Raw genomic sequence first — 57,671 nt, forward strand, 5'->3', positions numbered from 1 at the left:
CTTTAATTTTTTAATGTTTGGCTTCGACACCTTCATTTTAAAACTATTGGGGGCTTTTTCGTATAACTATTAACGCCCACCCGCATAGCGGGTGGTTTTTTGTTTCGCACGCTTACGCGCACTCAACTGGGCCTAAAGGCATAATAAAATTCCAAATAAATCAAACTGAATAAGTTTGATTTATTTTTTAAAAAATACTGGACAAAGTCCAATAATTAATTATAATGGACTTTATCCAGTAAAGGAGATCTATTATGCTTTCACCAAAAGAAATTAACGAAATACGATCTTTCAATAGAAAATATACTGACACTCTAGGATTACTAAACAAACAAGTTTTTAACACTGAATTAAGTTTTCCTGAATCACGTGTCCTACTAGAAATTGGTCAAAATACAATTTTAACTCCAATGGAAGTAGCTAAGAAACTCGATATGGACGCTAGTTACACTAGTCGTATCGTTAACAAACTAGTCAAACTGAAACTTCTGATCAAGAAAACTTCTAAAGAGGATGCCCGATCCAAATCACTTATACTAACAAAATCAGGACAAGAACTATTCGACCAAATCGATTCTGATTCTAATCGGCAGATTAAACAATTGATCGTCCATTTGTCAGCCACTGAACAAAAAAAACTTTACCAATCGCTCACTACCGCCTACGATATCTTATTCAAAAATGAAAGTGAGAACTAATTATGTGGGAAATAAAAGCTTTTAACGAACTATCGACTAAGGAACTATTTGATATCTATAAATTACGTCAGAAAGTCTTTGTTATTGAACAAACTAGACTATATAAAGAAGTCGACGATATCGACCTTGAAGCTTTTCACATCTTTAAATATCTTGACGATGAATTGGTGGCCTACGCTAGAGTATTCAAAGAAAATGACCACATAAGTTTTGGTCGAGTTGTAACAAATAACGACCAACGTGGCACTGGACTAGGGAAGTCATTGGTACATGAAGTATTAGTATTTATCAAACGTAATTTCCCTAAAGCTAGGATCGAAATAGAAGCACAATCCTACGTTCAAAAGTTCTACGAGAAGTTTAACTTCGAACGTGTCGGTGACGAATTCCTATTCAATTCAACTCCACACGTTAAAATGATCTTACAGATGTAGTTTTTTTGCCACCTCCGGCTAAATTTATAGTAAACTCAAATTATTTCTAAAAATAAAGAGGGGCTGTGACACAACTGTTTTCACCTTAAACATGCAGCACAAACGTGCAACAGAACATAGCTTTTTCCGCTTAAAACAAACAAGACTAGCAATCCAAAATCGGATTACTAATCTTGTTTGCCTTAATGCTCGAAAGCTGACCATGTTTTGTCACACTCTCAATTTTTATATTCATTAAATATCTAGCAAAAGAGTTCAAGTAACGGAACCAGTTGTGCGCGTGGAGTTTTACTCCACAGACGATTCCCAGACCAAGGCTGGGGATGGTCCACACAACAGGTGGAATTACTTGGACTCTTTTGTGACAAAAAACTTATTCCACCATGGCCAACCCGTCAGAATCAAGAATCTTAATTTCAGAATTAGTCTTCTTCTCGATCAACCCCTGCTTATCTAGCGAAGTTAACTTACGACTTATCGTCTCCGGAGTAGTTCCTAGATAAGTTGCAATATCCTTCTTTTTAAGTGGCAAGACAAATTGAGCTTGCTTCAACCCAGCACCTGTTTCTAACAAATAGTTAGCCAATCTACCTTCTACACTTGCTGCAGCAGATTCAGTGGTCTGTTGTTCCATTTTTACAAGACGTTTGCCAAAAGCATTCATCATATTTAATGCTAAGTCTGGTGAGGTTTTCATCATATTTTGGAAATCTGATCTATGGATCTGACAAACATTTGTATCCATTAAAGCTTGAGCAAAGCTGGTTCTATCTTTAGAAGTAAATAGTGCTGCTTCGCCATCAAAATCTCCAGTTTGGAGAACTCGTAACATTTGTTCACGGCCATTGGCGGCGATTTGGAAAACTTTGGCCTGACCATGGGCAACAATCGTTAATACATCTGCTGGATCGCCGGCTTGGAAAATATATTCCCCAGTTTTAAAATGGCGATCCGATACCAATGTAGAAATCTTTGCCAAATCATCTGCTGGTAGTGATTGAAAAATCGTTACTAGATCTAAACAGTCATCTGCTTCTTCATGTCCGTGAACTTCTGTCATTTGTCTCTCCTGCTTTCTGTTGGTTTTTATTTGAAACGAGCTACACGAGACAACTTCCTGCGCTTACTACGAATAACGAGTATGGCTTAAAACGCCATACTCGTTATTCTAGGTAATACTCAGAAGCTGGACGTCTCGTTACGCTCTCTCTAATCTTCGTCATCCTCTTCGTCTTCAAATCCTTCTTTAGCACTGTTGCCAAGTAGGGCTTGATAGATACGAATTTGATGATTATTCCAGCCAAGTAATTCTACTAATACTTGAGCCATAAATGGACGATCTTCATTTTCTGCTAATTTGATAGCACGTGTTACAAACATATTATCAGTTGCAAAGTCATTTACAACTATTTGAATCATGGCTTCTGCATCCAAGTACTTGTTTGCGCCGTTTTCTTCGATCATTGTGTAGTCTGAATATTCTTTCATAGTTGATGGTGGTAATTCACCTTCATCTAATAATTGATCAGCTACTTTGTCAAACCAAGCGTTGTTTTCATCGATCGTATCGTTCAATACTGCTTTGTAATTTTCAGCGTTAGGTCCTTTAACGAACCACTTTAATTGATGCAACTTGATATTGATATATGCGTGATTGGAAACGATATGTCCAGTCATAGCTCCGGCTGTTGGTTTGTGGTGATCTGCATCGGCTTGCTTTTGTTCTGCAGCAAATTTTTCGTCAATTGTTAGCTCTGTCATTATGCGACTTCCTTTGTCTTGATCTTTTTAACTTCATATCCTAATTCAGTAATAACTTTACCTAAATCTTCACCTGAAACTTTTGATTCATCAATGTTGGCTTTTACTTTACCGGCATTGAACATAACCTTAACATCTGAAACTCCGTCTTGATTTTGAACTGCTTTTTGAATTTTTGTCATACATGATGGGCATGTTAATTCGCCTAATTGTAATACTACTTTTGCCATAATTGATTTCCTCCTAAATGTGTTTAACTATCTTACAAGTTCTATATTAGTATCTTTTATGCTGTCTTCACTTGATTTAAATCAAGTTTTGGAGATTTATTGAAACTTTTTATTCTTAGTAATCTCATAGCGTTAAAGATAACGATCAAAATACTGAATTCATGGACAAACATTCCGCTGGCCATATGGATAATTCCGACTAATAAACCTAATAGTAATAATGCAACGGTTCCCACGGCGATAATAATATTTTCTTGTGTATTGGCAACGGTCTTCTTAGCTAGTACGTAGGCATGTGCTAAAGCATCAAAGCTTGATTTTACTAAAACAACATCAGCTGTTTCGATGGCGACATCTGTACCTGTACCCATACCAATTCCGATATCAGCTGTAGCGAGTGAAGGTGAATCGTTAATACCATCTCCAACAAATGCTACGTGATGTCCTTCATCAGTAAATTTCTTAACAAAATCAACTTTTTGCTCTGGTAACAATTCAGCGTGAACTTCATCGACTGGTAATCTGTCAGCAACATGTTGAGCGGCAGCTTTATTATCACCAGTAAGCATTACAACACGTTTGATACCAGCTTTCTTTAGAGCTGTTAGTCCTTCAAAAGCATCTGGTCTTAATTGATCATTAACACCGACGACTAATTTCAATTCTTTATCAGCAGCCATAAGTACGATGGAATCACCTTGATTTACACGATCATTCATAGCTTTTCTAGCTTCATTACTGATTTTTACATTATTTGCTTTCATCAAACGTTCATTACCAACCAAGATATTGCCATTGGCGCTTTGTAGTCCTTGACCTTTAACAGTATCAAGTTCTGGAAGATCCTTAGTTGCAGTAACATTTTCTGATTCGATATATTTAACGATCGCACGACCCAATGGATGATCTGATGTACCTTCAACGGCGCTAAGTAGTGCCATATCTGAAGCTTTGTCATTTCCAAAATGGGATAATTCTGTAACACTCATTTGACCAGTTGTTAAAGTACCAGTCTTATCAAGTACTAATGTATCAACTTTAGAGAAGGTATTTACGGCGTTTCCACCTTTCATCAAAATACCATTTTTAGCACCGTTACCAATTCCGGCAACGTTTGAAACTGGAGCACCAATAACTAAAGCACCGGGGCATCCTAGAACTAAAACAGTGATTGCTAATGGGAAGTTTTGTGTGAATATCCATACTAAAATTCCGATAACTAATACTGCTGGTGTGTAATATGTAGCAAATTTATCAATAAATCTAGCGGCTGGAGAAGCACTATCTTGAGCCTCTTCAACAAGTTCAATAATTTTTCCAAAAGTTGTATCTTCACCGACTGAAGTTGTTTCAATCGTGATAGTTCCGTTATCTGTTAGTGATCCAGCAAAAACCTTGTCACCGATAGTCTTCTCAACTGGTGTAGATTCACCAGTGATTGAAGCTTCATTCATATAACCTTTACCTTCGATGATTTTTCCATCAACGGGAATCTGACCACCCGGTTTAACAATAACGTGGTCGCCTTCATCAACGTCATCGACGTCAATTGTTTCAATATTTCCATCTTCATCAACAACTTCTGCAGTTGTTGGAGCCATTTGTGTCAAATTCTTAACTGAGGAACGGGTCTTTTGTAAAGTTCTTTGTTCCAAATAACTTCCGAATAAGAATAAGAATGTAACAACGGCTGATTCTTCATATTCACCGATAACGAAGGCTCCAATAACAGCAATCGTTACAAGTAGTTCAATACTGATAACTTTATTCATTAAAGCTGTCCATGCATGCAAGAATACTGGAATGGCACCGATGATACTTGCAATGATCATGGCCGGCGTTGCGACCATTGGTAATTTCAATAAGTAGTCCGAGATTAGACTGATTACGATTAAGATTGCGATTGCCGCAGTCATTTGATTTTGATGTTTCTGAACCCATATATTAAATTTCATATTTTGTTTCCTCCTTAAGCACAAATACATTGTATTAGGTTTTTGAAGGATTCAACTTGATGGCGGTCAAGTTTTGGAATTTATTTGGGGTTTTTTTGCCGCCTACGGTAGTGAGGGTGATTGTCGGCTCAGTTTTTTTAGCTCATTATTATAGTAGATTTCAGATTCCACTATATATAGAAGGAATACATTTCCACATGGCCAGACAAAATTACTAGGTGCAGCATTAATATTAGGAATTCTAACTTGTATACCTCAGATTTTCATAACTAATATTTATATATTTTCATTTTTAAGATTCTTAACAGGGCTTTCAATTGCGGCGTTACTCCCCGCAGCACAAGCAATTATCACCCTAGAAACTGATCACAAATCTTTAGGAAGAATTTTCAGTTATAATCAAACATTTCAAGCTTTAGGAAATGTTTTAGGGATGACTTTGAGTAGTATTATTTCTGCATACTTAGGATATTCTCAAATTTTCTGGTTAGTTGTAATTTTAGAAATCATCGGTCTTTCTTTAGTACCAGGTACTAGGCAACATACTGTTAATCAAACTTCTAACAAAGTATCATCCTAAATGAATTACAGACTAAACATATTAAAGAATTATTACAAATAATTTGATATGAAAACTGAACTAGCGATATACTGTTATTCATATACTTGCAGGAAGGTGAACTTATATGAAACAAGGAACTACTATTATCACTTTAGATAATGGCTACCACTTATGGACAAATACCCAAGGCCACGGGGATATTAAATTACTCTGCTTACACGGTGGACCTGGTGGAAACCATGAATACTGGGAAAATTTCGGTGAAAAACTAGCTGATCTCGGTGTTCAAGTTACTATGTACGATCAATTGGGTTCATGGTATTCAGACCAACCCGATTACAACGATCCAGAAATCGCTAAAAAATACTTAACTTACGATTATTATTTGGAAGAAGTTGAAGAAGTCAGACAAAAACTTGGTATTGATAACTTCTATCTTATCGGACAATCATGGGGTGGTCTTTTAGTTCAAATGTACGCTGCTAAATACGGTCAACATTTGAAAGGCGCTATCATCTCCAGTATGGTTGATGAAATTGACGATTATGTTAAACATATCAATCAATGCCGTATGGATGCTTTAGGTCCTGAAAAAGTTAAATATATGGAACAAAAGGAAGCCGAAAATGACCTTGATGATGCCACTTATCAAAGTTACGTTGACGTACTAAATGCAGAATACGTTGACCGTAAGCAACCTGCTGCTATTTCTCACTTGATCAGCACAATTTCAACAGGCGTTTATAATGTCTTCCAGGGTGACAACGAGTTTGTTATCACTGGTAAATTAAAGGATTGGCATTTCAGAAAGCATCTAAAGGAAATTACTGTTCCTACACTTTTGACATTTGGTGAACATGAAACAATGCCTGTCGAAACGGCCAAGATCATGCAAAAGGAAATTCCTCATGCAAGACTTGTTACAACACCAAATGGTGGTCACCATCATATGATCGACAATGCTCCAGTTTACTTCGATCACTTGGAACAATTCATCAAAGATGTTGAATCAGATAATTTTAACGACTAGGTTTGCGATTTTATGTCGTCTACAAGAATAAAAATATTCACCTGCTATGCGGAACGACCAAAACCTTGGTCTCTGATCTCGATTTGAAGCCTTACCATAAACCGGTAAGTCTCCAAACTCGCCCGGTGGTGTAATGGCTTACGCCATAACGCCACTACCACAGCTGGTAAATATTATCATTCCTTACGACTAGACCAATTAAGTTACAAAAACAAAATATAAGTCGATCTATGCAGTTATATGCTGTCTGGGTCGGCTTTTTTTCATGCCTCCACAATACTGATTTTGAACATAAGAAAACCCCTTAATTTGAATTTTACGTCCAAATTAAAGGGTTTATCTGATTTTTATACATAGATTTTAAATGAGTCGGAAGGTCTGAGAATATTCGCCAGCTATAAAAGCGGCGTTATGGCTTCAGCCATTACACCGCCGGGCGAGTTTGAAGACTTGTTGAACTTTACAAGGCTTCAAACCGAGGTTCGAGGCTGTGACTCGAACCGGTCCGCATAGCAGGTGAATATTCCCAGACCTGGAGACGGAAAACACTTATCCCATTACAGTTGCTGAAGCCTTAACTCTAGCTTTCTTTTCAGTATGACCTCTCCAATACGATGAAAGAACTGAACCGGAGATATTGTGCCAAACACTGAAGATAGTGGAAGGAATAGCAGCTGCTGGCGAGAAGTACAGCATTGATAAGGTTGCACCTAGACTAGAATCTTGCATCCCAACTTCAAAGGTAATAGCTTTTCTCTGAGGGTCTTTTAGACGGATCAACTTCGAGAATAAGAATCCTAGTCCATAACCTGATAGGTTGTGAAGGATAACAACTGGGATTACTAATGCTGTTGTAGCAGTGAATAATTCAGCATGGTTAGCTGAGATAACGGCACCGATGATCAAAAGGATCGCTGCTTGTGATACTAAAGGTAATGCACGTGTTAAATTATCGATTCTTTTACCAAATAGCGTATGGATAACGACACCTAAGATGATTGGAACTAAAACGATTCTGATCGTGCTCATAAAGAGTGACTGTGTAGGGATCGTTACATATTGTCCGGCATATAGCATCAATAAACCTGGCAAAGCTAGTGGAGCAAGAAGTGTCGACAATGTTTCAATGGAAACATCCAAAGCAACATCCCCTCCGGCTAAATATGCCATAACACTTGATGATGTACCACTAGGACAAGATCCAACTAAGATAACTCCAACTGCAGTAGCCCCTGTTAAATGGAAAATCTTACATAATACAACCGCAACTAATGGCATGATCACGTAATGTGCCACAGTTCCTAAGATAACTGGCAAGGGACGTTTAACGATCCTGACGAAATCCTCGCCACGCAATGTTAGTCCCATACCAAACAAAATGATTCCTAATAGATACGATGTGTTGGGAATTACCCACTTACTTGCTTGTGGTAATAAATAATTAAAAATTGCCCAAATAACAACCAAAACTGTAAACCATCGACCTATCCATTTACCAAGTGCTTCTACTTTTCCCATATAATCACGCTTCTTTTCATTTTAAATAAAATTAATTGTAATAACCTAATGTCATTCGTGCGACTTGGCTCATCTTTTCTGGACTCCAAGCCGGTTCCCAAACAATATTGATTTTTACTTCATCGACTTCTGGTAGTTTTTCTAAAGATGATTGAATCATTTGTTCCAGTACAGCCGAGATCGGACACCCCATTGTTGTCAAAGTCATTGTGACTGTAACGACGTTATCATCCATACTCAACCCATAAATCAAACCTAGATTGACCAGATTGATCCGTAATTCCGGGTCAATGACTTTTGATAACTGTTCTAACATCCTGTCCTGTAAATCAGTCACTGCTGATTCTTTTCTCATCTCATCTACCATTTAAATTCCTACTTTCCGTTTGCTTTACCAAATAACTGATCAGCACCTAACATGACGCCACCGGTATTGGCGGAAGTAACCAAATATTGATATCTTGCTAAATATCCAAATCTAACTTTAGGTTGGAATGGTTTTAACTCTTTTCTGCGCTCTGCAAATTCAGCATCCGAGACATCGACGTCCAAAGTCCTATTAGTGAGGTCGATCGTGATCTCATCCCCATCATGAATCAAAGCAATCTCACCACCGGATGCTGCTTCTGGAGAAACATGTCCAACACAGATCCCGTGTGTAGCGCCTGAAAACCTACCATCAGTGATCAAAGCTACGGTTCTGCCTAATCCACGTCCGATAATATCTGAAGTAGGATTCAACATTTCTGGCATTCCTGGCCCACCTTTGGGACCTTCATATCTAATAACAACGACATGGCCCGCTTTAACAGTTCCGTTATCGATCCCTTCAACTGCATCATCATGTGAATCAAAACAAATAGCTTTTCCTGTGAATTTGTGAATATCAGGATCAACACCGGCAACTTTGATAACCGATCCTTGTTTAGCAACATTTCCATAAAGGATGGACAATCCACCTTGTTCTGAATACGGATTATCCAAGGGACGGATAACTTCTGGATTCTTAGTTACGGCACCCGCTACATTTTCACGGATAGTTTTACCTGTTACCGTCATGCGATCAGGATGAAAGACACCTTTTTTGATCAATTCATTCATCAATACTGGAATTCCACCAGCCTGGTGCACATCTTCCATTGTCCAAGCAGATGATGGAGCAATTTTCGCCAAATGTGGAGTCCGTTTAGCGATTTTATTGATTTCTTCTTCGCTATATTCAACACCGGCTTCATGGGCGATAGCCAATCCATGTAAAACTGTATTAGTTGATCCACCCATCGCCATATCTAGTGCAAATGCATCGTCAAAAGCATCTTTTGTCATAATGTCACGTGGTTTGAGATCATTTTTAACATTTTCCATAACGCGTCGAGCAGCTTTTCTAACTAGTTCTCGGCGTTCTTCAGAAACTGCTAAAGCAGTACCGTTATAAGGCAAAGCTAATCCGAAAGCTTCCATTAGTGAATTCATTGAATTGGCTGTATACATTCCTGAACAAGATCCACAACTAGGACAAGCATTACGCTCCAATTCTAGAAAATCATCTTTCGTCATCTTGCCATCTTTAAAGGCTCCGACAGCTTCAAAGACACTGGATAATGTGGCGGCTTTACCATTAGGGTCAACACCAGCTTTCATCGGACCTCCAGAAACAAAAGCACAAGGGACGTTAGTCCTTACTGATGCCATCAACATTCCAGGTGTGATCTTGTCACAATTCGGCATGTATAAAACACCATCGAACCAATGAGCGTTGATTACAGTTTCAGCAGAATCAGCAATAATTTCACGACTAGGAAGTGAATAGCGCATTCCGATATGGCCCATAGAAATTCCATCATCAACACCGATCGTATTAAATTCAAAAGGAATTCCGCCGGCCTTTCTGATTTCTTCTTTAGCAATATCAGCCAGTTCTCTCAAGTGAACATGTCCTGGTACGATCTCAATATATGAATTACAAATAGCAATAAATGGTTTCTTCATATCTTCTGGATTTTTAACTTGTCCAGTTGCATACAACAAACTGCGTCCTGGAGCTCGATCAACACCAACTTTGATCTCATCACTTCTCTTTTGCATGTCTTTGCCGCTAACATTGAAATTTAATGTATCGCTCATTTCATCATCCTCTTCTACTTTTTTGCTTTAGGATAAACAGCTACCCTAGTGTCATCGATTTTTTGAATGGCAATTGGCCTTTGATAAAAATTCGACAGTGATCTTTCTGATAATAGGTCGTCCCTGCGACCAGAATTTACGATTTCCCCTGCTCGTAATAGTAATAGGTGTTTAAACACTGGTAAGATCTCTTCCGTATAATGTGAAACTAATAATAGTGACGGGCTATCTGGCTTTTCAGCAATTTTTTGGACCCGACTTAGTAATTCTTCTCTGGCAAATAAATCTAATCCATTACATGGCTCATCTAAAATCAGTAATTGTGGTTTAGCCATCAAGGCTCGAGCAATCAAAACCAGTTGTCGTTCACCTTGTGACAGCACTGCATATGGTTTAGATAACAACTTTTCTCCACCGAGATTTATTAATAGATCCCTAGCCTGTTGTAAATCGGACTTTGTATAGGATTTATAAATGCCAATACTGGCGAACTTTCCGGATAAGATAATTTTATCTACAACATCCCCTGGGTGTAATTCATCTTGTAACGCCGTGCTGACCCAGCCAATTTTGGTTTTTAGTTTGGGAATATTCGTTCCATGACCGAATAATCCTCCCAGTACTTCTAATGAACCACTAGTCGGCCAAAGGTCACCGTGAATCATTTTTAAAAGTGTCGTTTTTCCAGCACCGTTTAATCCCAAAATTGCCCAATTTTCTTTAGCCCGAACTCGCCAAGATATATCTTTCAAAATTTGTCGATCACCGCGTGTAACTGATACTTGCTTAAATTCCAAAATATTGGTCATAAAATTCACCTAGGCATCTTGAGGTGTACTGTATTTGTCAGCTTCCTTAACAAATGGCATTCTTTCACGTAGACCTTCGCCGACCTCAGATAGTAGTGAATGTTCTGAACGTTCGCGCATCTTGTAAAGTTCTGGGAATCCGGCACGATAATCTTTCATGAATTCTTTGGCAAACTTACCATTTTGAATATTTTCTAGTGAATCTTTCATAGCTTGTTTGGATTCTGGCCCAACAACTTTTGGTCCAACTACATAAGAACCATATTCGGAAGTGTTGGAACAATCTTTATACATCTTGTTGAAACCACCTTCATAAACCAGATCACAGATAAGTTTCATCTCATGTTCAACTTCAAAGTAAGCTAGTTGTGGTGAATAACCAGCTTCTGTCAAAACTTCAAAACCTGTTTCGATCAAAGCTGTGATTCCACCCATCAAGACGTTTTGTTCACCAAAGAGATCTTCTTCTGTTTCTTCTTTGAAAGTCGTCTTTAATAATCCAGCACGTGCAGCACCATTTCCTTTGGCAAATTCCTTTGATAGATCTTCGGCATGTCCAGAATAATCTTGGAAATAACCATAGAGTGCAGGAACACCGAAGCCTTCTTTATAAGTACGACGGCAAAGATTACCTGGGCCTTTAGGTGCCATCATGACAACATCGACATCTGCTGGTGGAACGATTTCCTTGTAGTGGACATTGAATCCATGTGAGAATCCCAAAACGTCACCTGGTTTTAAATTAGGTTCGACTTCGTTCTTATATACGTCTGACATGACTTCATCAGGTGTTAACATCTGAACCCAATCAGCTTTTTTAACAGCTTCAGCAACTGAGTACACTTCAAATCCATCTCGCTTAGCATTATCAAATGATTTACCTGGTCGGACCCCAACAACAACGTTGAATCCTGAATCACGTAAGTTATTTGCTTGAGCATGTCCTTGTGAACCATAACCGACAAAAGCTAAAGTCTTTCCCTCTAAATAATTTGTTGTTACGTCATCGTCATATAACATTTCTACTTTCATAATGAATCCTCCATTTAATTTAAATATGTTTTATTTTTTGATTTTTAATCTAATCCCAACATGTCATCATTTGAACAACCCGGTGCGATCATCGGATAAACTTGTTCCAAACTTGGGATCGTTACATTTACTAAAGCTGGCTCATCTTTGTCAAAAATTTTCTGTAATTTCGACTCTAAATCATCAGTTTTATTCAGATCATAATAGGAAACTCCATAGGCTCCAGCTAACTTTTCAAAGTTTGGTTGATGTGAGAAAACCGTCTGTGAACGACGTTGATCATAAAATTCATCTTGCCACTGGCGAACCATGCCTAATGTTTTGTTATTTAGTAAAACGATTTTGATATTTAATTTTTCAGCTGCTAAAACTTCTAATTCCTCACTAGTCATCTGTAATCCGCCATCACCGACAAACAAAACTACATCCTTATCGGGATCGGCGTATTTGGCACCAATTGCGGCCGGTAATCCGAATCCCATCGTTCCCAAGCCACCAGAAGTAACTAATTGTCTGGGATAATGGAAAGGATAAAATTGTGCCGTCCACATTTGATGTTGACCGACATCAGTTACAACCGTTGCTTGACCATGTGTGACCTTACCAACTGCTTCGATAACCTCTTGAGGTTTTAATAAGTCTCTATCCTGATCATATTTGAAAGGATGACGAACTTTATTTTTTTGCGTTCTTTCCAACCATTTTCTAGTTGAACGACTCTCAGCTGGTACGGAAGTCATATATTCCAAAGCCAATCTTGCATCAATAGTTGCTGAATACTTTGTATGAACAACTCTTCCAATTTCTTGAGGATCGATATCAACATGTGCAACTTCAGCATATGGGGCAAACTTTTCAACATTTGGAACTAAGCGATCGTCAAATCTTGAACCAATATTTAATAGGAAATCGCATTCCTGAAAAGCCATATTGGCTGCGTATGATCCATGCATACCGCCCATTCCTAAAAAGAGCGGATCATCATTTTTCAAAACTCCTAATCCTAATAAGGTAGAAACTACTGGAACTTGCCATTGATAGGAAAATTCTGCAGCTAACAAACCTGCATTAGCTGCCCCAACACCAGCCCCTAATAGTAATAGAGGCTTTTTAGCTTGTCTCAATTTAACTAAGATAGTGTTAAGTTGGTTCTTTTGTTCGGCTGAAAGTTTTGGCTTTTCAGACTTAGTTACTGGAGTTGGCAATTCTTCAGAATATACCGCTGCCATAACATCTTTAGGAAGATCTACTAAAACAGGGCCTTTTCGACCAGATTGTGCTATTTCAAAAGCCTTATCTAAAGTTTTCGATAATTCAAAGCTATCTCTTACTTGAAAATTTGCTTTAGTAACAGCCTTAGTCATACTGATAACATCTAATTCCTGAAATGCATGTGTGCCAATAGACTCTGTACCAACTTGACCGGTCAAAACGACCATTGGAGCAGAATCCATCATGGCATCCGCAATACCTGTAATGGCATTGGATGCACCGGGACCACTTGTAACGCAAATGACTCCTGTCTTCCCCGTGACTTTTGCGTATCCTTCAGCAGCATGTGCTGCCCCTTGTTCATGACGCGTTAAGATATTTCTAAATGACGAAGTATAAAATGTGTCATAAATGGGTAAAACAGCCCCGCCTGGATAACCGAATAGAACTTCAACATTATGATCGACTAACGATTGAATCAAAGATTCAGCTCCGCTAATTCGATTTTGTTCACCATCTGACTGTTTTGCTAACATAATAGATCCTCCTTCCATAAGTGATTCTCATTTTTTAGGTCAAATTATATAAGAATTAATATATTGACTATATTTTCTAATTTTTCTTTAATTTACCTTGATTATCACCAATTGATACAATTTCAGCCTCAACACATATTTGCAATTCTTAAAATTCATTCTTGTTAAATGGTTCACCGTCATAACGGCTATGTGATTTCTTGATTTGCTGATGCCCATTAATCTAAACGCCTTTAAATCACTTGTCAAGCGGCATTATTATGAATTACGTTATCTAAAATGACCAAAAATCATCGGCCTTATATAGGTAATTTTTTCGGTATTTATCTGTGCTAATTTATTAAAAAAATAATTTTGAAGATTCTATATTGACAATTCTTGACAAAGTGTTAAATTTAAATAAATTAAAGGCAAATTAAAAAAGCCTATGAAGGGAGTGCTGAATATGTCAGACACCAAAACCGAATCAAAAAGTTTAATGTATGATCTATCAGCCGCCCAATACAATAAGGCCATCGAAAACGATGGTCTTATTGTGCTTGCCCAAAATGTTTTGGCTAATGCTGAAATTATTATTGCCATTATCAAGGCCGTCGCTACAACGGCCTTGATTAGTCTGCTATTTGTTTTAGACAATAATGCTCAGTGGAATTTACCCAAACATTTTGGATACCTATCTCTAAATTACAGGGATAATTAGGATCTAAACGTCAAAAGGGTTATCTGCTTAGCAGATAACCCTTTTTTTATTACCAAAATTCAAAAAATAACGAGGAAAATCATTATGAATAATACAGCCACAAATGAAGTTCTAACCAATGAAGAAGTAAAGAAAGCCTATGACGTACTTAAATCGGTCGTAGTCCATACACCCTTACAATACAGTGACTACTTATCGCAAAAATACAATTGCAATGTTTATCTAAAACGTGAAGATCTCCAAGAGGTCCGATCATTCAAGATTCGCGGTGCCTATTATGCCATCTCTCAAACTTCTGAAACAGATAGAAAACGCGGTGTCGTCTGTGCCAGTGCTGGTAATCACGCTCAAGGTGTCGCTTGGACCAGTTCCAAAATGAATATTCCAGCAACCATCTTCATGCCAACCACTACCCCACAGCAAAAAGTCGATCAAGTTAAACTATTTGGCGGCAAGAATGCCACTATAAAAATGGTCGGAGATACATTTGACGAAGCTAACGATGCTGCCAACAAATTCTGTACTGACAATAATCAGACTTTCATTGCTCCATTTGATGATCTACACACCATGGCCGGACAAGGTTCTTTGGCTGTTGAAGTCTTCAATGATGCCAGAGCTAACAATGTAAAAGTTGATTATCTATTTGCCGCAATCGGTGGCGGTGGTTTGATCAGCGGTATTAGTACTCACACCAAAGCAGTCAGCCCACAAACTACTGTTGTCGGCGTTGAACCTACTGGAGCAAGTTCAATGGCTAAAGCCTTTTCCGTCGGACATCCAGTAAATCTTGATACGGTCGATACCTTCGTTGATGGTGCGGCCGTTAGAAAAGTCGGTCAGCTGACTTATAATACTTGTCAAAAATACGTCGATAGATTGGTTCAAGTACCTGAAGGATTAGATAGTAAAACGATCTTGGACGTCTATAGTAAACTGGCTTTAGTTGCCGAACCTGCTGGAGCTTTAAGTATTGCTGCTTTGGAAGTTTATGCAAATCAATTGGCCGGAAAAACAGTCGTCTGCGTCGTATCTGGTGGTAATAACGATATCAATCGTATGCACGATATGGAAGAAAGATCTTTAGTATATCAAGGATTACAACATTACTTCTTAGTCAGCTTTCCTCAAAGAGCCGGTGCTCTACGTGAATTCGTCAACAGTGTCCTTAATCCTGACGACGATATCACCAAGTTTGAATACACCAAGAAAGTCAACAGTGGTACTGGTCCCGTTCTGATCGGCGTACGTTTGGGACAAGCAAAAAATCTCGATCAACTATTAAATCGACTAACTGAGTTTGATCCTAAATACCTCAATCTTGAGGACAACCAAGCCCTTTATAGAATGTTAGTTTAGACACCAAAAAAGCACATCCAAAGATGTGCTTATATAATAGTAGAAACTAGTTTATTTTTTTAGATCAAACTCTTCAAAACATAGTCCGCAAGTTGATGTATACGTGCATAATCATCATCATCTGGATCTTCATTGATCTTAACTGAGTCAGCCACTTGGTCACCATTACTAGAATTCATTTCCATAGTAAAGTAATCAACGGCACGACCGTAATGAATATGTGATTTAGAACTAGACCCTAATACTGCAAACTTGGTTTTAGCTAAATCGACATCTTGCAGATCTTCAAAGAAGTCTTGAGCCTCATCAGGTATATCGCCATCGTTATAAGTATATGTAACAGTTATAACGGCGTCATATTCAGGTAATTTAAAAGCGTCGGCATCAACTAATTGTTCCAAATCTACTTCTGCACCTTTTTCTTCTAAATAACTCTTTAAATTCTCGGCAATTTTTTCATTGCGTCCAGACATACTTGTATATCCTAAAAATATTTTACTCATTCAAACACCTACCATCTAACACTGATACGTTCTTTTTGATGTTTGGCAGCAATTATTTCATCTACAATGGCTACCGCGTAATCAGCGTAACTTATTTTACTTACTCCATTTTTATCAAAAGTCATTTCTTCTCCGGCTAATACATATTCACCAGTCTTTTCGGCATCAAAGTCGAAATCATCTGCTGGACTAAGATAAGTCCAATTGATATTACTTTGACGTAAAACATCCAAAGCTTTACCCATTTCTAAACTCAAAGGTTTCACAAAGTCTGGAAAATCAGCTTGTTCAAAACGTCTTTGAGTATGCTCTTTGTTAACATAAAGCGATCCTGCTCCACCGACTACCATTAATCTAGTGTCAGTTTCTTCCAATATATCGATCAGATGTTGGGTAGAGGGTACGAATTCTTTTACACTGTCACCAAAGAATCCCAATGCATCCACTAGAACATCAAAATCTTTTACATCATTATGAGTTAAATTATAGACATCCCTGACTAAGAATTTCTCAGTTGGGGATTTTTTTTCATCTCTAACGATCGAAGTAACATCTAGCCCTCGCTTAAATGCTTCCTCAACGATCATTGATCCTTGCTTACCATTCGCTCCAATCACAGCTACTTTCATAAAAGTACCTCCCACTACTTTTCACTTTACACAAAAACTACAATAATTCCTAAATATTCGGCTTACAAATATGATTTTTTTAATTTGACGGTATCGGTTACACATGTAGTATCATTAAGATGATAAACCTTTAGGAGGAAGATAATGGCAAAATACCAAATCTATTTAATTCGTCACGGACGTACTTGGTTTAACCGTTACAATAAGATGCAAGGCTGGTCTGATACACCATTGGCTCCAGATGGAGTAGAAATAGCCAAGAAGGCTGCTTTAGCACTTAAAGATGTTGACTTCAGTGCTGCATTTTCATCAGATGCCAGACGTGCGATCGATACATGTAAATTGATCGTTGACGCTAATATGAACAAAGATAAGTTGAACCCAACTAAATTAATGGAGTTCAGAGAACAATTTTACGGCTACTTTGAGGGAATGAACTCACCAGAGGCTTGGTTTATGGTTGGTGAACCGCATGGTGCCAAAGGATTTAGTGAGATTATTGATAAATATGACCTTAATGCAACCAAAGACTTCATGAAGGAAGCTGACCCATTCCACGACGCTGAAAATGCTGAAGAATACTGGACTCGAATTGGTCGCGGTTTTGATGCAATCGATAAAGTTGCTAAAGATGGTGATAAGATCTTACTTGTTTCACACGGAACAACCATCAGATCTATCACTGACAGATACAGCGATGGTCAATTTGACGTAACGGATAGTCCTAGAAACTCAAGTCTTACAATGCTTGAACGTGATAACGGTAAGAATCTTGTTACTAGTTATAACCAAATGATAATTTAGCCTTTTGGGTGTGCCGCAACAGGTATCGAGTAATTCCACCTGTTCTGCGACCGGCGTGAGCCAAGGTCTCTCGCCTCGATTTTGAGCTTTGCTTACGTAAATCTCAGAATCGTCGGTAGAGTAAAACTCCACTTGCACAACTGGCTCCATTACTCGAAACATGTTGCTAAGTTAGTATAATCAATGTTCCTCTGTGGATTTAGGATAATACCTGAATCTATAGAGGATTTTTTATTCAAAAATCAAAAATAGCCATATTCTCCAAAAAGGAAAATACGACCACTTTATAATATTAAACTGTTATATAGCTGGAGATTTTTAGTGATGAAGTCAGTTGTGACAATGGCGTTAGGACGGTGGTTTTCCGTCCTTACACCATTGACGTATTTCGAGATTTGCGTAAGCAAAGCTCAAAATCGAGACCCCAGACCAAGGCTGGGGTCGGTCCCACAACAGACGTAATCACTAAAAGTCGGAAGCGGCATCTAAAACACTAATTACTGATAACTAGTCACTAACAGTGTCATGTATTCCAAACAACAATACCAAAATACCAACTGCTAAAACAGCGACGAACATCATAAATACCATTGGAATACTTAATCCCATACCCAACAATGCACCAATCAAGAATGGGCCAAGTGTTGCACCGATACGTCCAATTGATTGGGTAAATCCAACTCCAACTCCACGGAATTGAGCTTCATAATGACTTGGTGTAAAGGCAATCAATGTTCCCCAAGCACCTAGGTTAAAGAATGATAATAACGCTCCACCAATAAGTACAACCGGTAAATCGTTAGCTGTTCCAAAAATAAATGCACTGATCAATGTCCCCAAAAGATAGATAACCAAAATATTCTTACGACTAATTCTTCCCATTAACCAAGCTGCTAAATAATATCCAGGTAGTTGGGCCAAACTCATTAAAAGAGTATAACCAAAACTATTGATCATAGGGATATTCTTTGCAATCAAAACACTAGGCAACCATAGAAACATTCCGTAATAAGAGAACATAACTACAAACCAAAGGACTGTTAGAACACTTGTAGCTTGTAAATACTTACCAGACCAAATTTCTTTGATTGAATGGAAAATATTTGAGCGTTCATGCTTAGTATTTTCGTATTCATCTGGTAAGTGTCTTCTCATAACGAAGGCATACAATGAAACGAAAAATGTACAGATAACCGTTACACGCCAACCAAAAATTGGCATAACTAAGAATGATAGTAATGAAGCTAAGATCCAACCAATAGCCCAAAAACTATCAGCTAAAACTAACATTCTCGATTGTTGCTTACCACTAAATGAATCAGCCAGCATAGTAGCTGCAACAGGTAGTTCTCCACCTAATCCGACCCCGGTAAAGAATCTTACCAACATAAACATATTCACATCTTGAGTAAATGCTAATAAAAGATTTCCAACTGAAAATAGGATCAATGTTCCGATCATAACGTGTTTACGACCGAATCTGTCAGCTAAATATCCGCAACCTAATGATCCAAAAATCATACCCAATGAGGTAACGGCACTAACATAACCGATTTGTGTAGGTAGTAGTTTCCACTCTGCTCCAATGATCGGCATAATAAAGGATAATAGCGCAACATCCATGGCATCAAATAGCCAGGCAGTACCAATAACAAATAATAATTTGTTACTCTTAGTTAAAACATTTTGCATACTTCATCTCCGTGTTTATATTTTTTATAAAAAAAGTAATTTAGGTACTTTTTACTTTTAAAACCTCAAAATAATAACACGGCTTTAAAAGCCGTGTCAAGTTGATCACTTTAGCCGGTACACTTTACCTGGACGACCGGCTCCTTTTATGTTTTCAGTTCCTACCTCTAAGAATAAGCGCTTATGAGTCTTACGGAAATTTGAATTATCAATTTCTGATAGTGGTACTCGTAAAAGTATCGAATAGATGATCCGAGCCTTTTTTAAGGTAAAAGTTGGACCCAGTATACGTAATATTGTTGGCGAATAGTCAAGTCGATTCCGGATTCGATTAAACGCTGTTCGTAAAATTAGCGCATGATCAGATATCAGACCATCCAAACTTTTAAATAAATCACTTTGCAGATAGAATTCATTTCGATCAATATCTTCATCTAAAGTTTCAAAGGATAATTTACCATGTCTGAGCAAGTAGTTTTCGGAACCGGACTCAACACTGAACCACTGAGCATCATCAGCTCCATATCCCGGCACAAGTTTTGGCATATCAGGCAAGTAAATCATATAAGTCAATGCCAATTCCCGTTTTTTTGCCCGGTGAATATCTGTAAATGTCGCCAACTGTTCAGTATTAACTAAAGGAAGATCCACACCGATTTTTTCTCGGACTAATCTTAAAGATGATTCTTCAGCATTTTCAGTCTTCCGCAAATAGGTTGTCGGTAACCCCCACATTTGTTCTTCGGAATTCTTTAGTAACAGAACTAGTAATTCCTTAGTTTTATTATTGAAACTCCAAATAACATTAGTAATACTGATATCCGCCATATTCCATTGCCCCCATTCCCCTATTCTACAATAAAGACCAAGCATTTAACTATGTTTAATTGACTGTCATTATTATAATTGTATTGTAATTATTTTAATAAAAAAAGAAATAATTGATTTCTAACCACTATTATTAGAAATAAGACTCTACATGTTAAAAACATTCAGCCTAGTATTGATGCAAATTAGATTATTTTGATCACAAAAATTAGAAAAAACGTTTTCATTTCAGCTTTTTATTAAAAAAATCTCATTTTTGTCTAACTTGGTATATAAGTTTTCAGTAAAATGTTTTAGAATGTAGTTTAAGTCTTTAACTTGAAAGGGGAAATTTTATAAATGTTGAAACCATCAAACGCAGTTGAAACGGACGGGTTCTATATTAACCCTGACCGTTCAGTCGCTGTAATCAACTATAACGAAGAATATGTTCGTGATATTTTTCAATTGATCAACTCAGACAGTTTTGCCAACTTAGTAAAACTTTATCTCAAAGAGGTTCAAAAAACATCCACTAATGATTTTGAAAAATTGGATGCTGAAACTTACACAAATACTTTGAAAGCTATCTTAGTAGATAATAAAGCTGGATATGAAAACCATGACCGAAGTTTGATCCTAAAAAGTATTGAAGATTTATATTCATTCTATCGTTCATACTTTAGAGTTTCTCTGATCAACAAACACAATAGTGATATCGTAAGCAACAACTTTATGGATATTGATAATCGCTTTAACGAAATTGTTTTGCAATTATACCGTGCTATTGAAGAGAAATTGCAAGGATTCTCTAACCGTGCATATCGTCAAGTTAACGCCGGTACTAACGCTTGTGTCCTTACACAATCTATCTCTTGGCCTACTCCTAAGGGTTACGAAGCACTACAAAACATCAGATTCTTGGATACACTTATGTTGCGTCCACCAATGATGATGCACACTAAGAGTAACAAACGTGAAGGTGTCTTTGATGCTGTTAAAGATAATCCAATCGCTAAATTTGACGGCGACCAAAAGGATTGGTTCTGTTTCCCTGCTAAAATTGGTGAAAGTTTAGCTTATGTTTACTTCCATCGTGACTATTTTGTCAGCGGAATTGCTCTAGCCAACTTATTTGAAGTTGCTGACACAGCAAGTATCGAAGGCCAAAAACCAGATGAGATCTTACTATTCGGTTTGGATAAAACCGAAGGTGACGTTTGCCACTACTATCATGATGAAGAAAATGACCTTTGGGTCGGTGAAGTTCCTTACAATGATAAGACTACTTACTTTGGTTACATGAAGAAGATGTGTTTAACACTTCATAACTTACACATGATTTATGAAAACCGTCTTCCAATTCATGGTTCAATGGTTAGGATCAGTTTCTCAAATGGTAAAACTAAGTCAGTTGTCTTCTTTGGTGACTCAGGTGCCGGAAAGTCAGAATCTATCGAAGCTTTACAAGAAATCGCTGATGATAAGATCTTAAATATCGAAACAATTTTTGATGATATGGGTAGTTTTGCCTTTGATGATGAAGGCAATGTCTACGCTCAAGGTACTGAAACCGGTGCGTTCGTTCGTTTGGATGACTTGAGTAGTTCTGTCGCCTTCAATAACATGGACCGTGGTATCTACCTGAATCCAGAATTAAAGAATGCCCGTGTTATTTTGCCAGCTAATACTTACAAGCGTGTTGTTGAACATCACCATATCGACATGTGGGTTTACGCCAATAACTACGATGCCGAAATCGGCTTACACCAGTTCCCTGACGAAGATAAGGCTAAAGCAACCTTCATCGCCGGTAAGAGAAAGGCTCTTGGTACAACTGATGAAGTTGGTATGAGTACAACCTTCTTTGCAAATCCATTTGGACCTGTTCAAGAAGAAGAAAAAACTCGTCCCGTTATCGACAAGGTCTTCAACAAACTATATAAAGACAAAGTTTATGTTGGTGAAATCTATACTCACCTTGGCTATGATAAGTCCAAGGACAGTTTACAAGAATCAGCCAAAGAATTATTAAATCAATTAATGAATAATTAGACAGCAAAAAAGCAGATCGCATGATCTGCTTTTTTTATTATCCTAAATCTTATTTTACTTGAGTAGCTTTTCAACTGCTGGTTTCAAATCGGCTTCGCTCATATCATCATACTTCTTAGCTTCTACCGTTGTTTTATCAGTGTTATGATTTGATGCTTCCATAAAGTGATCCCAAATAGCATCTCTAACTGGAAGTGTAGAGTCACTCCAATCAAAAACTTCATTCATTTTCATATCTAATAAACTTGTTTTATCTACTGATACAGCCATTATTAAAGCTTCCTTTCTTCATTTACAACTACCATTGTAGGTCATAAAAGTCGAGATGTTTAGCATTTACACCTATTAATTTTTAAAGCGTAGAATCGATGTATCTTTTTTTCTGAAATATCAGTTCTACCAGAAACTGTATTGCCATTATTATTTTCAAAAGCGTTTTCAAAGTCAGTATAAAAAAACAGATAGTCGCTAAGCCGGCTATCTGTATATAATTTCATTCTTAATTTTATCTAAAGCATCCCATATAGTAACCTTGATTGAATGGGAACATGTGTAACGCTGGTATAACGGTAAAAATAACTAAAACAGCCACAACAATACCAATAATAACGGGAGCTCTATTTTTATTAAATTTAAAAGACTTATTATCCTTAGAAAAAGCGTACCAAACTAACGCTAAAAGTAGAACTATTATAATAGACGAACTAAACATCATGGCTCTATCCCCTTTTTCCAAAAAGAATAGCATGATTTATTTCGTATGGCTACTGTTTAGTTTGCAATCTAAAACTTCAGTTAAATCTTGTAATTGTTCTACTTTTTCATCATTTTGAATACCTCTTAGATCCAAATTATTTAATTTTAGATGATCATTTCTAACGACCCAGAAATTAAAAAGCGGTGCACTGATTTGATATTCACCACGCTTTTTAACGATACCTGTAACAAACTTTCCACCTATCTTTGGTAGTGGAAAAGAATTTTTCTTGTACAAATACTCTTTATGTGTGACATCTTTTGAAAAATTACCTTCGATATCTATTTCAATTTCATCAGCAAAACCAAATCCTGACGGAAAATTTGTTGTTATATAGTGACTAGTTTTTTTGCCCGACAAAACTTTATCGACTTTCACCTGCACCGTAGTAGTCGGAAAAATTGTTTGATGTTTGTTCTTCTTATAGTCAATGACTGTACCCAGAATTATCGAATCATTTTTCTTCTTTAGATCATGCCAAGTCAAAGGTTCATTGCTATAATCCATCATCCCAAAGCTTGGATAGTATTTAACTTTTGTAGTCTTAGCCTGTTGATTCCAACGCTGCTTATTTTTAGATATTGCAGACTGTTGCTGTTTATTATGCTGACAGCCGACCAGCAGTAACATCGGCAAAATTACCCAAAATATTCTCTTCATATAAAAAATAATAGCAGGACTAAGATAGCCCTGCCATTATTTGTCAGTATGTATTTTTATTATCTAAACAATACTTATTACAAACCAGATCACATTCCAAATAGTAATTTTGATTTTATTAGATTGATCGACTTTTAAATTTTTCCAGTTGAGCCAAATCATTGAACCAGCTCCGATTATTCCAATGATCAACTTTTGCCAGATACTAGCATCTTTACTTATGATAATAAAAGCCAACGAACTTAAGATACTAGTCACGGCTAATCCTATAGTTGTGTTGATGAAAACTACTTTCATATCAGCTTTAGTATTCTTCAATAGAAGATATGAAATACCATATAAAATGGCAAAAGCGACTGTTGCCTCAATAGCAAAAATCAAGAATTTGAATTTCATAGCTGCCATTGGTGCCCCAGAAATATTCTTATCCCCCAAAAATAACGTGATGATATCTAAAAAGAAATAAATTAAAAATATCCCTACTAAACTTACTTTATCTAATCCGTATAACTTTTTCATAACGCCCTCTATTCTTCCTTAAGTAATCCTACAAGTGATGATTTAGCAGCTTTATTTGATGGAATAAAGCCGAATATCAATCCTACTGCTGTTGAAACTGACAACGACATAATAATTGCATATGCTGTTACAACTGCCTTGAACGGTAAGAAATGATTGATGATCGACACTAATCCGTATCCTAAAGCAATACCGATCAAGCCACCGATGACACAGAGAATAATACTTTCAATTAAGAACTGATTCCTAATATCACCTGAAGTTGCACCGAAGGCACGTCTGATACCAATCTCTTTCCTACGTTCTGACACAGTAATATACATTACGTTCATAACACCAATTCCGGCGATAAGTAATGAAATTCCCGCAACAAAAGCCACGAAGTAAGTAATATTATTCAGTGTCTTAGTAAAACTCTTAGTGATTTGATCAGGATGCGAAACTTCATATTTACCTAACTTGTCATCCTCACCAAACTTTTTCATCTCATTAAGAGCACTTTTGCCAACAACTTTCTTACTTGCTGAACTTTGAACATAAATTTTAGCTTCGTCTTGTGATATCTGACTAGCAAATAATTGCTTAAAAGTCGTTTTAGAAACATAAATATCAGGACGATAATTAAAGTCCCCGATTTTATAAACGCCACTGACCACAAAAACATTATCATTGATAACTAGTCGTTTGTTCAAAGCCTTGTCTTTAAAGATCTTATCAGCCAAATCTTTTGAGATAAAAATATTGCTAGTATCATCAGCATCTAAAGTTGATCCAAAACCTTCAGATAGCTTCAACTTTTTAGGAATCTTATTCAAGTTTGCGGAAGCCTTTTTAGTCTGATGTTGGACTGTCACACTGGCTTCAGGATTACTACTAGTCAATTTGACATGATCAACACCTTTAATACCTTCTAAAACTGACAAGTCATTTCTCGTAAAACCACTCGTCGTATCATCGTCTGATGATGGTGTAAAAGCCAATGTTACACGATTCTTAGTGTTGTGATCCTGCAAGCCTTTAGTCTCAACACTTGTAAAGCCGTCCCCAATGGCCAAGATACAAATAACACTGGTGATACCAATAATTATTCCTAACATTGTCAAAAAATTTCGATTCTTATTCTTACCAATTGATTTGAGTGCGATCATAACTTTATCTAACATTATCTTTTCACACTCTTTTCATTATTATATAAACGTCCATCGCGAATAAAGACTGTTCGCATTGCATAGTCAGCTACTTCACTATCATGAGTAACCATAATGATCGTTGTTCCTGATTCATTCAGATCAGTAAAGATATTCATGATCTCTTTACTCGTTTTGGAATCTAAAGCTCCTGTGGGCTCATCTGCGATAATTAAATTAGGCCGATTAACAATTGCCCGAGCAATGGCCACACGCTGCTGCTGCCCACCAGAAAGTTCAGATGGAAGATTTTTCTCTTTTCCTTCTAATCCCACTTGTTTGATAACAGATTCAACTAATTCGCGTTTGTTAGTTTGTTTTTGTTTGCTATAAATTAACGGAATTTCAATATTTTCATAAACACTATAAGTCGTTAATAATTTGAAATTTTGGAAGACGAACCCTAATTGATCACCACGAATTTTTGATAGGTAGTTATCATTAGCATCTTTGTAGGATTTTTCTTTTAATAAATATTCGCCAGTATAATTTTGATCCAATAATCCTAAGATATTGATCAAAGTTGATTTCCCCGATCCAGATGGACCCATGATAGCTAAAAACTCACCATCGGCTACTTCCAGATCAATATTTTCTAAAGCGACGAATTTACCATATTTCTTACCAATATCATTTACTTTGAGCATCTGATCACCGCCTAAAACAAGACTAGCTTATCGCCGGCCTTGATATTTTCTTTAGTGTAGTAATCATTGCCATGCTTAGTTAGATTCAAGATGATCTTATGTTTCTTATTCTTCTTTAGAAGATAAACTGTATCTTCATCCTTAACTGCACTAGCGGGTATCTTATAGCCTAAAGACTTATTCTTGATTTGCACGTGCATACCATAAGGCAAGGTTTCTTCAGTACTTACTTGGAAATGGTAGTAAGAAACAGCCCCTTTGTTGTATGGAATGGCATCTTTTTGTGAATACGTACCGGTAATTTCTTTACCGTTATTCTTTACGACCGTAACGTCTTTACCGACTTTAACTTTGTCCAAGCTAAATTCGTTTACGTTACCCAAAATAACTGGATTACCATAAATATAGCTGTTACCTTCGCTGTCTTTATAGTAAGTTCCAGAGATAGGTGCAGTAACTACACGATTCTGTTGCTTATTGAGTTTATTCAACTTATCCTGTGCATCTGCCAAACTCTGTTGATCTTTAGCTAATTCAATTTGATCATCAACTGATTTAGTCGTATTCTTATTAGCTTCTTGAATAGATAAGTTGATCTGTCTGATCTCTAAATTGACACTATTGATCTCTCCAGACATATCTTCATAAAAACTGAAGATCGTCTGCCCCTTCATAACTTTTTGACCATTAGTAACCTGTGTTGAAGCCAATACCTCATCAGTCGACTTAGGCTCGGCACTAACTGTATTTTTTTCATCAGCTTGAACAACACCGGTGAAGTAATTTGTGTCCTGAGACTTTACCATATAAGTAGTGTATTTGGGTTCAGTTGCAGTTCCCTTTCCTAGAGCCAAAAATATAACTATAGCGACTAAAAAAACATTGATGCTCCAGATAGCAATTTTGATTTTCTTCATATAATTCTCCCCATACATAGATAGCTTTAAGAATAACAGCTCAGCTTTTGAAATCAAAATCACTCAAAAAGCGCAACAACAACTATTGGCTTAATACAGTTGTTATTGCGCTTTTTATACTTAATAAATTTATATATATTGAATATTAGATCAATTTATAACGTTTTCGTTGACGTTTTGCCAATCTTTAAGCAGTCACTGCTTTGGAAGCTTTAACTGACCTTTTTGAACTGGATAAACGTTTTAGTCCAATTCCTGTGAAGCCACTGAGGATTGAAAGAATTGGTGATAATAAACTGAAGAAACAGAATGGCAAGAACTCTAAGGTTGGTACACCAAGTGTGTTAGCTGCAAAGGCACCGGCAACACCCCAAGGGATCAAGTAATTGATAACTGTACCACCATCTTCAAGAACACGACTTAGAGCTAGATTATCTAGTCCACGTTTGTTGAAAGTTTCTTTGAAAGCTTTACCAGGTAAAATAACTGATAAGTATTGTTCACCAACGAAGATATTAACACCGATACCTGAAAGAATTGTAGCTGTAACTAGTGGACCTGAAGTTGTTAAACGTTTAGCAAGTGGTTGCATGGCTGTTTGAATAACATTAAACTTCATCAACAAGCCACCTAGAGATAATGTAAGGAAAATCAATGAAACTGTACCCATCATAGAACTGATACCACCACGAGTAAGTAATGCGTCAACACTAGCATTTCCTGTTTTTGAAACAAAACCTGATTCGATAAATCCAGCAACAGATTTAATTGGTGTAGCAGGATTTTCAATGAAGATCATACCGATAGTAACTGTAATATTTAAAATCAATGTAGCAATTGCAGGAATCTTCATAATGGCACAAGCGAACAAGAGAACGATTGGTAAAATTGCCCACCACGTAATTGTAAAGTTAGCATTTAAAACATTTAAAGTTGTATTAATTTTTCCTAAACTAGCACCTGAACCACTATTACCAATAACTGTGTACAAGATAAGTGAGATCAAGAAAGCTGGTATTGTTGTCCACATTAAGTTTTTAATATGTGCGAAAAGGTCTGAACCAGCAATAGCCGAAGCTAGGTTAGTTGAATCTGAAAGTGGTGAAGTCTTATCACCGAAGATAGCACCGGAAATAATTGCTCCAGCAACTAAAGCTGGATTAACACCGAGTGTTGTTCCCATTCCGAAAAGTGCGATACCGATAGTTGAAATAATAGTAAAAGCACTACCAATTGAAGTTCCAATCAAAGCACAAACTAGAAAGACTGAAGGAACAAACCATTGTGCTGAAATCATGTGGAATCCAGCTACCATCATTGATGGAATGATCCCGGCTGCGATCCATGTTCCGATCAAAGCACCGATCAAGATAAAAATGAATATAGGAACGATCCCGTTTTTAACACCGTCCATAATACCGTTATGAATATCATCCCAACTGTTCTTTCTGATTTTGGCCCAAAGGATGATTAAACCGATAACTACCAAAACTGGAGTTTGTGGTGAAAGTCCAAATTTGATAACACCAGTACCTAAAACTATTAACATGATTATTAAAATTGCCATTGATTCTCTAAAACTTACTTTGTTTTCCATAATATAATCTCCTCGAATTTTTTGCTATAAATCGTCGAATCAATATCGAGGATTACCGCCTGAAGTTTCCATATCATTTACCCCCTAAATATAAAAAAAGCCGTTCCTGTTATGTCTAAATAACAGGGACGACTTTTACCGTGGTACCACCCAATTTGAGAATAGTCTTAAAACTATTGCTCCACTCTTGAGAGATAACGGCTCTCTTTTTTACCGCTTGGATAACCAAGTCGTGTTTGGTATTTCTATACTATATCCTGACCGGTTCGCATCAACCACCGGCTTTCTTACGCACAGATACAGCATTACTTAGTTCAAACACTTAATTTGTTTATGTGATTGATATGAATATTATCAGTCTTTAAATTATAAGTCAAGCCATTTTCTTAATAATCTTCTAATTTTATTTATTACTTAAAATGAAATTAGCATTTTTCAAAAGTTTGTTCAAAATCGTATCACTCACTCTTCCGACCACTTCTCCATTTCTAGAGTCAAAGTCAAAACAGGAGAAGTTTATTGTGGAGATCATACCATGAACGCCACTTTCCTGATCAGCAAATGGTACAAATAGACTATTATTTTCAAGCATTTTTGAGCTCGAAGTAACCCCCATACCAAGAACTAAACCAGTTTTTTGATTATATTTTTTATTTGAGATAACAATCATTGGCCTTCGGATGTTACCACGTTTAGAGTCATGTCCGCCCATTTCATGGCCTGAGTGTGGTTCATAATCGATATATATTATTGCCCCTTGATCAATCACATTCTGCCTCCAAATATTTAACTAAATAATCTCTTTACCGACAGCACGACCACCATCAATAGGAAAATCCAGTTCTTTTTTTATTGCTTCAAAATCATAATTATCATACTCTCCTGAAAACCAAGGATTTTGTTCTGCAGGTTTATAACTGATACTTCCGTCAGATTCTTTAATTGCTTCAACCATCTCATTCTCAGAAAATCCTGATTCTTTTGGAATGGTTACAATTAGAGAATTTCCATTTTTTCTAACTTTGAATTTACCTAAATTAACCATTTCTTTCATAACAATAACATCCTTTCAAAAAAAACGTTCCATGTACATACTATATATGTACATGATTTATAAGTATACGTTTTTGCTCAAAAAAAGGTCTGTGACATAATTATCTTCATCTTAAAAATGCAGCATAAACGTGTAACAAAACATACCTTTTTCCTCTTAAAGCAAATGGCTCCAGTAATCCAAAATCAGATTACTGGAGCCATTTGCCTTAATGCTCGAAAGCTGACCATATTTTGTCACACTCTCATAATTCTTAAGCCATACGATGATCAATATATTTTGAAAGTAATGATAGTGCGTAACATACGACAAAGTACATTACGGCCATAATTACAAAGACTGGAATAATATAATTAGGGTTTTGTCCGTACACTACTTGACCATGTTGCATCAATTCTGGCACCACGATAATTGTTGCCAAAGATGTATCCTTGATCAATGAAATAAACTGACTTACTAGTGCTGGAATCATTTTCTTGTATGCTTGCGGTAAAATAACATGCCACATAGCTTGTCCTAATTTCATACCTTGGGCACGAGCGGCTTCCATCTGACCAATATCAACGGCCAAAATACCCGAACGAATAATTTCAGCAATCATCATTGATTCAAAGAAAGTCATCGCAAGAATGGCAGCTGGAATGGTATCCGGTTTAAAACCAAATGCAGGTAATCCAAAGTACGTGAAGAAGATGATCAACAGTAATGGTAAATTACGAACAACGTCGATAATAAAACCGATGATCCTTGAAAAATAAGGAATTTTAGCATATCTAATGATCCCTAAAATTGATCCAAATATGAAACTCAATATAACCGAAATTACGGAGATAAGAATCGTGATCCCCAACCCTTGGAGTAGGAATCGTATATTGATCCATGAATAAGCATCTATCCAATTTTGCATAATACGTCCCCCTCTAAGCTAATTTTCTTTCTAGATGTTGCATATAGTAACTGATTGGCAAAGTAATAACTAAGTAGAACAAACCAACTACGATATACGTATTTACTGTTTCAAATGTTGTTGATGCAATCGCATTTCCTTGATACATCAAATCAAATCCAGCAACAAAGGCTAGAACAGATGAATTTTTGACCAAGTTAATGAATTGATTACCCAATGGTGGAATTACCAACTTAAAAGCTTGTGGTAAAACGATATAACGCATAGCTTGCCAGAAAGTCATACCTTGAGCACGAGATGCTTCCATTTGTCCGATATCAACTGAATTGATACCTGAACGAACAGTTTCAGCGATAAAAGCCGAAGTATAGATCGTCAAACCGATAGTTCCGGCAGTAAAACCGTTAATTTTAACAATGTATTGTGGAATTACTAAGTAGAAGAACATCGTAATAACCAATAGTGGAATATTACGGAAGATCTCAACATAAACATTCCCGATAACACGAGCAGTTTTACTAGGCATAACCTCCAAAATTGCAAAGAGGGAACCAATGATCAAACTGAAAAATAAGGCCACAAGACTGGATAAAACTGTCCAGCCAAACCCAGAAATAAACGCTGACCAATTATCTACAAGTAGTTTTATCATTTTCTGAGCACCTCCTTATAGTTGAATCCTGGAACGTTTCCAAACCACTTCATGATCAGTTTGTTATACGTACCATCCGCAATAACTTCTTTAAGGCCTTTATTGATAGCCTTCTTAAAGTCTCCTTGACCCTTGTTGATACCGATACCATAAGGTTCAGTTGTGAAGGCACCACCGACTAATTTATAGCCAGGATTTTCAACTGCTAAACCAGCTAAGATAACATTATCTGTTGTCATAGCTTCACCTTGACCAGACTTCAAAGCCGATAGAGCTTGCGCAAAGTCAGGCAATTGTAATACTCGAGCCTTAGGAGCTATCTTATGAATATTCTCAACTGAGTTTGCTCCAACGGCACTTGTAACAGTCTTACCGTTTAAATCACTAACCTTTTTAATAGATGAATCTTTTTTAACTAAGATAGATTGTCCGGCACTGAAATATGAATCAGAGAAATCAATAACTTTCTTACGATCTGGCAAAATAGACATTGTTGCGATGATCGCATCAATATTACCGTTCTTCAGTAAAGGAATTCTAGACTGTGACGTAACAGTAACGAATTTAGTCTTACCATTCTTACCTAGGACCTTCTTAGTGATAGCTTTAGCCAAGTCGATTTCAAATCCTTTTTCTTGGCCATCTTTAACATCGATCAAACCAATCAACTTTTGATCGGCCTTAACTCCCCATGTAATGGTGTTAGTTCGCTTGTCGTTTTCTAAAACATTTTGAGATGACAGTGGTTGAGATCCACAGCCAGCCAACGTCAAGACAAGGAGTAAAGACGTAATCAAAAGTGTTACATATTTAAACCTTTTCATATCTGTTACTCCCCTCTAATGCTTAATAATCTTACCTAAGAACTGACTAGCACGTTCATTTGTAGGGTTCTTGAAGAATGTTTCAGTCTCGTCATCTTCGAGAATTTGTCCGTCAGCCATGAAAATAACACGGTTGGCAACTTCTTCGGCGAAGCCCATTTCATGAGTAACGATGAGTGATGTCATATCACTTTGACTTGTAACATACTTAATAACACCTAAAACATCATCGATCATTTCAGGATCAAGAGCACTAGTTGGTTCGTCAAAAAGCATACAACGAGGCTTCATAGCAAGAGATCTAGCAATTGCCACACGCTGAGCTTGACCACCAGAAATCTGTGAAGGCATATTATGAGCTTTATCTGCTAGTCCAACTTGGTCTAACAAGTTCATAGCCATTTTCTTGTTTTCAGCTTCATTCAACTTCAAAACAATTCTAGGTGCTAACATGACATTTTCTAGAACATCTTTATTAGCGTATAAATTAAAATGCTGGAATACCATACCAACATCCGTTCTAATTCTGTTAATATCAGTTGTTTTGTCGGCAATATCACGACCATTAACGATAAGCTGTCCTTCTTGAATAGTCTCCAAACCATTAACTGTTCTGGCTAGAGTACTTTTACCAGAACCAGAGGGTCCGATCAAAACAACAGTTTCCCCCTTATCAATCTTTAAGTTAATGTCCTTTAGTGCATGAAACTTTCCGTAATATTTTTGCACGTCACGAAATTCAATCATTGATGACATAAACTTTTCTCCCTTCTTTTTCCCTATATAATTCTTACTGAAAAAAATGTATTAAAGAAATTTTAATGTTTTAAAAAACATTTAGCAACAAAAATCGTTTAAATGACCCAATTTGTTCGGGTTACTCCCCTCCGATTAAAATCACCTAATCACTGTGATACCACCGTTTGTATGCGATTTAAACCTCTAAATTGAATTTTTATATTTTTTGAAACTTTTTATTCGTTTTTAAGAATAAAGCTATTCCCGAACATAAATTAAATTATTTCTTAAGTAGTTTTATTAAATAGGCCTAATTTCAGAAAGCTAAATGAAAATCATTTTCATAGACAAATAAAAACTCTTACTTATTCCATATTGAACTACACCCCAATAATTGGAGTTCATATTGGAAAAAATAAGAGTTTTTGTTTTAGGGGAAATTTGTTGAGGATTTCTCACATTATTTAACGAGGGATTGCTCCTCATTTGAGGAGCTGGGGTCTAAAGAAATATTATTCCGTAGACCCCAGTTCCCCAAAGGGAACTATTTTAGAACGATCTTCTTGTAAAGATAACGTGTGACAAAGTAATAACCTAAATACAAGACGATGAAGATTCCAAAAGGTATTTCAATATTCATATATGGCTTGATCAAAATCTTAGAAAACATCTGCAATCCGATCAAAACGTGGATGATACCTAATCCAGCTGGAACTGCGAATAAGACTGCAATTTCTTTGTTGATATTTGAGCGTAATACTTTAGTCCTAGTACCGATCTTGTAAAGCATGTTATAACGCTTAACGTCGCTACTTGCACCGGACAATATCTTAAACATCAGACAACTGGCCAGCATAGCTAGAAAGGCGATTCCTAAGAATAATCCCATGAATTCCAATCCGGAGAAAAATCCGTTGATCAAAAGATAACTATCATACTTACTTGCTCCAGCTTGCTTAAGCTCTGGGAAACGCTTCTGCTCAGCTTGGTTGATCTTCTTTATTTGAGTTAAATTTTGCTTAAACGAATCTGTTTTGACGAGTGTCAAACTGTTAGCTTTGGCATTAATAGTGTCGAATTTATTTTTATCGACCATTTCAACCTTAGCAGTTCTGTATCTTGGTAAATTATTATTCAATAATTCATAAGACGCATCGTCTTTAGGTTTCTTAGTTGAAGCCGTCTCACCGACCATCGATTTCATGTTAAATTTTTGATATTTGAACGGTACCTTTTCAAACTCGTCTGACTGATAATAAATCGTATCATCTTTAAATTTGTAAGCGTAAGTCGTTTCTTCTTTAACATTAAGTTTATCAATTCGTTCTTGTTGAGCATCATTAATATTGTTGACCGTTACATCATAATAGGCTTGTCCATTAACGACCGTCGAAATTTGATTTTGGAATCCCATTCCTACAGTGATGGCACCTAATGCTAAAGCAAACATGATCGAAACCATCGATAAGATCTTAGTATAATCAGAAATTCTGAAGCTTAATTGTGACAAGGTGAAATTATTAAGTCCCTTTTGAGCAAATTTCTTATTCTTTTTGAGAGCTGTTATAACAGTTGTAATAACGGCATTGATCATAAAGTAAGTTCCAATAACGATTGTGAATAAGGCTACCGGCACACCTAGATAAATCAAAACAGGATTATGACCCATCATGATTATTGCTGTGTATCCAATTGCTAGAAAGACAATTCCTAAAATAACTTGAAAAGCTTTTAAAAATTTATTCTTCTTAATACGAACTGGTTGGCTATCCATATGTAGCAAAGTCAACACTTTCGTAAGACGAAGAGAAATAGAATTCTTCAGAGCTGAAAAGATAAATATCACTATAAAAAAGGCAAATGTACTTAGTAGTGCCGGCACGTAGAAACTATTGAAATGCTTAACTTGCATATCTAATGATTTGATGATCAATTGACTGACAAATCCAGTCGCTACGATACCTATAACGGTACCGATCAATGTAGCAATAGCGCCGATAGTAAAGGTTTCTACAAAAATCATTCTAGAGATCTTACTACTCTTGGCCCCTAACATCATAAACATTCCGTACTCTTTTTGACGCATACTAAGTAAAAATCCATTAGCATAATTGATATAGACTATCGTTATGATCGCAAGTAATACCGCTCCAAATCCATAGATAAAACTTGTAGCTGCCGCAGGTGAATTTGCATTTAAAAATGAACTATTGGTTGCAAGCGACATGAACATGTAAAAGATTGCTGAAGCAATTATCAATCCAGAAAATAGGACACTATAATCACGCATACGATGTTTAATGCCGCTTAAAGCTAATTTATTTAACAATTTTTTTCTCCCTCCTCTTTAATCGGCAAACGTGCCAAGTGAATCTAAGATTTCTTGATAAAATTCACCACGAGTATGATCTTCTTTTTTCAATTCCTGACCGATCTCACCATCTTTGATAAAGATAATCCGGTCACAATAACTGGCTGAAAATGGATCGTGGGTAACTAAAAGGATCGAAACATTATCTTCGTGATTGATCTTGCTCATAGTATCCAATAAAGCTCTGGCACTCTTTGAATCAAGTGCCCCAGTTGGCTCATCACCAAAGACGATCGATGGATCATGTACCAATGCACGGGCAGCCGCAACTCTCTGCTTCTGTCCACCTGATAATTCAGTTGGATAGTGATTTAAGATATCAGTTAGACCTAATTTTTTGGAAATACTCATAACCGCCGGATCAATTTTTTTGGAACTTGTATTCTGTAGTGCCAACGGCAAAGCAATATTTTCGTAAGCTGTTAAATTTTCCAAAAGATTGAAGTCTTGGAAGATGAAACCTATTTTGTTAGCACGAAAGTCAGCCATTTCATTAGTATTCAATTTTGTTATGTCTTGTCCGCTGATCTGAACTTGACCACTTGTTGGAGTATCTAAAGTAGATAAAATGTTTAATAACGTTGTTTTACCTGAACCAGATGCCCCCATGATGCCGACGAACTCACCAGGTTCAACGTCAAAATTCACATCTGATAAAGCCTTATATTGTTTTTCATCAGCCTTACCATATATTTTTTCGATATTTTTTACTTCTACGATTTTTTGCATTCGATCTCTCCTCCATTTGATATATCTATCTTATGAAATATTGAGTTTAAAGTCGTTTGATTCTCCTTACACTTTCTTACAAATTTGTAAGTTTGTTTGCCGTCTCCAGGGCAGAGAATTTTTACCTGCTGTGCGGAACCGTCCTGAGCCTTGGTCTCAGGACTCGATTTGAAGCCTTACCACAAACCGGTAAGTCTCCAAAATCGCCCGATGGTGTAATGGCTCACGCCATAACGCCATTCTCACAGCTGGTAAAAATTCTCTGCCCTTCCGACTAAATTAACTGGATATAAAAAAGAACAATACCACTATGATAAGTAATATTGTTCTTCTTATTTACTTGTTAAAATTGAGATACATCTCGATAGTCCCAACTGTGTTGAACATGTAATCCTACTCGATTACCTATATCGGCGATTATCTGGATATAGGTTTCTTGTTTTTTATCAAAATGGATTCTTCTAGCCATTCCTTCAGCATAAATAAAATACGCTAGTCGATGCATTAACACTGGATCCATTTTATCGTTATCTGATTTATTATAAGTTCTCAATAGAACTTCTTTTGTGTTTTCAAGTCTCGGATCGTCTGATTTAGCTAAACTATTATACAGATCATGAACGGCCATCTTCCCCTTATTTAGCATGATACATCTCCTACCTTATTCAGTTTTCATTGTATCATCTTAATAAACCGTTTTCTTCTTGGCAGTTTGCCAATTAAACAATCTCTGGATTTTGCTCAACTAAATCTTTATAGAAGTTAGCATTTGTCATACTAATGTATGGAATTACCCAAATATAGGCTATTCCAAAAGTAATCGAACCCAAGAGAAACCAACCAATGTAGCTAAGTTGTAGGACAAAATAACGCCATTTATTTCCATCCATCAATTGACGGCTCTTAGTAATATAGTCGGTAAAAGTATACTTGTCCCCGTCGCCCCTTGCCTGAATGTCCTTATAGACGTACATCGTCTGTGAATAAGATAAAACTTTGATACATCCTGGAATAACTAATAATAAAAGCCATAGATACGTAAAGAATCCCTTTATAAAACTAATAACAATTATTCTCCACCAGTCTGGATTGCGATAGTATGTAAAATTACTCTTGATCGGTGAAAAATCTAACTCAGGATCTCTCAACCAATCTAGACTTCTGAAATAGACTGATTGTTGCAAAACTAAGTACAGCAGTCCGATAATTAACAAAAAGAAGCTCTTCTTTAAGATATTAAACATAAAATAATTATAGTCGTAAATGACACTTAAATTATTGAATGAAACTCTCTCATAGAACGTCAGCATTACAAAAAATAAAATTGGTATCATGTAGAGCAATAAGACTTTTTCAAGGTCCTTTTTAAATAACCGTTTAACGTCCTTCTTTAATTCTTTTCTGGTGCGATAATTTTTCATGTTTAGTGCTCCCTTCCACCTCTAAAATCATACTAGAGAACCACAATGAACAAAAGACTGTCGCCTTTCTTCCTATTATGGTGCGTTTTATCAATCCATGTTATTATTTAAGCAGACTATCGAAAGGATGGACCCCGCACATGTGGTTAGAAATAAGATTGATAAATACCCCTATTTCAAACAAATAATTAAACGGCATTAATACCCTGGGGTTTTGGTGCCACCAGGAGGATACATGAAAGAATTAAATAACATAAAAGAACGCGTTATTGTTGCCGGAGTCAGCCATCTACAGCCTGATTTCGAATATACAATGGAAGAACTGGCTTCATTGGTTGAAGCAAACAACATGGAAGTTGCTGATGTTATCAAACAAAACGTTAATAGTGTCAGTGCTAAAACCTATTTTGGTTCTGGTAAAGTTACCGAAATCAAAGAAATTGCCAATGCTGATGATGTTACGACTATCGTCTTAAATGACGAACTAACACCATCACAAATCAGAAACTTAGAGAAAGAAACTAAATTGAGTTTTATGGATCGTACAGAATTGATCCTTCAAGTCTTCTCTAACCGTGCTCATACGAAGCAAGCAAAGTTACAAGTTGAAATTGCCAAATTACAATATCAATTACCAAGAATTCATCCATCTGGTAATCCGCTGGATCAGCAATCTGCTTCCGGTGGACTAGCTAACCGTGGTGCCGGTGAAACTAAACTAGAATTAGATCGTCGTGTGATCCGTAAACGCATTACCTATTTAAAGGATCAACTAAAAACCGTCGATCAAACGATCGATGTTCAAAGTCGAAGACGTACCAACACAGCTATGCCGCTAGTTTCATTAGTCGGTTACACAAATGCCGGAAAGTCGACAACAATGAACGGAATCTTGAATTTTAATAAAGAAGATTCTGATGATCGTAAAGTATTTGAAAAAGATATGCTATTCGCTACATTGGATACTAGTGTGAGAAAAATCGATCTTGAAGATAATACTAGTTTCCTACTATCAGATACCGTTGGTTTTGTTAGCAAGTTGCCTCACAATTTGATTGAATCTTTCAAAACTACATTAAAAGAAGCCAAAGATGCTGATCTACTAATTCAAGTTATCGATGTCAGTGATGAACATTGGAGAAACATGCTTGAAGTTACTGAAAAGACTCTTAAAGAAGTCGGTGTTAAAGATAAACCTATGATTTATGCTTTCAACAAGGCTGACCTCAAACCTGATCAGGAATTTCCAAGTATCGAAGGCGACAATATCTATTATTCAGCTATAGATAAGAAGTCGATCGAAACACTAGTCAATTTGATCAAGCTAAAGTTATATTCAGACTTTAAGACAGTAAATCTTATGATCCCTTACGATAAGCAAAAAATTGCTGAACAAGTATTGAGAACTTCTCAAGTTATCAAAAAGGAATTCTTAAATGAAGGTTCACTGATCACGGCTAATCTTAGTCCAGATGAATTGGCTGAGTATGGGGAGTTTGTTTCAGAATAACCGCCTACGGGAGAGAGGTATTCGCCTGCAGTAGGACCGGTACGAGCCAAGGTCTCGTACCTCGATTCCAAGCTTTGCTTTCGCAAATCTCGGAATGCGTCCATTCCGTAAGACGTCTACGACGTCCAACGGAATTTTTACTGCTGGCGAAACCTCTCTCCCTCCGGCTCGATCGTAGTTTTATTCAAAAAAGAACTAACTAAAAATACAAAATGGAATTTTAATGGCTATATCTCAGATTCAAAAGAGATATAGCCATTTTATTGTGTCTAACTACAAAAACAAGGAGCCGAAGGCTACGAGTGATGGAACCAGTTGTGCAAGTGGAGTCGAACAGTACGTTCATACTCCACCGACGATTCTGAGATTTGCGAAAGCAAAGCTCAAAATCGAGACTCCAGACCAAGGCTGGAGTCGGTCGCATAACAGGTGGAATCACTCGTAGCCTTCGGCGGAACACCCCTAAAATAAAGTTTTAGGCATTTTATGCAACATTTTATTATCCTTTAACAAAATATTAGAGGTTTTTTAATAAAAAGTTCTTGTATTTAATGTTTTATGGTGTACTCTAATTATTGTGATGCTTTTAGGGAGGTTAAGTAATGAAATTTAAAAAGTATTTGTTAGCACTATTTCCGCTCTTTGCGATAGCGCTGATTTTGTCTGGCTGCGGTTCTAACACCGAAAAAGATGACAAGAAAACACTTGCCATAAGTTCGAATGATGTTATCGCAACTATGGACTCATCAATGAATACCGATGTCATCGGTTCGCAAAATCTATCCAATACAATGGAAGGTTTATACCGATTTGACGGTAAAAAATTGCAGCCAGCTATGGCCAAAAAAATCGTCAAACCAACTAATAACGGTAAAACCTACACGATTGAACTGCGACATACCAAATGGTCTAACGGTAAACCCGTAACGGCCCAGGATTTCGTTTACGCATGGCGCAGAACTGTTGATCCAAAGACAGCTTCTGAATATGCCTACATTTATAGTGGAATAAAAAATGCTGATAAAATCAGTGCTGGTAAGAAACCAGTTAACACTTTGGGGATCAAAGCTCTTAATAAATACAAGCTCCAAGTTGATCTAGAAACACCAATTCCATACTTCAATGCTTTGGTGGTAAATTCACCATTCCTACCATTATATAAGCCGGCTGTCGAGAAGGCTGGTAAACAATATGGTCTAAAGAGTACTGGTATGGTCTTCAATGGTCCATTTAAGTTAATTAATTGGAACGTTTCTGATAATGACTGGACTGAAGTTAAAAATAATAAATATTGGAATGCTAAAAAAGTTAGATTGAATAAGCTTGAATACTACGTTGTTAAAGATGCAAATACTGGTCTAAATCTTTATGATACTAACCGTATTAATCGTCTCCAACAAATCAGTGGTGATACTGCCCGTCAAGTTTCAAATTATAAAACATTTAGCTCTGAACAGACTGCAAGTAACTATTATTTGGAATTAAATCAAAAGAAATATAAATTCTTTAGAAATAAGAAGATCAGACAAGCTATTTCAATGTCGATCGACCGTCAACAATTAACTCAAAATATCTTAGGTAAGACTGGTGGTATCGAAGATACTTTAGTACCAGAAAAGATGTCTTACAATCCTAAGACTGGTACCGATTTTACTAAGGAAAAGACCTTAGATTCTGTAAACAAATATTCAGAATATAATCCTAAACTTGCCAAGAAACTTTGGAAAGAAGGAATAAAAGAAACTGGTCAAAAAGATCTCAGCTTTACTATTTTAGGTGACGATACTGATGCTGCTAAGAAACAAGATGAATTCCTTCAAGGCCAATTAGCAAAGAATTTACCTGGAATCAAAGTTTCCTTGCAAAATGTTCCATTTAAGTCACGTTTGGATAAATCTATCAGTGGTGACTTTGACATGGTTGTTTCAGCTTGGACAGCTGACTTCCCAGATCCAATCAGTTTCCTAAGCTGTTTTACATCTGATAGTTCAATTAATGATGGTAAGTATTCTAATAAAGCTTACGATGCCTTAGTTAAGAAGAGTATGACTACTGATGCAAACAACGAAAGCGCTAGATGGCAAGATATGCTTGATGCAACTAAGATCTTAACTGAAGATCAAGGTGCTGTTGCTCTCTATCAACTTAACCAAGCCAACTTGACTAAATCTAATGTTAAAAATTATCGTATTTCACCAAATGGCGGCTATAACCTTGTTACCGTCTACAAAAAATAATTAAAGTTAGGGAGATTAAATATGGCAAAATATATTCTTAAAAGAATTCTTTACCTGTTTTTGACCCTATTCATAATTGCTACGATCACCTTCTTTCTAATGAAGATGCTACCTGGTACACCGTTCTCTAATCAGAACCGTCTTTCACCAGATCAATTAGCAATCGTTAAAGCACAATATGGATTGGATCAACCAATATTTATTCAATATATTCGTTATATAGGTGGACTATTCCAAGGAAACCTTGGAACTTCATTCCAATTTAATAATGAACCCGTTACACAACTAATTGGCCAACGTTTAGCACCTTCAATGCAAATTGGTGCTCAAGCTATGATACTTGGAACTATTCTCGGTATCTTGCTCGGTGCCGTTGCTGCCATCAGAAAGAATTCATGGGTCGATACACTAGCAACTTTTGTATCAATTCTAGGCATCTCTATTCCTTCATTCGTTTTGGCTGTTTTACTACAATTCTATCTAGCCTACAAATGGCACATCTACCCAGTTGCTCTATGGGATAACTTCCAATCAAGTGTTCTACCAACAATTGCTTTAGCTGCGTTACCTTTAGGTAATGTTGCCAGATTTATGAGAACTGAAATGGTTGATGTTTTGAGTAGTGACTATATCGAGCTTGCTAAGTCAAAAGGTAACTCTGAATGGCAAGTTGTTATCAAACATGCTCTACGTAACTCATTGATCCCAATCGTTACTATTATTGGACCTATGGCTGTTTCAACTATGACTGGTTCAATGGTTGTCGAGAATATTTTCTCGATCCCCGGTATCGGTGAACAATTCGTTAAATCAATTACAACTAATGACTACCCAACTATCATGGGACTAACGATCTTCTATTCATTCTTATTGATTTTAGTCTTCTTAGTTGTTGATATTTTATATGTACTTATTGATCCAAGAATCAGACTAGGAAATGGAGGTAATGACTAATGGAAATTCCTCAAATACCCAAGGATAAATTCAAATTATTAAATAATGCGGGTAATAAGGAACAAGAAAAGATCGGCACACCCGCACTAACTTATATGCAAGATGTTCGTCGTCGTCTTTTCAAAAATAAAGTGGCCGTTGTTTGTTTAACACTGCTAACGATTATTGTCTTCATCTCTGTTTTTGCCCCAATCATTGCACCATATAATCCTAATGCTCAACATGCTACTCTATCTAACCTTCCTCCAAAATTAGGTAACCTGAATATCCCCGGATTTAACGGTTATCAAAACATGGGTGGAAAGATGGTCGATGCCTATGCTCAAGTTCACGCTCCTAAAGGCACTTACTACCTACTTGGTACTGACTATCTTGGCCGTGACCTATTATCAAGAATTATCTATGGTACTCGTCTTTCACTTATTGTTGCCGTATTGGCTACTTTAGTTGACCTACTGATCGGTATTCCTTACGGTATCGTTTCAGGTTGGAAAGGCGGAATGACTGATAACGTTATGCAACGTATCGTTGAAATCGTTTCTTCAGTTCCTAACTTGATCGTGGTTATTTTGATGATGATCATCTTAAAACCTGGTCTTATCTCAATTGTTTTAGCTATTGCTATTACTGATTGGGTCACAATGGCCCGTCTGATCCGTGCGCAGACTTTCCAGCTTAAAGAGCAAGAATATGTCCTTGCAGCACGTACTTTAGGTGAGTCTTCAACAAAAATTGCTACAAAACATTTGATTCCTAACCTATCTTCAACAATCATTATTCAAACAATGTTTACAATTCCAAATGCGATCTTCTTTGAAGCCTTCTTAAGTTTCATTGGTATTGGTATCCCCGCGCCAAACGCATCATTAGGTACATTGTTATCTGACGGTCAAAAGGCCTTCAGATTCCTACCATATCAAATGTGGGCTCCAGCAATTATCTTGAGTATCATCATGATTGCTACTAACTTACTAGGTGATGGTCTACGTGACGCCTTTGACCCACAATCATCAGATTAATAACTAAGGAGAAAGAATAAGCAATGGATAAAATTCTAGAAGTAAAAGATCTGCATGTTAACTTTGCTACCTATAATGGTACTGTCCAAGCTATTCGAGGGGTGAATTTCGATCTTGCCGCCGGTGAAACCTTAGCTATTGTTGGTGAATCTGGTTCTGGTAAGTCGATCACTGTTCGTTCTATCTTGCAGTTGCTTGCAAAAAATGCAGATATAAATAAAGGAACGATCCTCTATCATGGAGAAGATCTTCTCAAAAAAAGTAAAAAAGAAATGGATGCCATTCGTGGAAATAAAATTTCTATGATTTTCCAAGATCCTATGACATCCCTTGATCCAACAATGACAATCGGAAAACAAGTTGCGGAACCACTTTTGATCCACAACAAAGTTTCCAAAAAAGAAGCTCTAGGACGTGCCGAAGAAGTGCTACGTTTAGTAGGTATCCCTAATCCTAAAGAGAGAATGAATGATTACCCTCACCAATTCTCTGGTGGTCAAAGACAACGTATCGTTATTGCGATTGCTATCGTTGACTATCCTGAAATTTTAATTGCCGATGAACCAACAACAGCTCTTGATGTTACCGTTCAAGCTCAGATCATCGACTTATTAAAAGAGTTACAACAAAAAATCGGTACTGCTATCATCTTTATCACCCATGACCTTGGTGTCGTAGCTGGTATTGCTGATCGTGTAGCCGTTATGTATGCTGGTAAATTTGTTGAATATGGTTCCGTTGATGAAGTCTTCTACAATCCTCAACATCCCTACACTTGGGGATTGTTAGACTCAATGCCAACCTTGGATACAAGTGAAGATGATCATTTGAATTCAATTCCCGGTACACCACCTAACCTACTCAATCCTCCAAAGGGTGACGCTTTTGCACCACGTAATGAATACGCCATGCAAATCGACCTCGAAAAACAACCACCATTCTTTAAAGTATCCAAAACTCACTATGCTGCAACTTGGCTCTTACACCCAGATGCACCAAAGGTGACACCACCAAAGGGTATTCAAAAACGCTTTGAAAAATTTAAGAAGTTAGGAGATAAATAATGGCCGAAGATAAAGAAGCAATTGTCCAAGTCAAACATTTAAAACAATATTTCAATATTGGTAAACCTAACGAAGTAAAAGCTGTCGATGACGTTTCCTTTGATATCTATAAAGGTGAAACTTTTGGGCTAGTTGGTGAATCTGGTTCTGGTAAGAGTACTACCGGACGCAGTATCATCAGACTCTATGATCCAACCAGCGGACAAATCTTGTTCAATGGTAAAGATATCAGTAAGATCAAGAGTCATGGTCCACAGATGAAGAAATTCCGCCGTGAAATGCAGATGATCTTCCAAGATCCATACGCTTCCTTGAACCCTAGAATGAAGGTCAAAGATATCATCGCCGAAGGCCTTGATGTGCATGGATTAGTCAAGAACGATGACGAACGTGACAAACGTGTTCGTGAATTGCTCGATATGGTCCACTTGAATCCAGAACATATGACACGTTACCCATATGAATTCTCTGGTGGTCAAAGACAACGTATCGGTATTGCCAGAGCTTTGGCAGTTGATCCCCAATTCATTATCGCTGATGAGCCAATCTCAGCCCTTGACGTGTCGATTCAAGCACAAGTCGTAAACCTGATGCAGGACATTCAAAAAGAGCAAGGATTAACTTATATGTTCATTGCCCATGACCTTTCAATGGTTAAATATATCAGTGATAGAATCGCTGTTATGTACCAAGGAAAAATCGTTGAATTGGCTGATGCCGACGAGATTTACTCTCATCCACTTCATCCATACACGAAGAGTCTACTTTCAGCAATTCCAGTTCCTGATCCCGAAATTGAGAAAACTCGTCAAAGAATCGACTTTGACCACAAGAGTTCTTTCCATAAAGGACAAAAATTGCAGGAAGTCATGCCTGGACATTTTCTATACTGTGACGACACAAAAGCAGCTACATTTAAATAAACCCAAAGCGTGTGATCTTAAATTGATCACACGCTTTTTTTGTAATTTAACATACAACACAAAAAATCCCGCATCGTCTAAAGATGCGAGATTACTTTTTAAAATATATATCTGGGGAGGAAATATATTTTATTCGTATATATAGGGGATTATTTAATTAGGGGATTAAATAAGGATTTTTCAATTTATGAAGAAAATTTTTTCAGGGATCATTTAGAAACTAGGTCATTCACCTCTTTGCTTTTTGACTATGCTTAAATAATAACGTCAAAATATGAAGAGGTTATTTTGAAACTGCGACTAATTAACTAACAATCTGTGAAGAAATTGTGAGGTCAGACTATCTATCGATTCCGTATATGCAATTATTATACGTCCAAGATAAAATATCTTCCATATCGTCAGTATTGTAGTAATTTGAAAGTAATTTATTAAATTGTTCCATTCTCATCACTCCTTATATTTCCCGTTACCTTTAAGTATACAAAAAAAGTAAGAACATACCCATGCAGGCAAGTTCTTACTTTCATTCTTGTGAATATATCTGGGGAGGATATATTGTAATTGTTTTCTCATATCAGGGATTATTTAATTAGGGGATTAAATTTATAAGTAAAAGTATTTACCTAAGCTTTAACGGAGATTAAAACCTAGAATCTCGTATTTCATTCGGTCACCTCTTCTTTGTTTTGACTATGCTTAAATAATAGCTTTCACCTATGAAGAATTAATTTCTAAACTACGAAAAATTATCAATCAATTTGTGAAGAATTTGTGAGGCAATCAATAATTACGCAGAAAAATAGGACCTGCTGTTGGCAGATCCTGTTTTATTTTTAGAAAATATATATCAGGGGGGAAATATATTTTCACTTGTATAATCTCTTATATCAGAGTTATTTAATTGGGGGATTAAATAAGGATTTTGTAGGGATTAAATTTTATAGGGGATTAATCAATTTATATTGTATTTATGTAAGTGAGTTTTAAGAAAACATTATCTTGTTTTAAGGGGGATTAAAACTTGATAGGAAGTCTAATATTTCATCCGGTCACCTCTTCTTTGTTTTTGACTATGCTTAAATAATAGCTTTCATTTATGAATAATTAATTGTCAAATTACGAATAAACAAATAATAATTTGTGAAGAAATTGTGAGGTTCTCGTAATAATTGAACACTAAATTACAGCGATATTATTATTGGTGTTCTATAATAATGGAGAAAACATCCTTAAGGGGGGAATTTTATGAAATTATCAAAGGATCAAAAAAGTAACTTAAAATCAGCTATTATAGCTGGAACAATTGCTGGAGTGGCATCTGGCTTTGTTAAACTAGGTTGGGAAAATGTTTTACCACCTAGAACTGCAGAACGTGACGAAACCAACCCACCTCAGACCCTGCTTCAACAATTCGGTATTCCTAGTAAATGGACACATGCTACTTATACTTACTCTGGACATAAATTACCTTGGGTAAGTTACTTAGTTCATTTTGGCTTCTCAACTTCTTTTGCCATCATTTATGAAGTTTTAGCCGAATACAAACCTTTTATCAGAAAAGGTGCTTGTAGTATTTTTGGATTAGCAATTTGGGCAGCTTTCCATCTTGGAATCATGCCTATGATGAAGACTGTTCCATCAGCCAAAGATCAGCCAACAGAAGAACATATTTCAGAAGCACTAGGACACATTGCTTGGATGTGGACCAATGACGTTGTTGGGCAAGAATTATATCGTCGTTTAACGTCAAAGAAGTAGGCGCTATCTATGAATAAATGGCAAACGTCTATTCCAGAAAGACTCAGCTATGGGCTGAGCGATGCAGCAGATAACTTAGTATTCCAAATGATGACAATGTATCTGCTGTTTTTTTATACTGATGTTTTTGGACTGACTCCTAATGAAGCCGCTATCTTATTCGTGGTAGCACGTGCGGCAGATGTCTTTGAAAGTCTCATCATTGGTGTCATGATCGATAATACACACTCAAAGTGGGGTAAAAGTCGGCCGTTCTTTCTCTGGTTCTCATTTCCTTATGTTATTTTCGCCGTTCTAACCTTCGTCACACCAAACTTTTTGCCCCACGCGGGTAAATTGGTGTGGGCCTATGTAACTTATCTTGGACTTGGGTTCTTTTATACGGCTGTCAATTTGCCAATAACATCGATATTGCCAACTATGACTGAGAATGAAAAAGAAACTACCTTATTAGGTGTTATCAGACAATTCTTCGGTAGTTCAGTTCAAATTATCGTCGCTACCTTCACAATTCCATTAGTTGCCCTATTTGGAAAAGGTGATCAACAAAAAGGATTTCTTTTGACGATAATTTTATTCGGAATTATTTCTTTAGCTTTGATTTTAAATACCTTTTTCCACGTCCGCGAGCGTTTTTCTAATGAAGAAATAAATCATCAGCCACTCAGCGCCGTCTGGAAAATGTTAAAACAGAATAAACCCTGGATGGTTATTTCAGTCGTTATCTTCCTGTACTGGATGACCACCGCTATCAAAAATCAAACGATTATTTATTATTTCAAATACGTAATCCGTCAAGAAAGTTTAGTTTCACTAGCTAATAGTTTTACTTTGACTGCCTTGATCGGTGTGGTTTCAATCTACTTCGTTGCCGAACATCTAGGTAAAAAAAATACCATGCTGACAGGGATCGGCACGGCATTTATTGGTCAATTGATTATTACTTATGCAGCATACAGTGAAAATATGCCAGTTTTATTCTTTGGAATTCTTGTCAATTCCATTGGTAACGGTTTTATAATTGGATTAGTTTCAATTATGATTGCTGACACGATTCGTTATGGTACAGCCATGGGAATCCAAGCCGAAGGTGTTCTCGCTTCAACCGATGACTTCGGCGTCAATCTCGGACTCGGATTGGGTGGTTTAGTTACCGCTGAATCCTTGCAGCTAACTGGTTATGTTTCAAATAAAACACAATCCGCATCAACTATTTCAGCAATTAATTTGAATTTTGCTTTAATACCGCTGGGGTTATACGTGATCATGTTCTTGATCTTGCTTGCTTACAATGAGAGTAAGATTCAGGCTAAGATTAATGAGATTACTGAGTAGAAGTTGACTTCTGTTGATAGTCATCTCCATGAATAGTTTTGCATTTAAAATAATTTATATTTCTAAAAAAAGTGAGTTATATACTGCTTGGAATAACCAGGCATGATATATAACTCATTTTTTTAGCTTATTCTTGAGCAAAAACTAAGTTTGTTTCTTCAGATAATCTTCCAATCAACTCTTGATCAGTTAAAGAATCAGTTATTAAAGTATCTATTTTAGAAACTGGTAAGACTTTATTGATAAAGACATTTCCAAATTTATAGTGATCTATACCGACTATAATGCTTTGACTATGCTCTGCTACAACTCTAGCTAATTCTGATTCTCCAATATGGATATTCGATAATCCAAATTCAGGGCTGAATCCACTACCACTAAAGAAACCAATATTAATATTCAAATATTTAAGGTTATTAATTGCTTCTCTTCCGTAGAGAGATCCCTCATTAGACCTTACTTCTCCGCCTAAAACGATCAAACGAACACTTTTGCTCTTATAAAGTTCATTTATTATTGGCAAAGAATTAGTAACGACATTGATATTATTCATATTCTTGATCTTTCTAGCAACAAAAAGACTTGTCGTACCATAATCCAAATAAATCGTGTCGCCTTTTTCTATATATTCTACAAATTTATCTGCAATATCGCTTTTTTCACTAATGTGAGCATCCAGTCTTTTGTCATAAGGTGTTTCAGTGATTGGCGTGTTTAATATTGCTCCGCCCCTAACCACTTTAACTAGCTTTTCTTTTTCAAGATCGTATAAATCATGGCGAATCGTCTCTCTAGTTACCTTTAATTTTTTACTCAACTCTAAAATTTTAACCGAATTACTATCTTTCATCATTTTAATAATATAATTCTTACGAGCAGTTCCATCCATCAGCCTTCGTCCCATCTATATTTACTTGTTACTTGATAAAATGAATAAAAGTCTTTTTTAGAATGTGCTTTTATTAAATTAACTTATTTACTCGTTAAGCTTATACTTGCAAAGTTATTTTTGCAATTATTTGTATGATTCAAAAATTCCTATTTATCGGTAGATATGAACGCATACCAATAAATAGGAATTTTTTGATTAGTCCAAAATCATACTATAAGAAAAAATATCTTCTTTTCCAGCATCTAACAAATTGTTACCTTTTTTATCCATAATTTCACCAGGCTTTCCATATATATCAGGCAATCCAGCAAAAGCTTCCATACAGATAAATGGTGCACGCTCATTTTCAACACTCCATAATGCCAAATATGGAAAGTCATCTAAGGTTAATTCAATTCTATGATCTGATTTCATAGATGCCAATTGAACAGATTTAATATTCTTGTTTGCCAAAATTATTAACCCGTCATTAAACATCTCATGACTTAGATTTATAACACCATCAATATTAGAAATCGATTTAACTTTCCCATTTATAAATGGAGCTGGCGCAACTTCAAATTGTTCCAATGACAAATCATTAGGAGTGATTGCCAAATAGAAATCTTCATAACTCTCATCACTACCAAATGGTACATTGAAACCTGGGTGTGATCCTAATGCATAAGACATCTTCTTATCATCAGTATTTTTAACTGAATAAGTAGTCTTCAATCCATCATTTTGTAATTTATAAGTTACAGTAAATTTAAACTTAAATGGATATATTTTTCTTGTTTCATCAGTATCAGTAATCGACAATACTGCCTCAGTATCAGTCTTACTTTCAACCTCAAATGTTTGATCTCTACCAAATCCATGTTGTTTCATAGTATATTCTTTACCATTAACTAAATAAGTGTTGTCATTTGATCTACCAATGAAAGGAAATAGAATTGGAGCATGACGTTTCCAATATTTTTTATCTTTATCATCCCAAATGTAGTTAAACTCTTCCGCATTATTATAAATATGTTGTATTTCAGCACCCTTTTCGCTTATATCAACTGAAAAGTTTTTATTTTTTAATTTGATCATATTAACCTTCCTTTGCATAATTCATAGCTTCTACAGTTACTTCATTATAATATTTGGAGAACAAGTTTTTATTAATAAATCCAGTTTTCTTCTCCATAGTATTAAGTATTCCCGTAGTCATACCTGTCTTCAAAATTTCTTCGTCTGATTTACCTTCAGAAATTGCAACAGATAATCCTGCTAAAGTAGAGTCTCCTGATCCCACTGGATTAACAACTTTAATAACTGGGATTTTGACACGATAAAAATTCCCATTGTGTTTAGCAATCGCACCATCAGCGCCCAAAGAGACAACAACCCATTCAACGCCATCAAAAATAGGTGAATTTAAGTAATATGGTAATGAATCATAATTATTTCTTTCAAATTTTTCACCTAATAATTGTCCAACCTCATTTTGATTTGGTTTTATCAAATATGGTTTATTATCATTCAGCAAAGATTCTTTTAACGTCTCGCCTGAACTATCCAAAATAACTTTTACTCCATTATCTTTTGCTATATCAATCATTTTTGAATAGTAATCATTGCCCAATCCTCCAGGTAAACTACCTGACATCGTTACTAAACCAACATTCTTCAAAAGATTCTTATAATCATTCAAAAATCTCTCGTTATCTTCCTCAGATATCACTGGCCCGGATTCTAAGACCTCAGTCTGATTACCGTTATCATGTAATAGAGCAATAGAATTTCTAGTTTCTTGATCAATATGAGTAAAACTATGTTTTATTTCTTCTTGATCTAGTTTTTTCTCGATAAATTTTCCAAAAAAACCTCCAAGAATACCAGTTGCAATAATATCCGTCCCCATCAAATTAATAACCCTTGAAACATTCAATCCCTTACCACCAGCAGTTTTACTGACTTCTTTAACTCTATTTACATCATCTATTTTTAAATGATCAATGGGATAGGACATATCAATTGATGGATTCATTGTCACCGTTAAAATCATAATAAACTCTCCATTCAATTTTTGAGAAAAAAAGCATGTTTTTCAAAGTTAATAGCTTTGTCCAACATGCTAATTTCTATATATTTTTAAACAAAATCAATAACTTTTTCTGTCCAAGGTGTAGCAGTTTCTGATAATACCTTATTCAACTTTTCAATATTATTCTTGCCTTGAGTACGCAACCAATTAGTACCTTCTTCAGGCGACTTACCAGCATATTCTTTAACTGCTGGTTTCCAAGTGGCACGGCCACAGAGAACTCCATTAAATTTAGATCCGGAATCTTTGGCAAATTGTAATTCTTCAACGAACAATTCATTAGTAACACCGGCACTCAAGAAAATGAATGGTAGGTCAGTAGCATCACTTTGTTCTTTAAAGTATTTTGCTGCTTCTTCTTTAGAATATACAGGTGAAACACCATCATCTGTATAACCTTCAACGTACTTCATATTTACGGGAACCTCTACCTTTAAAACATCAACATGATACTTAGGATTTGAAAATTCCTTAGTTGTTTCAATTACTTTATGAGGTTTAACTTCTGCATAAGCTGCATCTGTAACACTGTCCATAGTTCCATCATATGAAACAAGCTCCAAGAAGAATGGTAGATCAATAGCCACACATTCAGCACCAACTCTTTCTATAAAGGCATGTTTACGATCATTGATATCTTTAGATTCATCAGGATCATAATATAGTAGAAACTTAACTGCATCGGCTCCTTCTTCTTTTAACAATTGAGCTGACCAATGTTCCAGTAAGTCTGGGAATCTACCGGGCTCAGTAGCATCATATCCTGTTTTTTCATATGCTAGTAGCAATCCAGCGTCATTATCACGAACTTTAGCTGCTGACAAACCATATTCTGGATCCAAGAGAATGGCAGATGCATAAGGAGTCAATTCTTTTGAAATAGCTTCCTTAAAGTGAACTATTTCTGTTTCATTTGCAGGTGAATTTGACTCTTTTGCGATCATTTTTTTTAAAGATCCACGTTGGTCGATTGCCAATGCACTTATAACATTTTTAGAATTTGATAATTTTTTTAGATGTTCAACTTTATTCTTAGTTAATGACATTTAATGATCTCCTCTGATTTTTTTGAATCTTATGCCTTACGAGTCTCCCAATAATGCTCAATTGACTCTAATGATTTCCCTTTAGTTTCATAAACATTTCTGTGAATATACCAAACTGCCCATAAGGAAAGTGCCGCGAAGAAATAGAAAATATTGATTCCGATTGCTTCAAGAATAATTGGGAATAACCAAGCAAAAATAGCATTCATTAAATATTATGAGAATGTAATTAATCCAACACCTAATCCACGAGCCTTCAATGGTAGAATTTCTGGAACGTATGTCCAAAATACAGGTCCTAAACCAATACTGAAAGCTGCACAGTAAATAATGATACAAGTTACAGCGATAACCGCATTATCTGACCAAATACATAATCCAATTGAAGGTAAAACTTGCGCTGCTAAACTAAACTCCAATAATTTCTTACGACCGACTCTATCAATCAGTGGTAGAGCTATCGCAACTGGAATTACTAATGCTAAACCAACACCGATATCAGCTACTACCATGGCATTAGCTAACCCTAAACTCTTGAAAATCTCTGGTGCATAATAAACAGCTGCGTTGATACCCGTAAAGACCTGAATGAAGGTCAAAATTTCCAACATGATAATTACTGGTTTGAATTTACCTAGTAATTCACGTAGCCCAGCATCCTGTGTATTCAAACTGCTCTTAATATCATTGAATTCTGTTTCGACTTCTTGATCAGTAGCACGGACACGTTTCAAAACTTTTTTAGCTTTTTCATCTTGTCCATCACGAACTAACCATCTAGGACTTTGTGGACTTAACATCATACCGACAGCAAAGATCAATGCAGGTACGACACCTAGTCCAATAGTCCAACGCCATTCACCATTCGGCATATTGTAGGCACCGATTAGATAAGCACTTAAAATACCAATATTTACACTCAACTGATAGAGTGAAGACATCATTCCCCGAATATGTTTAGGCGCCAACTCAGATAGGTAAATTAATCCGTACATATTAGCAATACCTGCGGCAATACCCAAAACAAAGCGTCCAACTAAAATATACGTAACTGAACTTGCAAAAGCTGTAAGCAAACTACCTACGATAAAGACAAGTCCACCAATTATTAATACATTTCTACGTTCAATTTTTCTTTCTAATGCTGTAAATACAACAATTGAAGGTAAAGCACCAAACAATAGAAGACTAACTATAAGCCCCTTCGTAGATGCATTTAAACCAAAATCATTTGTCATAGGAGGTAAAGCTAATGAGATTGCTCCAGAATCATATCCATAAAGTAATCCGGCAAATCCTCCTAGAATGGCAAACAAGTAGACGATTGGTAATGTTTTAGGAGTAGCTTCGGCTTTGGCCTCAGTTTCCTCTACATTATTTTCCATGATGATCCCCCTTTTAAATACGGACCTTTAATATTTTTGTTTACTAAGAACAATAGGAATCTCAATTTTTCATCAAGATTCCTATTAAACCACTCAATCTATTATTTAGGGACAACTACACCTTTTCTCAAAATAATATTGGCATACAATGCTGTCTCACTTGTTGCAATAGCAGCATAAGCATGAGTACCACGTTCATAGAATTCTGGCTTTTCGAGTTGAATTTCTCTTGTTCCTTTTTTTTCATACTTAGTAATAATTTTTCTATAATCATCCCAAATAGTAGGTACGTAAGGATCATCTGGTAGAACAGCCATTAGCATTGTTGGATTATCAACATATGGATCTAGTGGGATCAATTGCATAACAGCATCCAAAATTTCTGGAATACCATGGCCATCCATTCTTACAACGTGATCTGCAGGTTGACCAAACTTTGGATAGTTTCCATCACCAATTAATAATTCATCACCATGACCCATTTCCATAAGTAACTTCATTAATTCTGGGGGTAAAATACTTGGGATTCCTTTTAACATGATTAGTTCTCCTTTTAATTTTTATTAAAGCGCTTACATAATCATTTAAAAAAAACTATTCTTTAGTAATTGTTCCATCAATGTCCCAAAGCGCTTGCCAGTCATCTGCACCTGGCCATAGGAATACTTCACCTTTAACCAAACGATTATTCTTATCTAAAGTAGCCATTGTCTTCATTTCTTTATCAGTTAATGGATCTTCTGTGATACTTGTTAGGTTACTTTGATACTCTGCAGGGTAGATTGAGAATGGAATTGGAATACTTCCGCGTTGAAAGGCCCATTTCAAACAAATCAATGCTGGATGAACATTATGAGCTTTAGCAATTGCAACTAATTCAGGCATCTTCATGTCATCAACATCTTCAGCAACTTTATCTCTATCAGGTCTTGTTGGTGAACCTAATGGCATAAATCCAACTGGTTGAATATCATGATCAACAATATATTGATATAGATCTGGTTGTTGGAAAGCAGGGTGTTGTTCAACTTCAATAAGTGTTGGTTTAATACGGCATAATGGTAGAACTGCTTCCAACTTAGGAATTGTCATACTTGACATACCTAAATTCTTAATCAAGCCTTTATCATATGCGTCTTCTAATTGATGCCATGTATCCATGAATTCATCGACACTAAATGGTTTTGAATCAGGGTTACGGTCATCAGCATTAGCAAATGGTGCATGATAGTTAGGGAATGGCCAGTGAATAAAGTATGCGTCTAGATAAGTTAATTGAAGGTCTTTTAGTGTCTTGTCAATTGATTTTTCGACTTCACGATGCTGGTCGTTCCAAACTTTTGACATAATGAATAAATCTTCACGTTTTACAGTTCCTTTATCAAAAGCATTTTTGAATACTTTTCCGATTAAATCTTCATTACCATATACAGAAGCACAATCAAACAATCTATATCCAAAATCAATTGCTCCAGCTACAGCATCACTAATATCTTCAGCTGAAAAATGATCAGAGCCGAATGTTCCCATTCCAATTGCAGGCATTTTTTCTCCAGTTGAAAGTGTGTAACTTGGTACAGTACTTGGATCAATTGATGTAATTTTATCTGACATTTTTGACACTCCTTGTTTTAAAATTATTTCATTAAAATTTTTAAATTATTATAAATTTGAAGGTATTTTTCAAAACCTTCCTTATATATGGCTCTATTATCTGGATTAGGTTCATAGACTTTCTTTATTTCAATAGTCTTATCAATTGCATCTTCATAACTTGAATATGCTCCTGTAGCAACTCCGGCCAGAATTGCAGCCCCAAGAGTTGTTGCAGTATCAGAACCTGGAACTAAAATTCTTTTACCTGTGACATCTGCCTTTATCTGTGTCCAAAAGACGCTATTGGCAGCTCCACCCATTGCATATAATTCTTGGATATTTGCTGAAGATTCTTCAGCAATTTGTAAATTATGTTCTAGAGAATAGGCCACTCCTTCATAACTAGCACGGATCATATGTCCTCTAGTTTTTGAGAAATCTAATCCGTAATAAATTCCCTTTGCTTTAGCATTCCAAATTGGTGATCTTTCTCCCGACATATATGGGAGAAAAATCAATCCATCAGCACCAGGATCGGTTTTAACTGCTGTAATATCCATTTCATGGAAAGGATTAGAACTATTTTTTTCAGAATTTATTTGTTCTTCCTTACAGAAATTTTTTAGCAGCCAACGAGCAACTCCGGCACCACCAACTGTTCCTCCCTGCAACAATAATTTGTTGGGAATAACATGTCGGCTCAGAATCAATCGAGGATCGGCTTGATATTCGTCTTCATCTAAACAAATACTCATACCACCTGATTGACCACCTTGTTCTTGCGTTTGTCCTGAAGAAATAACTCCAGCACCCAATGTTCCACAGGCGGCATCAAGTCCACCCGCTACAACTGGAATCCCCATAGGTAATCCAGTTTCTTTTGAGGACTCCGAATTAATAACTCCAATAACTTGATCACAGTCCATCAATTCAGGGAATAAATCTATATCCAAACCAAATTGCTTTAGTAGATCTAAATCATATTCACCAGTTCTCATATTGTAGAAATACAATCCGTATGATTGTGATGGATCTTGTGACATAACTCCGGTTAATTTATAGCCAATGAAACTATTAGATTGTAAAAACTTTGCGGTTTTATTAAAGATATCAGGTTTATTTTCTTTTAACCATAGAATCTTAGGAAGTGAATATGTCGGATGTAAATCATTCCCAGAAACATTAAAGATCTTTTCTTTCCCGATTTTCTGTCCTATCTCATCACAAATCTTATCGGCTCTTGTATCCATCCAAATTGGAGTTCTATCCAAAACATTTCCTCTATCGTCAACAGGTATCGCTGACCAGCTTTGGCCATCAAGACCAATACCAGAAATATCATTTAGATCAACTTTTCCTTGTTCCCTAATTCTTTGAATAGAACTGCAAATTCCATCCCACCATTCCATAGGATCTTGTTCAACCCAACCATCATGCGGATAATATGTGTTATGATCCGATGATTCCTGGGCAACAGCTTCTCCTTGTAAGTTGAAAAGAGTAACTTTACAAGATGAAGTTCCAACATCTATACCTAATAAAAGTTTGTTTGCCAATTAAGTACCGCCTTTCTAGACATGGAAACCAATGATCATTATTTAATGAACACTCACCTGCAATTCCTAAAATCTCAATTATTCATTTGTTGTTAACAACTTTATATCTCGTGCACTACACCGATATCGTAGCATATATTTTGGCAATTGCAATAATTAATTTGCAATACTTGCCAAATTGACAAATAAATAATGGATTTATTGGCTTGTATCCTCTTATTTCACAAGCGATCGCAATATAAGCATAGCTTATTAAATAAATTAATCTTTTTTTGGTAACCGAATATTAGTATATATTTGAGTATCATCATTATTTTGCAAACAAAATTTGTCATTGCTGTAGACTTTTGCCAAATTTGTGGTAAATTTGACTTGTACGTAAATTAAAGTATTAATGACAAGTTTTTTTGTCAAATGGTGTTTTCGTACTATCTGTTATTCATTAATCACCTCACTTTGTTGTTCGATACCACAAATTTATATCTACTACACTTAGCTTCTAAATTTATCGAAATCATCAAATGGAAGGAAAAATATTATGACAACAGAAAATAATTGGTTAGAGATCAAAGGTAAAACATTCATCGTAACTGGTGGATCTTCCGGAATTGGGGCTGCTATTGTAGATGAATTATTGTCAGACAATGCAAATGTCGTAAATGCTGACTTAAAGGAAGGACCTACCTCAAGCGAAAACCTCTTATATATAAAGACAGATGTTACTAACGAAAATGATGTCAAAAACGTAGTTGACGAAACTTTGAAAAAATTTAAAACAATTGATGGCCTAGTAAATAATGCCGGAATCAATATTCCCAGAGTTTTAGTAGATCCTACTGACCCCAACGGCAAGTATGTTATCAATGCAGCTAACTTTGATAAAATGTTC

Annotated in this window: 56 protein-coding genes and 1 pseudogene (1 of these 57 running past the window's edge); 17 read left to right on the top strand and 40 right to left on the bottom strand. The window is 36.2% G+C overall.

What is annotated here, in order from left to right:
* The first annotated feature begins 254 nt into the window (after window positions 1-254).
* Both EKM60_RS08020 and EKM60_RS08025 read left to right on the top strand, forming a co-directional pair.
* Window positions 255-698 carry a MarR family winged helix-turn-helix transcriptional regulator gene (locus EKM60_RS08020; protein ID WP_125714257.1) on the top strand — a complete coding sequence of 148 codons (444 nt, stop codon included), beginning with the start codon at window positions 255-257 and terminating at the stop codon, window positions 696-698.
* Window positions 699-700: 2 nt separating this feature from the next.
* On the top strand, window positions 701-1,132 hold the full coding sequence (locus tag EKM60_RS08025) for a GNAT family N-acetyltransferase (RefSeq protein WP_125714259.1): 432 nt from the start codon (window positions 701-703) through the stop codon (window positions 1,130-1,132).
* Window positions 1,133-1,505: 373 nt separating this feature from the next.
* Here the strand turns inward: EKM60_RS08025 and EKM60_RS08030 are convergent, their stop codons facing one another.
* The 4 genes from EKM60_RS08030 to EKM60_RS08045 form a co-directional block, all read right to left on the bottom strand.
* Window positions 1,506-2,192 carry a Crp/Fnr family transcriptional regulator gene (locus tag EKM60_RS08030; protein ID WP_125714261.1) on the bottom strand — a complete coding sequence of 229 codons (687 nt, stop codon included), beginning with the start codon at window positions 2,190-2,192 and terminating at the stop codon, window positions 1,506-1,508.
* Window positions 2,193-2,341: 149 nt separating this feature from the next.
* Window positions 2,342-2,893 (bottom strand): ferritin-like domain-containing protein, encoded by a 552-nt coding sequence (locus tag EKM60_RS08035; RefSeq protein WP_125714263.1) that lies wholly within the window; start codon window positions 2,891-2,893, stop codon window positions 2,342-2,344.
* A complete protein-coding gene (locus EKM60_RS08040; RefSeq protein WP_125676447.1) occupies window positions 2,893-3,123 on the bottom strand; it encodes a heavy-metal-associated domain-containing protein in 231 nt (76 codons plus the stop codon). The genes EKM60_RS08035 and EKM60_RS08040 overlap by 1 nt, the downstream gene beginning before the upstream one ends.
* Window positions 3,124-3,179: 56 nt before the next feature.
* Window positions 3,180-5,078 carry a heavy metal translocating P-type ATPase gene (locus EKM60_RS08045; RefSeq protein WP_125714265.1) on the bottom strand — a complete coding sequence of 633 codons (1,899 nt, stop codon included), beginning with the start codon at window positions 5,076-5,078 and terminating at the stop codon, window positions 3,180-3,182.
* 172 nt (window positions 5,079-5,250) lie between these two features.
* Here EKM60_RS08045 and EKM60_RS08050 point away from each other — a divergent pair, with 172 nt between their 5' ends.
* Together EKM60_RS08050 and EKM60_RS08055 are read left to right on the top strand one after the other, a co-directional pair.
* Complete coding sequence (locus EKM60_RS08050) at window positions 5,251-5,658, top strand: MFS transporter (RefSeq protein ID WP_225427031.1); 408 nt, start codon at window positions 5,251-5,253, stop codon at window positions 5,656-5,658.
* A gap of 106 nt (window positions 5,659-5,764) precedes the next feature.
* Complete coding sequence (locus EKM60_RS08055; protein ID WP_125714269.1) at window positions 5,765-6,670, top strand: proline-specific peptidase family protein; 906 nt, start codon at window positions 5,765-5,767, stop codon at window positions 6,668-6,670.
* A gap of 549 nt (window positions 6,671-7,219) precedes the next feature.
* Here the strand turns inward: EKM60_RS08055 and EKM60_RS08060 are convergent.
* The 6 genes from EKM60_RS08060 to ilvB are packed head-to-tail and all read right to left on the bottom strand — an operon-like array spanning window position 7,220 to window position 13,901.
* Window positions 7,220-8,188 (bottom strand): bile acid:sodium symporter family protein, encoded by a 969-nt coding sequence (locus EKM60_RS08060; protein ID WP_125714271.1) that lies wholly within the window; start codon window positions 8,186-8,188, stop codon window positions 7,220-7,222.
* Window positions 8,189-8,219: 31 nt separating this feature from the next.
* On the bottom strand, window positions 8,220-8,555 hold the full coding sequence (locus tag EKM60_RS08065) for a metal-sulfur cluster assembly factor (RefSeq protein ID WP_125714273.1): 336 nt from the start codon (window positions 8,553-8,555) through the stop codon (window positions 8,220-8,222).
* An 8-nt stretch (window positions 8,556-8,563) separates the two neighbouring features.
* Window positions 8,564-10,312 carry a dihydroxy-acid dehydratase gene (gene ilvD, locus EKM60_RS08070; RefSeq protein WP_125714275.1) on the bottom strand — a complete coding sequence of 583 codons (1,749 nt, stop codon included), beginning with the start codon at window positions 10,310-10,312 and terminating at the stop codon, window positions 8,564-8,566.
* A 14-nt stretch (window positions 10,313-10,326) separates the two neighbouring features.
* Complete coding sequence (locus EKM60_RS08075; RefSeq protein WP_125714277.1) at window positions 10,327-11,121, bottom strand: ABC transporter ATP-binding protein; 795 nt, start codon at window positions 11,119-11,121, stop codon at window positions 10,327-10,329.
* 9 nt (window positions 11,122-11,130) lie between these two features.
* Entirely contained in the window at window positions 11,131-12,153 is a 1,023-nt protein-coding gene (gene ilvC, locus EKM60_RS08080; RefSeq protein WP_125714279.1) for a ketol-acid reductoisomerase, read from the bottom strand.
* Between the two features lie 44 nt (window positions 12,154-12,197).
* Window positions 12,198-13,901: a biosynthetic-type acetolactate synthase large subunit gene (gene ilvB / locus EKM60_RS08085; RefSeq protein WP_125714281.1), complete on the bottom strand. Its 1,704-nt coding sequence runs from the start codon at window positions 13,899-13,901 to the stop codon at window positions 12,198-12,200.
* Between the two features lie 445 nt (window positions 13,902-14,346).
* Here ilvB and EKM60_RS08090 point away from each other — a divergent pair, with 445 nt between their 5' ends.
* Both EKM60_RS08090 and ilvA read left to right on the top strand, forming a co-directional pair.
* Window positions 14,347-14,601: a hypothetical protein gene (locus EKM60_RS08090; protein WP_125714283.1), complete on the top strand. Its 255-nt coding sequence runs from the start codon at window positions 14,347-14,349 to the stop codon at window positions 14,599-14,601.
* A gap of 84 nt (window positions 14,602-14,685) precedes the next feature.
* Window positions 14,686-15,960 carry a threonine ammonia-lyase IlvA gene (gene ilvA / locus EKM60_RS08095; RefSeq protein ID WP_125714285.1) on the top strand — a complete coding sequence of 425 codons (1,275 nt, stop codon included), beginning with the start codon at window positions 14,686-14,688 and terminating at the stop codon, window positions 15,958-15,960.
* A gap of 59 nt (window positions 15,961-16,019) precedes the next feature.
* Here ilvA and EKM60_RS08100 read toward each other — a convergent pair whose 3' ends face one another.
* Window positions 16,020-16,463, bottom strand: coding sequence for a flavodoxin domain-containing protein (locus EKM60_RS08100; RefSeq protein ID WP_125714287.1), 444 nt, complete (start codon window positions 16,461-16,463; stop codon window positions 16,020-16,022).
* Window positions 16,464-16,471: 8 nt separating this feature from the next.
* Window positions 16,472-17,092, bottom strand: a complete 621-nt coding sequence (locus EKM60_RS08105) for an NAD(P)-dependent oxidoreductase (protein ID WP_125714289.1) — start codon at window positions 17,090-17,092, stop codon at window positions 16,472-16,474.
* Between the two features lie 144 nt (window positions 17,093-17,236).
* Here EKM60_RS08105 and EKM60_RS08110 point away from each other — a divergent pair, with 144 nt between their 5' ends.
* Window positions 17,237-17,896 carry a histidine phosphatase family protein gene (locus EKM60_RS08110; protein WP_125714291.1) on the top strand — a complete coding sequence of 220 codons (660 nt, stop codon included), beginning with the start codon at window positions 17,237-17,239 and terminating at the stop codon, window positions 17,894-17,896.
* A gap of 507 nt (window positions 17,897-18,403) precedes the next feature.
* Here the strand turns inward: EKM60_RS08110 and EKM60_RS08115 are convergent.
* Together EKM60_RS08115 and EKM60_RS08120 are read right to left on the bottom strand one after the other, a co-directional pair.
* The gene (locus tag EKM60_RS08115; RefSeq protein ID WP_125714293.1) at window positions 18,404-19,588 is read right to left on the bottom strand and encodes an MFS transporter; all 1,185 of its coding nucleotides are present in this window, start codon (window positions 19,586-19,588) and stop codon (window positions 18,404-18,406) included.
* 105 nt (window positions 19,589-19,693) lie between these two features.
* Window positions 19,694-20,416, bottom strand: coding sequence for an NrtR DNA-binding winged helix domain-containing protein (locus tag EKM60_RS08120; RefSeq protein WP_125714295.1), 723 nt, complete (start codon window positions 20,414-20,416; stop codon window positions 19,694-19,696).
* Window positions 20,417-20,755: 339 nt separating this feature from the next.
* Between EKM60_RS08120 and EKM60_RS08125 the strand changes: the two genes are divergently transcribed.
* Window positions 20,756-22,450: a phosphoenolpyruvate carboxykinase (ATP) gene (locus EKM60_RS08125; protein WP_125714297.1), complete on the top strand. Its 1,695-nt coding sequence runs from the start codon at window positions 20,756-20,758 to the stop codon at window positions 22,448-22,450.
* A gap of 54 nt (window positions 22,451-22,504) precedes the next feature.
* On the opposite strand, the gene EKM60_RS08130 is transcribed toward EKM60_RS08125, so the two are convergent.
* The 18 genes from EKM60_RS08130 to EKM60_RS08215 form a co-directional block, all read right to left on the bottom strand.
* Window positions 22,505-22,720, bottom strand: a complete 216-nt coding sequence (locus EKM60_RS08130) for a P8 family protein (protein WP_125676417.1) — start codon at window positions 22,718-22,720, stop codon at window positions 22,505-22,507.
* A 235-nt stretch (window positions 22,721-22,955) separates the two neighbouring features.
* Window positions 22,956-23,165 (bottom strand): hypothetical protein, encoded by a 210-nt coding sequence (locus EKM60_RS08135; protein WP_125714299.1) that lies wholly within the window; start codon window positions 23,163-23,165, stop codon window positions 22,956-22,958.
* A gap of 36 nt (window positions 23,166-23,201) precedes the next feature.
* Window positions 23,202-23,867: a hypothetical protein gene (locus EKM60_RS08140; protein ID WP_125714302.1), complete on the bottom strand. Its 666-nt coding sequence runs from the start codon at window positions 23,865-23,867 to the stop codon at window positions 23,202-23,204.
* 63 nt (window positions 23,868-23,930) lie between these two features.
* Window positions 23,931-24,386, bottom strand: coding sequence for a hypothetical protein (locus EKM60_RS08145; protein WP_125714304.1), 456 nt, complete (start codon window positions 24,384-24,386; stop codon window positions 23,931-23,933).
* A gap of 8 nt (window positions 24,387-24,394) precedes the next feature.
* The gene (locus EKM60_RS08150) at window positions 24,395-25,549 is read right to left on the bottom strand and encodes an ABC transporter permease (protein ID WP_125714306.1); all 1,155 of its coding nucleotides are present in this window, start codon (window positions 25,547-25,549) and stop codon (window positions 24,395-24,397) included.
* On the bottom strand, window positions 25,549-26,220 hold the full coding sequence (locus EKM60_RS08155; protein WP_125714308.1) for an ABC transporter ATP-binding protein: 672 nt from the start codon (window positions 26,218-26,220) through the stop codon (window positions 25,549-25,551). The genes EKM60_RS08150 and EKM60_RS08155 overlap by 1 nt, the downstream gene beginning before the upstream one ends.
* Before the next feature lie 11 nt (window positions 26,221-26,231).
* Window positions 26,232-27,137, bottom strand: coding sequence for an efflux RND transporter periplasmic adaptor subunit (locus EKM60_RS08160; RefSeq protein ID WP_125714310.1), 906 nt, complete (start codon window positions 27,135-27,137; stop codon window positions 26,232-26,234).
* A gap of 187 nt (window positions 27,138-27,324) precedes the next feature.
* Complete coding sequence (nhaC, locus tag EKM60_RS08165; RefSeq protein ID WP_125714312.1) at window positions 27,325-28,734, bottom strand: Na+/H+ antiporter NhaC; 1,410 nt, start codon at window positions 28,732-28,734, stop codon at window positions 27,325-27,327.
* Window positions 28,735-29,137: 403 nt separating this feature from the next.
* Window positions 29,138-29,503 (bottom strand): type II toxin-antitoxin system PemK/MazF family toxin, encoded by a 366-nt coding sequence (locus EKM60_RS08170; RefSeq protein WP_125714314.1) that lies wholly within the window; start codon window positions 29,501-29,503, stop codon window positions 29,138-29,140.
* A 21-nt stretch (window positions 29,504-29,524) separates the two neighbouring features.
* On the bottom strand, window positions 29,525-29,788 hold the full coding sequence (locus EKM60_RS08175; RefSeq protein WP_125714316.1) for an AbrB/MazE/SpoVT family DNA-binding domain-containing protein: 264 nt from the start codon (window positions 29,786-29,788) through the stop codon (window positions 29,525-29,527).
* 253 nt (window positions 29,789-30,041) lie between these two features.
* Window positions 30,042-30,695, bottom strand: a complete 654-nt coding sequence (locus tag EKM60_RS08180; protein ID WP_125714318.1) for an amino acid ABC transporter permease — start codon at window positions 30,693-30,695, stop codon at window positions 30,042-30,044.
* 13 nt (window positions 30,696-30,708) lie between these two features.
* On the bottom strand, window positions 30,709-31,347 hold the full coding sequence (locus EKM60_RS08185) for an amino acid ABC transporter permease (RefSeq protein ID WP_125714320.1): 639 nt from the start codon (window positions 31,345-31,347) through the stop codon (window positions 30,709-30,711).
* On the bottom strand, window positions 31,344-32,171 hold the full coding sequence (locus EKM60_RS08190; protein WP_125714322.1) for a glutamate ABC transporter substrate-binding protein: 828 nt from the start codon (window positions 32,169-32,171) through the stop codon (window positions 31,344-31,346). The genes EKM60_RS08185 and EKM60_RS08190 overlap by 4 nt, the downstream gene beginning before the upstream one ends.
* 15 nt (window positions 32,172-32,186) lie before the next feature.
* Window positions 32,187-32,918 (bottom strand): amino acid ABC transporter ATP-binding protein, encoded by a 732-nt coding sequence (locus tag EKM60_RS08195; RefSeq protein WP_191988851.1) that lies wholly within the window; start codon window positions 32,916-32,918, stop codon window positions 32,187-32,189.
* Window positions 32,919-33,453: 535 nt separating this feature from the next.
* Complete coding sequence (locus EKM60_RS08200; protein WP_125714326.1) at window positions 33,454-35,238, bottom strand: FtsX-like permease family protein; 1,785 nt, start codon at window positions 35,236-35,238, stop codon at window positions 33,454-33,456.
* Window positions 35,239-35,256: 18 nt separating this feature from the next.
* The gene (locus EKM60_RS08205; RefSeq protein WP_125714328.1) at window positions 35,257-36,009 is read right to left on the bottom strand and encodes an ABC transporter ATP-binding protein; all 753 of its coding nucleotides are present in this window, start codon (window positions 36,007-36,009) and stop codon (window positions 35,257-35,259) included.
* Window positions 36,010-36,352: 343 nt separating this feature from the next.
* Window positions 36,353-36,655: a bacteriocin immunity protein gene (locus tag EKM60_RS08210; protein ID WP_125714330.1), complete on the bottom strand. Its 303-nt coding sequence runs from the start codon at window positions 36,653-36,655 to the stop codon at window positions 36,353-36,355.
* Window positions 36,656-36,728: 73 nt separating this feature from the next.
* Window positions 36,729-37,430, bottom strand: coding sequence for a DUF975 family protein (locus EKM60_RS08215; protein WP_125714331.1), 702 nt, complete (start codon window positions 37,428-37,430; stop codon window positions 36,729-36,731).
* Between the two features lie 235 nt (window positions 37,431-37,665).
* Here EKM60_RS08215 and hflX point away from each other — a divergent pair, with 235 nt between their 5' ends.
* The 8 genes from hflX (at window position 37,666) to EKM60_RS08255 (ending at window position 48,233) form a co-directional block, all read left to right on the top strand.
* Entirely contained in the window at window positions 37,666-38,940 is a 1,275-nt protein-coding gene (gene hflX / locus EKM60_RS08220; protein ID WP_125714333.1) for a GTPase HflX, read from the top strand.
* 602 nt (window positions 38,941-39,542) lie between these two features.
* On the top strand, window positions 39,543-41,177 hold the full coding sequence (locus EKM60_RS08225; protein ID WP_125714335.1) for a peptide ABC transporter substrate-binding protein: 1,635 nt from the start codon (window positions 39,543-39,545) through the stop codon (window positions 41,175-41,177).
* Window positions 41,178-41,198: 21 nt separating this feature from the next.
* Window positions 41,199-42,131, top strand: coding sequence for an oligopeptide ABC transporter permease (gene opp3b, locus EKM60_RS08230; RefSeq protein WP_125714337.1), 933 nt, complete (start codon window positions 41,199-41,201; stop codon window positions 42,129-42,131).
* Entirely contained in the window at window positions 42,131-43,150 is a 1,020-nt protein-coding gene (locus EKM60_RS08235; protein WP_125714339.1) for an ABC transporter permease, read from the top strand. Before opp3b ends, EKM60_RS08235 begins: the two co-directional genes overlap by 1 nt.
* Window positions 43,151-43,173: 23 nt before the next feature.
* Entirely contained in the window at window positions 43,174-44,214 is a 1,041-nt protein-coding gene (locus EKM60_RS08240) for an ABC transporter ATP-binding protein (protein WP_125714341.1), read from the top strand.
* On the top strand, window positions 44,214-45,137 hold the full coding sequence (locus EKM60_RS08245) for an ABC transporter ATP-binding protein (RefSeq protein ID WP_125714343.1): 924 nt from the start codon (window positions 44,214-44,216) through the stop codon (window positions 45,135-45,137). The genes EKM60_RS08240 and EKM60_RS08245 overlap by 1 nt, the downstream gene beginning before the upstream one ends.
* Before the next feature lie 1,248 nt (window positions 45,138-46,385).
* Window positions 46,386-46,898 carry a DUF1440 domain-containing protein gene (locus EKM60_RS08250; RefSeq protein ID WP_125714345.1) on the top strand — a complete coding sequence of 171 codons (513 nt, stop codon included), beginning with the start codon at window positions 46,386-46,388 and terminating at the stop codon, window positions 46,896-46,898.
* A gap of 9 nt (window positions 46,899-46,907) precedes the next feature.
* Window positions 46,908-48,233: an MFS transporter gene (locus EKM60_RS08255; RefSeq protein ID WP_125714347.1), complete on the top strand. Its 1,326-nt coding sequence runs from the start codon at window positions 46,908-46,910 to the stop codon at window positions 48,231-48,233.
* A gap of 127 nt (window positions 48,234-48,360) precedes the next feature.
* Here the strand turns inward: EKM60_RS08255 and EKM60_RS08260 are convergent, their stop codons facing one another.
* The 8 genes and pseudogenes from EKM60_RS08260 to EKM60_RS08295 all read right to left on the bottom strand — a co-directional run bounded on the left by EKM60_RS08260 (window position 48,361) and on the right by EKM60_RS08295 (window position 56,782).
* Window positions 48,361-49,122: a DeoR/GlpR family DNA-binding transcription regulator gene (locus tag EKM60_RS08260; RefSeq protein WP_164508367.1), complete on the bottom strand. Its 762-nt coding sequence runs from the start codon at window positions 49,120-49,122 to the stop codon at window positions 48,361-48,363.
* Window positions 49,123-49,320: 198 nt separating this feature from the next.
* The gene (locus EKM60_RS08265; RefSeq protein ID WP_164508368.1) at window positions 49,321-50,202 is read right to left on the bottom strand and encodes an aldose 1-epimerase family protein; all 882 of its coding nucleotides are present in this window, start codon (window positions 50,200-50,202) and stop codon (window positions 49,321-49,323) included.
* A 1-nt stretch (window position 50,203) separates the two neighbouring features.
* Window positions 50,204-51,160: a tagatose-6-phosphate kinase gene (lacC, locus tag EKM60_RS08270; RefSeq protein WP_125714354.1), complete on the bottom strand. Its 957-nt coding sequence runs from the start codon at window positions 51,158-51,160 to the stop codon at window positions 50,204-50,206.
* Between the two features lie 86 nt (window positions 51,161-51,246).
* On the bottom strand, window positions 51,247-52,245 hold the full coding sequence (lacD, locus tag EKM60_RS08275; RefSeq protein ID WP_125714356.1) for a tagatose-bisphosphate aldolase: 999 nt from the start codon (window positions 52,243-52,245) through the stop codon (window positions 51,247-51,249).
* Window positions 52,246-52,274: 29 nt separating this feature from the next.
* Window positions 52,275-53,630: pseudogene (locus EKM60_RS08280) on the bottom strand (sugar porter family MFS transporter).
* A gap of 101 nt (window positions 53,631-53,731) precedes the next feature.
* Window positions 53,732-54,169, bottom strand: coding sequence for an RbsD/FucU family protein (locus EKM60_RS08285; protein ID WP_125714358.1), 438 nt, complete (start codon window positions 54,167-54,169; stop codon window positions 53,732-53,734).
* Between the two features lie 55 nt (window positions 54,170-54,224).
* The gene (locus tag EKM60_RS08290) at window positions 54,225-55,244 is read right to left on the bottom strand and encodes an aldo/keto reductase (RefSeq protein WP_125714360.1); all 1,020 of its coding nucleotides are present in this window, start codon (window positions 55,242-55,244) and stop codon (window positions 54,225-54,227) included.
* Window positions 55,245-55,267: 23 nt separating this feature from the next.
* On the bottom strand, window positions 55,268-56,782 hold the full coding sequence (locus tag EKM60_RS08295; RefSeq protein ID WP_125714362.1) for a xylulokinase: 1,515 nt from the start codon (window positions 56,780-56,782) through the stop codon (window positions 55,268-55,270).
* 538 nt (window positions 56,783-57,320) lie between these two features.
* On the opposite strand from EKM60_RS08295, the gene EKM60_RS08300 reads away from it, so the two are divergent.
* Window positions 57,321-57,671, top strand: the 5' portion of a protein-coding gene (locus tag EKM60_RS08300; RefSeq protein ID WP_125714365.1) for an SDR family oxidoreductase. It continues 459 nt past the right edge of the window; the window shows 351 of its 810 coding nt (coding positions 1-351); its start codon is at window positions 57,321-57,323; the stop codon falls past the right edge of the window.

Source organism: Companilactobacillus kedongensis (genome assembly GCF_003946625.1).
Lineage (GTDB): Bacteria > Bacillota > Bacilli > Lactobacillales > Lactobacillaceae > Companilactobacillus > Companilactobacillus kedongensis.

Bases quoted from the DNA above. Each gene is read 5' to 3' on its own strand.
- EKM60_RS08020 (WP_125714257.1), top strand. From the start codon at position 255: ATGCTTTCACCAAAAGAAATTAACGAAATACGATCTTTCAATAGAAAA.
- EKM60_RS08025 (WP_125714259.1), top strand. From the start codon at position 701: ATGTGGGAAATAAAAGCTTTTAACGAACTATCGACTAAGGAACTATTT.
- EKM60_RS08030 (WP_125714261.1), bottom strand. From the start codon at position 2,192: ATGACAGAAGTTCACGGACATGAAGAAGCAGATGACTGTTTAGATCTA.
- EKM60_RS08035 (WP_125714263.1), bottom strand. From the start codon at position 2,893: ATGACAGAGCTAACAATTGACGAAAAATTTGCTGCAGAACAAAAGCAA.
- EKM60_RS08040 (WP_125676447.1), bottom strand. From the start codon at position 3,123: ATGGCAAAAGTAGTATTACAATTAGGCGAATTAACATGCCCATCATGT.
- EKM60_RS08045 (WP_125714265.1), bottom strand. From the start codon at position 5,078: ATGAAATTTAATATATGGGTTCAGAAACATCAAAATCAAATGACTGCG.
- EKM60_RS08055 (WP_125714269.1), top strand. From the start codon at position 5,765: ATGAAACAAGGAACTACTATTATCACTTTAGATAATGGCTACCACTTA.
- EKM60_RS08060 (WP_125714271.1), bottom strand. From the start codon at position 8,188: ATGGGAAAAGTAGAAGCACTTGGTAAATGGATAGGTCGATGGTTTACA.
- EKM60_RS08065 (WP_125714273.1), bottom strand. From the start codon at position 8,555: ATGGTAGATGAGATGAGAAAAGAATCAGCAGTGACTGATTTACAGGAC.
- ilvD (WP_125714275.1), bottom strand. From the start codon at position 10,312: ATGAGCGATACATTAAATTTCAATGTTAGCGGCAAAGACATGCAAAAG.
- EKM60_RS08075 (WP_125714277.1), bottom strand. From the start codon at position 11,121: ATGACCAATATTTTGGAATTTAAGCAAGTATCAGTTACACGCGGTGAT.
- ilvC (WP_125714279.1), bottom strand. From the start codon at position 12,153: ATGAAAGTAGAAATGTTATATGACGATGACGTAACAACAAATTATTTA.
- ilvB (WP_125714281.1), bottom strand. From the start codon at position 13,901: ATGTTAGCAAAACAGTCAGATGGTGAACAAAATCGAATTAGCGGAGCT.
- EKM60_RS08090 (WP_125714283.1), top strand. From the start codon at position 14,347: ATGTCAGACACCAAAACCGAATCAAAAAGTTTAATGTATGATCTATCA.
- ilvA (WP_125714285.1), top strand. From the start codon at position 14,686: ATGAATAATACAGCCACAAATGAAGTTCTAACCAATGAAGAAGTAAAG.
- EKM60_RS08100 (WP_125714287.1), bottom strand. From the start codon at position 16,463: ATGAGTAAAATATTTTTAGGATATACAAGTATGTCTGGACGCAATGAA.
- EKM60_RS08105 (WP_125714289.1), bottom strand. From the start codon at position 17,092: ATGAAAGTAGCTGTGATTGGAGCGAATGGTAAGCAAGGATCAATGATC.
- EKM60_RS08110 (WP_125714291.1), top strand. From the start codon at position 17,237: ATGGCAAAATACCAAATCTATTTAATTCGTCACGGACGTACTTGGTTT.
- EKM60_RS08115 (WP_125714293.1), bottom strand. From the start codon at position 19,588: ATGCAAAATGTTTTAACTAAGAGTAACAAATTATTATTTGTTATTGGT.
- EKM60_RS08120 (WP_125714295.1), bottom strand. From the start codon at position 20,416: ATGGCGGATATCAGTATTACTAATGTTATTTGGAGTTTCAATAATAAA.
- EKM60_RS08125 (WP_125714297.1), top strand. From the start codon at position 20,756: ATGTTGAAACCATCAAACGCAGTTGAAACGGACGGGTTCTATATTAAC.
- EKM60_RS08130 (WP_125676417.1), bottom strand. From the start codon at position 22,720: ATGGCTGTATCAGTAGATAAAACAAGTTTATTAGATATGAAAATGAAT.
- EKM60_RS08135 (WP_125714299.1), bottom strand. From the start codon at position 23,165: ATGATGTTTAGTTCGTCTATTATAATAGTTCTACTTTTAGCGTTAGTT.
- EKM60_RS08140 (WP_125714302.1), bottom strand. From the start codon at position 23,867: ATGAAGAGAATATTTTGGGTAATTTTGCCGATGTTACTGCTGGTCGGC.
- EKM60_RS08145 (WP_125714304.1), bottom strand. From the start codon at position 24,386: ATGAAAAAGTTATACGGATTAGATAAAGTAAGTTTAGTAGGGATATTT.
- EKM60_RS08150 (WP_125714306.1), bottom strand. From the start codon at position 25,549: ATGTTAGATAAAGTTATGATCGCACTCAAATCAATTGGTAAGAATAAG.
- EKM60_RS08155 (WP_125714308.1), bottom strand. From the start codon at position 26,220: ATGCTCAAAGTAAATGATATTGGTAAGAAATATGGTAAATTCGTCGCT.
- EKM60_RS08160 (WP_125714310.1), bottom strand. From the start codon at position 27,137: ATGAAGAAAATCAAAATTGCTATCTGGAGCATCAATGTTTTTTTAGTC.
- nhaC (WP_125714312.1), bottom strand. From the start codon at position 28,734: ATGGAAAACAAAGTAAGTTTTAGAGAATCAATGGCAATTTTAATAATC.
- EKM60_RS08175 (WP_125714316.1), bottom strand. From the start codon at position 29,788: ATGAAAGAAATGGTTAATTTAGGTAAATTCAAAGTTAGAAAAAATGGA.
- EKM60_RS08180 (WP_125714318.1), bottom strand. From the start codon at position 30,695: ATGCAAAATTGGATAGATGCTTATTCATGGATCAATATACGATTCCTA.
- EKM60_RS08185 (WP_125714320.1), bottom strand. From the start codon at position 31,347: ATGATAAAACTACTTGTAGATAATTGGTCAGCGTTTATTTCTGGGTTT.
- EKM60_RS08190 (WP_125714322.1), bottom strand. From the start codon at position 32,171: ATGAAAAGGTTTAAATATGTAACACTTTTGATTACGTCTTTACTCCTT.
- EKM60_RS08195 (WP_191988851.1), bottom strand. From the start codon at position 32,918: ATGATTGAATTTCGTGACGTGCAAAAATATTACGGAAAGTTTCATGCA.
- EKM60_RS08205 (WP_125714328.1), bottom strand. From the start codon at position 36,009: ATGCAAAAAATCGTAGAAGTAAAAAATATCGAAAAAATATATGGTAAG.
- EKM60_RS08210 (WP_125714330.1), bottom strand. From the start codon at position 36,655: ATGCTAAATAAGGGGAAGATGGCCGTTCATGATCTGTATAATAGTTTA.
- EKM60_RS08215 (WP_125714331.1), bottom strand. From the start codon at position 37,430: ATGAAAAATTATCGCACCAGAAAAGAATTAAAGAAGGACGTTAAACGG.
- hflX (WP_125714333.1), top strand. From the start codon at position 37,666: ATGAAAGAATTAAATAACATAAAAGAACGCGTTATTGTTGCCGGAGTC.
- EKM60_RS08225 (WP_125714335.1), top strand. From the start codon at position 39,543: ATGAAATTTAAAAAGTATTTGTTAGCACTATTTCCGCTCTTTGCGATA.
- opp3b (WP_125714337.1), top strand. From the start codon at position 41,199: ATGGCAAAATATATTCTTAAAAGAATTCTTTACCTGTTTTTGACCCTA.
- EKM60_RS08235 (WP_125714339.1), top strand. From the start codon at position 42,131: ATGGAAATTCCTCAAATACCCAAGGATAAATTCAAATTATTAAATAAT.
- EKM60_RS08240 (WP_125714341.1), top strand. From the start codon at position 43,174: ATGGATAAAATTCTAGAAGTAAAAGATCTGCATGTTAACTTTGCTACC.
- EKM60_RS08245 (WP_125714343.1), top strand. From the start codon at position 44,214: ATGGCCGAAGATAAAGAAGCAATTGTCCAAGTCAAACATTTAAAACAA.
- EKM60_RS08250 (WP_125714345.1), top strand. From the start codon at position 46,386: ATGAAATTATCAAAGGATCAAAAAAGTAACTTAAAATCAGCTATTATA.
- EKM60_RS08255 (WP_125714347.1), top strand. From the start codon at position 46,908: ATGAATAAATGGCAAACGTCTATTCCAGAAAGACTCAGCTATGGGCTG.
- EKM60_RS08260 (WP_164508367.1), bottom strand. From the start codon at position 49,122: ATGGATGGAACTGCTCGTAAGAATTATATTATTAAAATGATGAAAGAT.
- EKM60_RS08265 (WP_164508368.1), bottom strand. From the start codon at position 50,202: ATGATCAAATTAAAAAATAAAAACTTTTCAGTTGATATAAGCGAAAAG.
- lacC (WP_125714354.1), bottom strand. From the start codon at position 51,160: ATGATTTTAACGGTGACAATGAATCCATCAATTGATATGTCCTATCCC.
- lacD (WP_125714356.1), bottom strand. From the start codon at position 52,245: ATGTCATTAACTAAGAATAAAGTTGAACATCTAAAAAAATTATCAAAT.
- EKM60_RS08285 (WP_125714358.1), bottom strand. From the start codon at position 54,169: ATGTTAAAAGGAATCCCAAGTATTTTACCCCCAGAATTAATGAAGTTA.
- EKM60_RS08290 (WP_125714360.1), bottom strand. From the start codon at position 55,244: ATGTCAGATAAAATTACATCAATTGATCCAAGTACTGTACCAAGTTAC.